A 57,671-nucleotide genomic window follows, 5' to 3' on the forward strand; every position below is an offset into this window, starting at 1 on the left:
CTTGCCCACTATTGCAAGTGTTTTTCAAAATTAATTTCATTTTCTTTTCTTGGCCTCGCCTCAATCAATGAATCCGCTACCCTGCCACACAAAGCCTTTATTAGAAGAAACACATTCGCGGACGCAAATAACGCAGTAGAATGACCTGGATAACTACGATTATTCCCATCCGCCAAACCAGCAAAAAACCTTATTCATATTTCGCCATGATCTCCGAAAGAATCCCTTTCATACGCTCCACGAGCTCTGCCGGTTCTTTTACCGTCGCCTCGTTCCCTAAACCAATAAAGAAATTCGCAAAAAACGATAGATCAACCTTTCGAATGCTGCCATCTAACCTGCCGCTGCCATCCTCATTTTTATAAAGCTTTGGAGAAGGCCATAATTCAGACTCGCAGCGCCGAACCCCTTCCTTGCTTAGTTCAACATAAACAGGGATATACGCTTGCTCATTCTGAAAGAACGCATCTTGGTTGCCCAGGTGAACATGGCGAAAATCCATTGGCTGCAATCCCGAAGTGTCAAACACAGCTGTATGAATTCTGTCGCATCGGAACAACCGGGATTCCTCGCGAAGAAAACAATAGGCAGAACAGTACCACAGACCGTTGCTTGCATACACGCCAATCGGCTGTATTTGCCGGCTCGAGCGCCCTTCCCGCGATTCATATTCGATGAGAACTATTTTTTGCTGAATAGCTCCTTCAAGCAAAATCGACAAACAGGGAGACTTCACTTGCCTTGCAGGCGTAAAAAAATCAAAGCGGTTTTTTAATTGATCGATACGATCCCGCACGTCGCCAGGCATATAAAAGTAAAATTTGTTCAATGCCGATAAAGCCTCTGACTCAAAGGGAAGGTAGGAATAGTGGCGCAGAGCATGGCTTGCAAAAAAGATAGCAACCGCCTCTTCCTCCGTAAACGCGATGGGAGGCAAAATTCTTTCGTTGAGCACCTGATAGCCGCCATGAGGCCCCACCTCTGAATAAAGGGGCACGCCCAGCTCGCTCAGCTCCTGCAAGTCTCTTAAAATAGTCCGGGTTGACACTTCAAATTCATCGGCTAGCTCTTTCACCGTAAACTTGCGCTTCCGGTTAACGGTCATCATCAATTCGATCAGTCGTTTCGATTTGGACATTATCGTACTCCGTTATTTTTATATTCATGACAATCCCTGTCACTATTATAAGCTACAATAAAAAACGAGCCTAGTCGAATTACTGCGTTATACCCATTTCAAATGAGGAGTGAAAGCACATGCAAGCCGTTAACGAAATCAAAGCACTATTGCTCGAGGAATTGGACCATATCGTAAAAACGTCCGCTCATTTAATCCGCAAAATCTCGCCTGAGCACTGGGATTACAGACCACAGCCAACTATGAGATCCCTGCTGGAATTGGTGGAGCATCTCGTATCTGTCCCTTCATCCGACCTACTGATTCTTCAGGAGAGCAGTGAACCGGCCATTCGCAAGCTGGAAGCGGATATTGCTGAAGATAATGACAAGGAAGCATTGATTGCTTGGATGGTTTCTGGCATGGATCAGGTCAGAAAATATATGGAAGAGCTTCCCGAAGAGGAATTCCTCCATAAAAAAACAAAGCCGTTTTATTTGGAGCATGGCTCGGTTCAAGCCAAATGGTTGATCGAGATTACAACCCACGCACAGCATCACCGCGCACAGATGTTCACCTATATGAAAACATTAAGCTACGAGATCAACATGTTTGATTTGTACTAAGCAAAAGCAAAGCAAAACCCCTCACACCATAAAGGCTCTGCTCGCAGTCTATGCGGCAGAGCTTTTGTCATCCTATCGTTCCCTGCTTATCCACCATCACATGTCCTCTTCCCAGCTCGGTTTCAATAAAACCTGCCATTGCTTGCTGCTGATAATCGATGGTTTTATTACTCCCGATCACAATGATATTTCGCATAGCTGACGTATCCTTGCCGGGCAGCGAAAATGCTTTGGCATACGGATAAGATTCTACTAAGGTAGAATAAATGGCATTCATTAATCTATCATTCTTGATTTTCCCCATTAGATTCAAAATAATAGATCCTCTGGCATCGAGCTTTTTTTGCGTCATACCGAAAAATTCCGCCGTTGTTAAATGAACGGGAGTGCCTTCCTTGGTGAAGGCGTCCACAATAATATAATCGAGCGAATCCGGCTCTTCCCCGCTAAGAATCTGGCGGCCATCCCCGATTACGACATTGTCGCGGCGATAATCAAAATACGCTCTGCTTAGCTCCACTACTTTTTCATCGATTTCCGCTACTTTAACTTGTTTGTCAGCGTAATGTCCGGCGATCGTCCCGATGCCATGCCCAATCATAAACAAGCTTTTGAACGACGGATGATTGCACTCCATCAAATGGATAATCGCTCGCGGATATTCAAGCACGATTCGCTTCGGGTCCTTCAGATCGATTGCCCCTTGCACCGCATCGTCCGAAAATTGCAAAAAACGAAATTTGCCTGTCTCCCCATACAGAGAGTTAGCGTCATAAACCGAAATCTCTTGCGTTAATGTCTTTTCCGTTGCTAAGCGATACAATCGATCGATCTCCTTCTGTTATTATTCACGCCTTATCTTTTTCTGGAAGCTAGTGAGCGACAGACGTTCTTCTACTTCTATTACACCGGTCTCGAAAAAGCCGTTTGACGTGTATAAATGGATGGCTGGCGCGTTTTTGGAACCTGTTGAAACGATGAGGGTATGATAATCCCCTTCGAGATTTTCGACGTAACGAAGCAGCTTCTGGGCAATTCCCTTCCTAAAATGATCGGGATGCACGAGCAATCGATGAATATCGATCTCGCTGCCCTCAGCCTTTATAGCAATTGCCCCGCACAATTCATCTTCTATGTAATAGCCATAAAAGGTTTCTCCGCATGCGAGCAAAGTATCCACTGTGTCCTTTAAGGGCGGTATTTCATCAAAATCAATTAACGCCGCCTCTACCTTATAGGCTGGGATTTGAATGTTTAACATTTTCTCTGCAAGAGCTCGGTTTGTAATATCGATTTCTTTAATCAAGGCTGATCCTCCCATTTTCGATTATTCCACATCGTTGGACACTTCCAGTAAATTCATATCCGGATCGCGAAAATAAACGGACTCGATCTTGCCGATCGCTCCCGTCCTAAAAACCGGGCCTTCCTCCACTGCTACGCCGCATTCGGCTAAATGCCGAATCACTTCAGGCAGCGGCAGCGCTGTAATAAAGCATAGGTCCGCTGATCCCGCAGCCGGCGTTGCTGCTTTCGGTTCAAATTCTTCTCCCAATTGATGCAGGTTGATTTTTTGATTTCCGAATTGCAGCGCCTTTCTTCCTTCCCCAAAAGTAATCACCTTCATGCCCATCACCTTGCTGTAAAAATCACAAGACGCCGCAACACTCTGAACCGTGAGAACAAGATGATCCAATCGATCCATAATCATAAAAAATCCTCCTCGCTAGCGCGCCGCTATTCCCATCACTTTGCATCCGTACGTACTTCTCCGTCAATCGGCATAATGACCACATTCGCATATTGTTTATCCGTATAACGATTAATGACTCCTAGCTCCGTATATTTACCCGTGCTATCCACTGAACCATAGGTCAGCATATCAGCCATAAAGTTATCCGTGAACGTGATCGACTCGCCAAACGGCTTCGGTTCCTCTCCGGCTTGGCCGTTTTTGCCTAACGTATCCTTCTGCCACTTTATTTCAGCAATACCCTTAGCGTTGATTACCACATACGTTTCTAAACCTTTATACGAAATAAAATAGCGGAGCGCTTCCCCTTTAGGGAATGTGTAGGTCGTTGAAAATCCTTCGCCATAAGGCTCGATCTCTTTGCCATTATTTATCCGAGTCAATTTAATGGCAAGCGCCCGCGCTTTCGCAAGGTCGCCGCTTTTCAAAGTATTAAACTGCTCATCGCCGGTTGGGGTCCGGACAATGATATATTTTGCGCTGCTGTCGTAATCAACTTTACCGCCGAGCGTCTCGGTTACGAAACGAACGGGAATGTAAGTACGCCCTGCCTTCACGGTGACAGGTGCATCCAGCTTCACATCTTTGCCGTTTACTTCCGCTGTTTTCAAACCATTTTTTAGAAGCACCGTCATTTTCTTGACCGGATTGTTGATGATAATGGTCTTTGTTGCTGTCTCATAGGAATAAATAAATGATTTAGGGTCGTTAAAAGCCCGAAGCTGAACCATCGTTCTGTCGTTTACAATCAACATGTCTTCTTGGTAAACGCCGTTAATGAACATTTTTGACGGCTTCGCTGGCGCTGCCATGCCGGTGGCGCCCGCTGACAAAACGCCTGCTACCGTTAATGCGGCAGCTGCCGTTTTCAGAAACTTTTTCACTATAATCGCCTCCTCATTTGCAGATATAACATAGACGCTTGTTACTAACGCAAAGTTACTCTTCCGCCATAATTAAGAATTAGCTTTCTGTTTCTCGCAGATAAGAAATTACTCATTATTTTTTTCTTGACCATTCAGTGTCCTTGATGAATAAAATGGACGAAGAGCAAGCTTTCTTTTTTTGTATTTTCCGGACTAATCAGTCCGATATTTTTTTTGACTTTTCCAGACCAGTTAGTCTAGAATAGACAACCCTTTTTATATGCAGCAGGCGCTTCATTATACGGCAGTTCAGTCCGGTCTTGGATTTTTGCCGCTCACTTTAAGCGCGCTCTTAGGAGCAAAGCTAGTCAATCGTGTGCTAAGCGCATTTGGAATAGCGGGAACGCTTGGCAGCGGCATGGCGCTCGGGGCAGCTGGTTTTATGCTCCTTACCCAGCTTTCGCCTCATGGAACGTTCTGGGGATTTCTCCCCGGCATATTAATTGCTGGACTTGGCCAGGCAATCGTATTCACAACAATGTTTATTGCAGCCGGAACAGGCATTGAGCCAAAGGATCAAGGGGTATCCTCTGCTATCGTTTCAACAGGCCAGCAAATAGGCAGCGCGATTGGGCTTGCCATCATCATGGCTATCGTTACGGCGGCAACAACAGCAGATTCCGCACTGGAAGCTCAAACGCCAGAGATGCTGACCCATTCTATTCAGCTCGCCTTTTACACGAGTGCGGCGTTTGCTTTAATTGGCGTGATCGTCGCATTCGTTATGCTTCGGAACAAAAAAACGTCAGCAAAGCAATAAATGTCTAGTGATACGAAAAGAGAATGGAGGTTGTGAGAGGATATTTATGGATACTACTAGAATAGATTCAGTAGACCATATCTAGGAGTGAACCTATGAGTATCTCTACTTATCCGGAGTTCGTAAAGCTTGTTGGCGAATATAAGATTTTCCCTTTTTCCGATCTGATTCCTGACCATCCCTCCCTATCCGCACTCGTTCCGAGCGACAGCTGGCATACCGAAACGGAGTTTGACCCATGGCCATGGCGCGTCAAAATCGTAAAGGATGAGCATGCGGCATACGGCAAGTTTTTTGGCAGCAAAGCATCCTTTATTCATATTGACCTGTTTCCATACATCCAGCCGCTGCTGACGCTTGGAAAAAGCGTGGATGAGCGATATAACAACGGTCTTATGTCGCAGCACGCCAAAAACATCTATCATATCGTCAAGGAAGCCGGCAATATCGATTCGCGTCTACTTCGCAAAGAGAGCCAGCTTACGGCCAAGGAGCAGAAAAAAGATTACGACCGGGCGCTGGTCGAGCTTCAGAACTTCGCGGATATTGTCATTACCGGTGCGCAGGAAAGTGATTTTGAAGGCGGCTGGAGCAGCATGTGCTTTGAAAGCTCCGGCCACTGGCTGCAAGCCACACTCGGCAAAGAGCTGCCCGCGACCGACGATTTATCAGAGGTCAGAGGGATCGTCAAAGCGGAGCTGAGCGAGGTTTGTTCAGAGAAAGCGTTAAAATATTTGGATAAAAAGCTGCGTCTAAGCGTATAGCGAAAAACAAAGGGAGGTGCTTGCCATTAGCAAAAACTAATGAGCCGAGCATCTCCCTTTATTTGATTCAGCCTAATCTTTTTCGATAGCTGGCCGTAACCTTTCTTGAGCCGTTTGTACAACTCGATTCAAACATTTACCTGTGCGATAGCTTGTCTCATATCCTCCGTGTTGGCGCTGAGCACGGCAGACGCTTCATGCACCTGCTTCATCATACCGAGCTGCTTGGCGGTCAGATCTTGAATGCGCTCAGTCATTTCGGATACTCCGCTAGCGATGTAAGCAATGTTGCTTACGGTAGCCGCGACCTCCTCGGACCCGGCGGTTAATTGCTCGGTTGTTGCGGAGACCTCCATAATTTGCTCGCTTACGAGGCGGAACGACTCCACGGTATGCTCGAACGATTCCGCGGCTTCGCCCGATAAGGAGACACCTTCGCCAATATCCTTCGAGACTTTCTCCATCTCATCGCTAATTTTACTTGAAAAAGCTTCAATATGGCTTAGCAGCTCGGTTATCTGCTCGACAGAGGAAGCGGATGCGTCCGCCAGCTTGCGCACCTCATTGGCTACAACCATAAAACCTGAACCATGCTCTCCCGCCCTTGCGGCTTCGATGGATGCATTTAAAGCAAGGAGCTTCGTCTGATCGGCAAACTCGCGAACCGAACCGATGACAAGTCCAATCTCCCCTGTATAGCCATTTAGCTTTCTTGCAATATCAAGCGTCTGATCGGTTGATTCCGAAATGCTTCTAATCTGATTATTGAGCTGCTTCATAGCAAATTCGCCTGACTGCGCGATTTCCAGTGACTGAACCGCAGCGCTGGAGACGGTTGAAGAAGATTCGGCAATTCTTACGATGCCCTGTGCGATTTCCTCCATCGCTTGCGCGCTGTCATCCGCACTCGTCTTCTGGATATGTGCGCCTTCATAGATTTGCTGAACCGATCCGTTCATCGTCTCGCCCATGGTCAACATCTGATCGGCACTGCTGGCAAAAGATTGCGAGGACGTCACAAGCTGCTCCGATGTTTTCTCGACGTTGACGACCACTCCGCGCACTCTTTCCGTTAAATGCTCGGACATCATGAGCATGGCCTTGTACACGGTTCCGATTTCATCCATGGACTTTACAGGCTTTGCCCGCAAAATCGCATTCGCCTCCGCCAAATCTCCGACAGCCATCTTCTCCGCGCTAGCCTTGACGGTTTGCAGGGGCAGCAGCGAGCGTCGAACAAACCATACGATCGCTCCGATCAAAACGATGGTGACAACGAGCATCATCATATAGAGAGGCATGCTCTCCCATATCACATTTGTCGCAAGCTGCTCAAATACAGCCGCATCCGTATCGATGCCTATTGCGCCTACAACGGCGCCGCTTGCATCTTTTAGCGGTACGTAAGCCGATAGATAAGAGCCGTATACCGGGTTTTTAATAAGCGGCGAGCTTGCGTTTTTGCCGGCAAAAACGAGCTCGGCAGCCGCAGCAGGCATATCCGTCACCTCATCAATGGGCGATGCGGATTCATCATCTTTAGGAAGGCCGTCGATCATAATTCTCGGCTCCCGATTTTCATCCAGACGGACAAAATATACATACCGGGCGCCTATCTTCGTACGGAACTGAGCAAGCTCTTGGCGCAGCGACCAATATAGCTCCGTCTCCTGCGGCTGCTTAAGGAATTCGGCAAACCGATCCGCTTGCAGCGTAACGGCATAGCTCTCCGCGATCCGTATATTATAGCTGTTAATCGCCTCTTCAACAGCAGACTTCGTTTGTGTAACTTGAGTGCCAATATAGCCTCCCGCAATCAAAACCATGACTACGATCATCGCACATAAAATACGTACAATCAGATGCTTTCTCAATATTGTTACCATACGCTGGCTTCTCCTCTGCGCCCTTCCCATGCGGGCTGATGATATTTTGCTATAATTTTCATCATACCACCATTTTTCGACATAAGGGAGAAATATACCAAACTTTATACGCTATCAAAATAGTTCTTTAGCATCGTGAAATAGTCCATTGGAATGAGTTTCTCTCATCATTAAACGAAGAGGCCGCCAGCCTCTTACGGCTAACGGCCTCTATTTTCTTCCATCCATTTTACGCCAAAATCGACTAGTTCCTTCATCGGCATGAGCAGAGCGTCGGCGTTGCCCACCTTTCCTCTCCGAACATAACCCGTTTCCCGCTCAAAAGCTTCGCCAATCTGATCGAAATCATCCGAATCAAAATCGATATCTTGAAAATCAACCCACTGCTTCTCTCCATCTGCCAAAACCGGCGCTTTACTGATGATCTCCGTTTTGCCCTTGTAATTCGCACGATACTCAGCCAAATGCAAGGAGGTATTCCGATTATGGGTTACGCCTAGCAGCAGCACCCAGCCATTCGCCTCATAAAGCCTTGCTAAAGGGGATTGTTCGCTCAGGCTGTATGCCAAGCTATGATTGGCTGTCATGCTGTCTTTCTTAGAGCCCCATGCGGCAAAGGAGACTTGGGGATGGTTGCTCCGCATGACGCCGTTTTGTTTGCGGAAGCATTCGTTTATCGCCCCCATGCCTCTGCAAGGGGTTAGATCCGCCTCAAAAGCGGGCATCGATTGCTTGATCGGCTCCCACCATGATTCTCTAACGGGAGGGTATCGCCAGTTCGTAGGGTCAGATAGGTCACCCGTATGCGTAGGCATGACAAGTGTGCCACTGCTGCCCAGTAATTCCTCGATCGCCAAAATAACGGCAACCGGCCCGCCATTTACATATCCGCCTAACGCCTTCATGGAGGAGTGCATCATAAGCGACATCTCCGATGTGACGCCCAGCTTGGCAAAATCCGATTTTAATGTCTCTACCGTTAATAAATCACCTTGAATTTCTTCCATATGGATCACGACCAATCTTCTTCAAATGAGTCACTCACTTCGCTGCGTTCATAAACGTTACGACTTCATCCAACCGGTCCGTCTGCAGAGCCAGCTTCTCTGTATCAAATACTAGAAAAACGGGAAACGCCTTGATCCCGAATGCCCTTTTCACATCCAGCACGTGGTTCGGGTCGTACTCCTTAGCGCTGTACCCGCCTTGAAGAACGATGCCCGCTTCCGTCTCGATCTGCTCCACTTCAAACGGTTCAGCTTGACCGCTCTCGTAGACCAGAGTCGTTCGGTAGCTTCCCTTTTTGCTGGCAAGAAAGCCTGCTCGCTTCAATAGCTCTTCATTTGCCATCGTCAAAATAATAAGCTCATCCGGCGTATCCGTCACCTTCTCTGTTGAAGGCGGATTAATTTGCACCTTCTGCCCCTGCTTCAAATCGCTCCATCCTAGATGCTCGCCCGCTTCATTGGTAATGCGGGTGCCTGGGACAACATGCGCTTCATAGCTTGCCCCCCAATCTTCTATTGCCGGCCCTGGCTCATCGCGCTTCATCCACTCCGAGATATCAAATTCGATGGTCTTGCCCTGCTCATCTACGCCGCTTACAAAACCTATCATTTCGCCGTCCTTGTATTCGCCATACGGCTTGGAGCTGCAGCCGGTTAATGCTATGCAGATGATCAAATAGACAATGACACCAGCTCTCTTTAATCGCCTCACGATTTGCCCACCCCCTTAACAACTGTTGACGTTCACCGCTAGCGATTTGTTTCAACATTTTCCATTTAGACGATTGCGCCAAACATGCCTATCGTTTCCTCATTTCCGTCCTTGATATATAATAGACTAGATTAAGATCAGACCTCGGACTTTCAAAAATATTTAAAACATATACGAAGACTAAGCTAATGCTTGCTCACCAAACTAAGCGTATGCTTTCGAAGTAAGTTTTGCTTCACAAAACTTTTAAGGAGACCACCCATGGATATCATTGAAATTGTTACCGATTTAATTGACGAGGATACCGATCAGCCCAGGTATCAGTTCGACGAGGAAGCGCTGCAGGAATTGATGAAAAGCATCGATGAGATCGGCCTGCTCTCGCCGATTAAAGTGCGAACGACCGGCAATGGGCGTTATAAAATCATCTACGGCAACCGCCGCTACAAAGCTAGCAAAATGCTCGGACGGCCTACGATTCCGTGTATCGTATCTACCGTTACAGATGAGATGGAAATTTATTTGGAGCAAATCGCGGAAAATTTGACGCGTGAAGGCTTCTCTCCGATCGAGGAGGCAGAGGCGTTCAACAAGCTGCTGAACGATCCGAAGTTCAGAAGCTCGACCAAGTTTTTGTCCGGCAAGCTCGGTAAACCCGAGTCCTACATCAAAAACAAATGCGAGCTGCTAAAGTTCGGCAATGCCGTGAAGAAGCTGATCGTCGGCGGAACTGAGATCAAGAAGGACAAGCTGACCGAGGATCAGCTGCTCCCGCTTAAGGATTTGCCTATCGAGCATCGCGATCCTCTTGCCCTTATAGTCGCTAGGGACGAGCTTCCGGTGAGCGATGTGAAAAAAATCGCGAAGCTGTTCAAAGATAAAACGATTTCGGACAGCACGAAGGATAAGCTGCTGTTCAAAACCGGCAGCGGCCTGATCGAAACTTGGTCGACCCATGAGCAGAACAAGGCAGAGCGCGCGAAACCAGCGCAGGCCCCAGCGCCTAAAGCGAGCGCACCTAAAGCAGAGAAGCAGGCTGCGCAAGAGCCGCTTGAGCAGGCAGAAGCAAACAAGGGAGCTCTGCAAGCTGCCCCCGCCGCTTCCATCGAGCTTGTCCTTCAACAGCTGGCAGCCGCTCTTTCCGCTCCGAGCGCTTTGTCCGCGGACATGGTCCAGTCCATTGAAGCGATCCAAGCAAGCGGACAAGCCCCGTTCATCCAAGGCGTTGACGCGCTGATCGGCCATTTGGAGCAGCATTTGGCGGAATGGAAAACGGTCCGCGAGCTCGCGAGCTCAAAATGGCAGGCTGCTGCCTCAGCAGAATAATACGTTCACAAAGGCTGCTTTCCACGTCATGCGATGGGGTGGGCAGCCTTTTTTTGACGCTATTTCAGCCAGCGCGGCGCCCACCAGTTCCATTTTCCGAGCAGGCTCATTAAGGAGGGAACCAGCAGCATTCGAATAATCGTTGCGTCTATGAAAATAGCTGCCGCGATGCCGATGCCAAGCTGCTTCACTCCCGCTACCTCGCCAAACGCGAACGGAGCCGTGACCGCAATCATGATGGCTGCTGCCGAGGTAATGATTTTGCTGACCGAGGTTAAGCCCGTTATAACTGACTGCTCATTATCGCCTGTCCTGCGATATTCCTCGTAGATGCGCGATACGAGAAACACGCCGTAATCCATGCTTATTCCGAACACAAGGCCGCAAATGAAGACGGGTATCATGACCGCGATGCTGCTCGGCTCCATCCCTAGTCGGCCTTCCTCGAAGATCCATGCCAAAATGCCAAAGGCGGCTCCAATGCTCAACAGGTTCAATAGAATCGTCTTAATCGCAATGAGAACGGAGCGGAAGGCGACAAAAAGGACGATGAAATTCGAGGCAAATAAAAAGAGCAAAACATAGCGCAAGCTGCCAAAAATAAGATCAAACACTTCCTGCTCATATTTGGCTTCTCCCCCGAGCGAGAAGGCAAGCGTCGATATTTCCCCGCGCTTCTCCCAATTTCTTAACCAGCTCATCGCTTCGTTCGAAGAAGGCTCGCCTGTTATCGTCACCTGCAGCAGCATACGGTTATCTTTGAGAAACGGCTTCAGCACCGACTCGTATTTCTTTTTTTGCAGCGTCTTACCGGCTATTGCCAGCAATTGCTCGGGTGACAGCCGCAGCTCTGAAAATACCGAGTCAACCCGTATGACACTTGGATCACGCTCCAGTGACTTCGCAAGCGCGTAAGCACTTGTCCAATCCTTTTGCTTCCGAAAGCCCGTTTGTCCCTCTGCGATCACCCAAACCTTGGATGTGGACGGCAGCTCAAAATGTGTGCGGTACGTCTCGGCGGCCGTGCGGGAATCGTAGCTTTGCGGCAGCGATGACGCATCTGGAATGGCGACCTTCATGCTGCTAAGCGGCAGCAAGCAAACGATCAACACTCCCCCTGCAAGCAAGCCTATGGCTGCCGGGCGCCGCATTACGAAGTGAACAACGCCGTTCCAAACGGCTGGGCGGCTGTCCGCTTTCGCTTTATTGCTCCACAATGCAGGCAAGCAAAGCGCAAGAAGAGCGGGCAGCAGCGTGAACGAAAGCAGCAAGGAGACCGCAACTACCGTCATCGCGCCAAGCGCAATGGAGGAGAACATGGGCAGCGGAATCCAGACGAAGCTTAGCAAGCCTAAGAAGACGCTGGCAGCAGATACAAAAACAGCCCTGCCCGCTGTCCTCATCGTCTGGGCAAGCGCCGCGGCAGGCGGCGTGCCTTCGCTAAGCTCCTCCCGAAACCGGCTGATCACCATAAGCGCAAAATCAATGCTAAGAGCAAGTCCCACCATCGGAACGACATTCAAAACAAAATTGGATAACTCGAGCTGCGTACCTAACCTGTACATGATGCCCATCGCAGTCGTCACCCCTGCGACTCCGATCACAATGGGGATGAGCGCGGCAGCGATGCTGCGAAATACGAGCCATAAAATAAGAAAGGCCAGCGGTATCCCGATAAGCTCCGCTCTTGCTAAATCATAATGGCTCGCCTGGTTTACATCCGCTTGCACGGCAGATTTGCCAGTGACCTTAACAGAAATGCCGTTATACGTTGGCAGCTTCTGATCAAGCTGCTCAAGCGTTGTCAGCATCCGATAAGGCGGATAGCTGAACGATAGCAGCGCATAGGCGTTGTTGCCCTTCATCATCCCTTGCTGCTCAAGCGGAGAGAAGATACCGGTTAGTCCCTCAAGCCCTTTTGCCTGAACGAGCGCCTGCTCGATAAACGAGCGAAAGCGAGCTTTGGAAATGCCGTCCGCTTTCTCGAAAACCAGCATTACCGGCGATTCCGGCACCGCAAAATCGGAAGCCAGCATTTGCTGCACCTTCGCATATTGCCCATCCTTGGGATACAAGCCATGATCTTGAAGGACCGAATCCAGCTTGAACGCCTGCGAGCCTATAACAAGCAGCACAATTGCCCATAAGAGGATCATTCCTCGCGGAAACCGGAAGGATTGCTGCGCGAGCCAAAGTCTACTCATGAGCGTTCTCCTCCAGACTCCAAATGGGCTTGTTAGCTGCCGAATGGCTTTAATCTTGTCGCATGTACGAGCTCTTGCGCTAGGCTTGGCGCCAGCCTGGCAGCATTCGGCAGCCAATTGGATAGCATGGGCGAACCGAACAGCCATTGCAGGAGGCTTCCCCATCGCAGCGGCCGCTTAAACTCCCTATTAATCGACCCCGTAAAGGATTGCTGCCAGTCAGCCAGCGATAATTCCTCTCGCAAAAAGCGGTCTGCGAGCGGCGCACATAGCGCTGCCGAGCGCAAAGCCATTGACATGCCGTCTCCGCAAAGCGGCGGAATCATCGTTGCCGCGTCGCCAAGAAGCGGCAGCCCATCCCAAGCCAGCGGCTTGCGGTTTAGAAATACAGGCGCAACTGCGGCCTGCGTGCCGAGGACGGGCTCGGCAAACCGCAGCCTCTCGTGCAGCCTCGCATTTCGCTTCGCAACCCCGCTTATGATAGCGAGTATCGTTTTCCCCGCATCTACCGCAGCCTCCCGCGCAAGCAGTGCCGACGCGTTTACAAGACCGCCCTCAATGGGGCACAAACCCAAATAGCCGCCGCGAAAAAAATAAAGCTCAATGACCGGCTCCATAGCGATGCCGCGGAAATGTGATTTGACCCCTATGTATGAGCTCTTAATGGACGCTGGCCTTCGATAGCCCGGCAACCCGGAGCGCTGGCTCGCGCCCCATGCCGCAATAACGGTTCTCGCTTCCATAACGCTAATATCGCTGCCTCGCTTCGTATGAATGAGATAGCCGCGATTCACCTTCTGAACATCTGTCACGGTTACTCCCGTTTGCAGCTTTGCCCCTGCATCCAAAGCGGCTAGATGAAGAGCGGAATCAAGCGTATATCGGCTGAGTCCCCAAGCATGGCCGGGAAGCGGCAGCTCCATCTCGGACCCTTTTTCAAAAATGATCCGTACCCGCTCCACTTCACAGTGACCAAGCCCTGCAATGGAATCGGCAATGCCCAGCGCATGCAGCGTACTCTGCGACTCCGGCGAGAGAAACTCCCCGCATACCTTATGCCTTGGAAAGGATTGGCGATCGAGCAGCAGCGTATCCCATCCCTTATCCGCAAGCGCTTTGGCAATACTGCTGCCGGCAATGCCCGCGCCTAACACTGCCGCATCGAGAATACGAGTCATACGAGCCCTCTTTCGTCGGATGAATTTATTTGCGCCTTATCAATGACAACCGCGTATCGGAATAAAGGCCTCCACTTATAATAAATGGCGGGAAGCCCCAGCATTTGCCCAAGCTTCCTCCAATCGCCGGCGCGGAATCCCTTAGCTACAGACAGCGGCCCATCGTTCAAAATATACCGATTGGTCGAAATCATTCTAGTCGTCAGCCATACAGCCGCCCAAGCGATCCAGTGGCGATGGATATCGTTAATGACGACCCCAAGCCTGGACACGCTCAGCATGCTGCCGACTGTATGGGGCAGCTCTTGTTCATCAAAATGATGCAGAAACTGAGTCCCCGTCACGATATCCGCGCTTCCTTCTGGAAGTGCAAATAAATCGCCTTGCTTCACCTGCACCCTAGACTCATTTTGGAAAAAGAGCCTCGCCTCCTCGCAAGCCTCCTCCGTTAAGTCCACCAGCCGAATCGTAAGCTCGATCCCCTGTATGTCCGCCCATCTCAGCAGCTGTCGGTTCACATCGCCCGAACCCGCTCCAACATCCAAAATAGACAAGCTTCTAGGCTTGTTCGCTTTCTCCCAAAGACGCTTCACCCCATACAGCGTTGGGGCTGATGCGACAAATATCCGGTTCAGGAGGCGAAGCTGCCTTAGCGCTTCCCGCAGCTCGGAGCCTCCGATGGAGAAATCGTCCATCAATTCCGCCGCCTCGGCGCGCATGCGAAGTCCCTTAGACATATGCCCCGTCCGCCTGCTGCTGCCCACGCTCTCTTGCGATGGTTGCAGGAACATATGCAATCTTGATCATTTCGGCTGTAAGGCCGGGTCCGAATGCAAGGGCAATGCCGCTGACCGCGTCTGACCCGCTCTCCTGCAAATGCATTCGCATGGCATCCAGCACAAAAAGAATCGTAGCGGAGGATACGTTGCCGTAATCGCGCAAGACGCCTAGGCTATGTGCGGTTTGCTCATCGGTTAGCTCGAACTTATTTTGCAAAATATCGATAATTCCCTTGCCGCCCGGATGAATCGCCCATAGCGCAAGCTCTTCCTCGCCGCACAGCCGCTCTACCTCTGCCGGGATAAATTCGCCGATCAGCTTCGGAATATGCGGGGATAAGTACAGGTCAAAGCCGTGGTTGCCTACCTCCCACACCATTTCCTCGGCGCAATCAGGCAGCAGGACGGAGCGCTCCTTGCCAAGCTCGAATAGAGGTTGGTAAGGAGGCTTCGCCGCCCCAATGACGCAGGCCGACGCCCCATCCCCGAAGAACGATGCGGCAAATAGAGATTCCCTGTCGCCAGATGGCTGAATATGCAGCGTGCAAAGCTCAACGCACACGACTAATACATGCGCGTTATTATCGCTCGCTACGATTTGACGCGACAATCCAATTGCCTTGAGGCCGGCCGCGCATCCTAAAAAATTAAGCGGGATGCGGGTTATCGTAGGAGCCAGCCCCAATTGCTGCACGATAGCCGCATCCATGCCCGGCAGAAATTGTCCGGTACAGCTGACGGTGATCAGATGCGTAATGGCAGCAGGCTCAACATCACCATCGGCTAGTGCTTTTCTTGCCGCATGAAGCCCGAGCGGAACCGATTCCCGCTTGTAAATGCCCATCCTCTCCGAAGTCGATGGCGCTAGCTCTGGTGTCGCACTTGGCAAGTAACGGCATTCAGCCGCTTCCGCAAGCAAATTCGGCTCGCAGGTATAACGGCTTTCCACTCCGCATTGCTTGAAGATTCTTCTCCCCCAGCGGGCGGAATCCGGCTTGTCGCTCAGCGCATTCACTAGTCTTCTTGCCGTATCGGCTTGATCAATCAAATAGGGCGGCACGGCTGTGCCAATGCCCAATATGGCAATATTCGAATTGGCCTTCGTCATATCAATAAATCCCATCCTCTCTGGATAAACCTAAACGGACAAGTTTTCTGCTTAAAACAAGTCTATTCCGCTCATCTCCCTAATATGTACATAGAAATTACAGTCTTTCCCATTCATTTGTAATAAACTTGAAATCTAATCTTCATCTCGTTTTAATGAAAACAACCTATACTATAAACAACCCCCTTTTGTAATATATATATATTTAAGACCCACAGCACCGAATGCTGTGGGTCTCTTTTTGCGTACATATGAGGGCATGCTTTCAGAAAAATCCCCCTCATGCGGAGCATTCAGCTTAAGCTGCATGCTTCCACGTAGGGGGATTTTCTTTTATTTCTTGGCGTTAGTTCACCAGCAAATACAACCGGTGAATAATAGTTGCTGCTTGCGCACGGGTAGAATTAGACAATGGAGCGTATTTGTTGTCGTCCATTCCTTTAATCAAGCCCTCGTGCTGCATGGCGGATACCGCATCCAAAGCATACGCAGCGATTTCTTTCCGGTCGCTGAAGCCTCCCGATGCCGGATCGGATGTTAACGGCTTGCCTATAAGGCTGGCTGCTCTATACACCATGACTGCCATTTCCTGGCGGGTGATTCGGTCGTTAATACCGAAGCTTCCATCCGCTTTGCCCTTCACGATGCCAAGCATCTGTGCGGAAGCTACTGCGTCATAATACCAAGCTCCTGCAACAACATCCTTCAGGCTGGTGGTCGGATTGTCAGACTGCAGATCGAATGTCCGAATCAGCATAGCGATAAATTCTGCACGAGTCACTTGACCATTCGGATTAAACTTGCCTTCGCCAATACCGTTAATCGCTTGTCTTGCAGCAAGCGCTTCGATCGCATCTTTTGCCCAAGCGACGCTGCCGATATCAGTGAATGCTAATTTGACCGTGGCAATTGCATATTTGCTAAAGTGCTTGGCAGTAAACTCAACATTGCCCGTTGCCGGATTAAATCTGCCGTTTTTAACGATTTCAAGCTCGCCATTGTCATTAATGTAGTAAACGACAATTTGATTGGCATTTTCTCCGTCTTTTAGTTTGTACGGCATGGCAACATCAATGCGATGGGTTCCAAAATGACTTTGTTTCTTGCCATCGATAGTCAGATTGAAATCAAATACTTCATTATTTCCAATAATGCTTTGCACAGAAGCTGGAAGCGTTGCTTTGTCAACCAGCGACACGGAAAGCTCTAGTGCCGCTGCCGCCTTTCCATCTTCATGCACCAGCAATTCAGGCGCAATGGAGACACTCGCAAAGCCCGTATCGATCGATAAAGTCGTTCCCGACTGAAGCTTCGCAACCGGAACAGAGATCGCGATATCCTTGGTGCCCGCTTCCGTTTTAACCTCAATACTAATTGTTCGGTTTACGGAATGGTTTCCTGCGGCTAAAATATCTTTTTCATTCAGCACGACATTCGCTTTGCCATTTGCATCTGTCTTAGGCTCCAGCTTAATGCTGCCTTTCGGGTCAGCAACAGATGGTTCTACAGGCTTCGAAGGTTCACTCGGTCCACTTGGACCTGGCCCCGATGTACTTGATGGGCTTACCGTTACTTTTGTTGTAGCTGTAAATTCGCCATCCTTCGTAGTCACGGTAATCGTCGCCGTACCCGGTACTACTGCAGTAACCTCGCCTGTGCTGCTTACAGTTGCAACAGCCGCGTTGCTCGTGCTCCACTCTACTTCCGGATTCGTTGCATTCACAGGCATGATCGTTGCCGCCAGCGTTGACTTCTCTCCAGTCGTTAAATCAAGTGATGCTTTGTTTACGGTCACGCCAGTTACACTTACAGCATCAACACGCGGGATGAGCAGCGTGTCCGCCCAGTTAGCATGATCGCTGTTCGTGGTATTAGGCAAAGGCGCGCCTGCATCGTTTACATAGAGCGTAAGCTCATATACTCCCGTTACATCCACTTCAATCGGAATCCCTTGTGCCGGTACTCCATTTACGATTTCCAACGTCGGGCTCTTATAAAGGGATTTGCCATCCCCTAGCACCTCAAACCATACGCTGCTGAGCGAGCCCGGATTGTTTTTCCCGTCGTCTATACCGACGATTGCTTTAAATTTACTGTATCCACCGCCAATGTTATAGATAATCGTTGAAGTTGCATGCGTACCGATACCTTTAGCGTAAACCTTCCCATTGATTTTAATAGGTGTGGCAGCGTTGCTGATAGCATGATCCTTCAGCGGCGGATGCCCTGCCCAACCGCTAGTTGCGCTTACCCAATCCAAGTCGGATAGATAGGCTGCTTTGCTTGCTGGTACAGGAAGCGTGCCTTTGATTTGATAAACAAACGATGTAAGATCGCTATCGTAATGTTCATCCTTTATAGCAATCGCTTGTAGCCATGTCGATCTGGTCATGTGGATTGCGCCTGTATAAAGCGTGCTTTCCTTCGTTGGCTTATCGCCGTTTGTTGTATAGTAGATGGATGCTCCTGCCGTACCGGTTTCAAGTGTAACCTGCAGCGGCTCATCATACTGCCCTGCCGGCTTGCTCGGTGCTGGATTAATGGTCTTAGGCAACACGATCTCATAAGCATAGGTCGCGAGGTCGCTATCCGTCCATTGCTCCTTAAACGCAATGGCTTTTACTGTCGTTGTTTTCGTAATTTTGATCGGATTGACGTACTTTGTGCTGTTCTTTGTTGGGGTTTTGCCGTCAATCGTGTAATAAATGTCTGCACCTGCCGAAGCCGTGCTTAACGCAATGGATAAAAACTTATCATGCAGTCCCGCCTCTACATTCGCAGTCGGTATCGCTACAATCGGTGCGTTAATCGTGTAGTCGTAAGAAGCGATATCGCTGTCCAAGGACGTCTCGCTGGCTGCAAATGCTTTTAACGTAGCCGATTTTTGAATGATGAATGGACCCGTGTAAAGCTTGGAGTCTCTTGTCGGCGTCGTGCCATCCAACGTATAGTATACTTTCGTATTGGCCGTTGGCGACGTTAATGCGACAGAAATCGTTGTAGCAAATGTGCCGGAAGCCTTGTCGCTGGATGGGACTGCTGCTTTATCCGCTGTCCCCGTTGCGACTGCCTCTGCCTCAGCGCTGGAGCCTACCGCAACCGATGTCGTAATGTAGCTTACTTTCACGCCATTTACGGTTTTATAAAGTGCCGGCTTATCTGTTCCGTTAAGCTTGATCGTTGGGAAATTTCCGTAAAAACGCGCTTCCCACGTAATCGGCTGTGTGCCGGTTTTATTTTCGAATACGGTCTTGGTATTGCCGGTATGGGCAACGCTTGTTTCATTATCGCCGAGGCTCAAATAATCAACCTTCACATCAGGCACTTCGCTTGAAAGCCTTGGCGCCGTAATAATCTTATGCTTAGGCGCGTTAGGCTCGATGCCCATCAGTCCTTCAACCACATTGCCGATAATGGTGTACGAAATTTCCGGATATTCGCCGTTTGTCAACGTACCGGCATTAAACTGCTCATGTTTGTTCGGTCTTGTTTCCATGAGGAATTTAAGCCATTTCCAGCCTTCGTTCACACGGTTATACGGATAGAACGTATCAGGCAAGTAAGAATATGCCTCGATGTTCGATGGAGAGTTAGGTTTGTCTAGTCTCGCTTTCGTCGTCGGGCTGTCATAGAGCAAACCATTGCCGATTTGGCCCGAAATATAGTCCAGATAGTTGCTGTTTCTTTGGCCTGGCTCGGTGATGAGCTTCATTGGCATGAACCAGCTGTTCTCTTTGCCGAAATTGGTATATTTCGTAACTCCGTTAATATTCAAAGCTCTGGCATAATTGCCCTCTGTGTCGCCCTCGTAAACGCTCCACTCGTTGTTGAAATATGCTTTTAGCTGCTTTGCTTTCTCAAAGTACTGCTCAGCTTCAACGCTCTGGCCTTTCGCCTCGAGCATATTGGCATAAGCAAGGAATGCTTGATACTGCGAGCCGATCGCGTCGCCAGCCTCGATAATGGTCTCGCCGCTTCTTTCATTGTAGCTTACTGCGCCTGAGAAAATACCGCTGCCCGTGCCCTCTGCGACACCATTGCCATTCGTATCATGCAGGGTGATGAAATCAGTTACGACTTTGGTGTAGAAATTCCACATATCCGGATCATTGATATAAGCTTCATCTCCTGACCAAAGATACTGCTTATACGCCTTCTCGACTAGTTCAAACTGTGCCGGCACCTCGCGGACAAAGTTGGTGTCATTCTTCCAATCGATTGTATAGTTGGAAGCGTCAAAGTTATAAGCCCACAGGGTGTACCACTTTCTAGCTTCCGTCATCCCTTTGGCGAAGGTTTGGAACATGCTGAAGTTTTCATCGTGAAGTCTGAGTATGCTTGCCCCTGGCGCCTGATGGACGAAGTCTCTGCTATAAAACGCAGTACGATGCTTATATCCCGCCCAATAGGATGGGATATAGTTGACAAATGGACCTGTTTGTCCAGGTTTGCTTACGTTAACCGGTCCAGATTTGCCCGTTTGGACAAAAGAAAGCGCCTGGCCGATTGCCCATTGGAAATTTTCTTGCAGCAAGGCGTTTGAGGATTTAAGCCTTACTTGCGGTCCCGTAACCGTAACAGTCGTCGCCGCTTTAAATCCGCCATCCTTCGTTGTCGCCGTAATCGTCGCTGTGCCAAGCGCTACTGCAGTTACCTCGCCTGTGCTGCTTACTGTCGCAATGGCCGAATTGCTCGTACTCCACTCTACGGACTTATTTGTCGCATCCGCCGGTGCAACTGTAGCTGTAAGCGTTGCTTTCTCTCCATTGACCAGGCTTAATGACGACTCGCTTAATGTCACTCCCGTTACCGCTTGCAGAACCGTAACGGTCGAAGATGCCGTAACACCGCCATCTACTGAAGTCACCGTTATCGTCGCCGTGCCCGGCGATACAGCGGTAACTTTTCCTGTTCCATCTACTGTCGCAATTAATGGATCGCTTGAATTCCATGTTACCTTCTGATTAACCGCATCTGAAGGAGATACGGTTGATGTAAGCTGCTCTGTACCGTAGACAGACAATGCCACTGTCGATTTGTTAAGGGCAACGCCTGCAACGGCACCCCTCGGTACAATTTTGGCGTCAGCCCAATCACCGTGATCGCTGTTCGCAGGATTTCTTGTTGGCGTTCCTGCATCATTCAGAACAAGTGTAAGTTCATTTACGCCTACGATATCCACTTCGATTGGAATGCCTGCTGCTGGTCCGTTCACCGTGTTGAATAACGGGCTCTTATAAATCGTGAAGCCGTCCCCCAACACTTCAAACCAAAGGGTAGTAGCCGTGCCCTTCTTGTTCTGGACGTCGTCTATGCCGATTACAGCTTTAAATGTACCGTATCCCCCCCCAATATTATATTTAATAATAGAAGTAGCGTTAGCTCCGATCCCTTTCGCATAAGTCTTGCCGTTAATCATAATCGGCGTATTCGCATCTCTAATGGCACGATCCTTTAGCGGCGGATGCCCCGACCAACCAGTAGTTGCGCTAATCCAGTCCAAATCGGATACGTAAACCGTTGCGCTTGCCGGATCAGCAAGCGGACCGTTGACGATCCTGTAGGAATAGGATGCCACACCGCTGTTCGTGTGCCAGTCTTTCATCGCAATAGCCTTTATCGTAGTCGATTGAGTAATATTAATCGGGTCGCCTGTATAAAGGGTACTGTTAATCGTTGGCGTGTCTCCGTTTGTTGTATAGTAGACGGAAGCGCCTACGGTTTCTGTTGCAAGCGTTACTTGGAACGCCTTATCGTAGCGCCCCATCGCTTTGCTCGCTGTCGGCGTGCTGGCAACGGGCAAGACTATTGCATAGTCTAAGACAACCAAGTCACTGTCTGCCCAATCATTTTTATAGGCAATTGCTTTTACTGTCGTTGTTTTCTCAATTGCGATTGGATTGACATATTTCGTGCTGCTTTTTGTTGGCATTTTGCCGTCAGTGGTGTAATAAATATCTGCACCTGCCGTAGCGGTGCTTAGCGTAACCGAAAAAGGCGCGCTGTACGTTGCTGCCTCTTTCGACGATACTGGTTTCTCCACAGCCGAAGCGGTAATCGTATAATCATAAGAAACAACATCGCTATCCAAAAATGTTTCACTTGCAGTAAACAGCTTTAACTTAGCCGTTTTTTGAATGATGAATGGGCCTGTATAAAGGTTTGATTCTCTTGTTGGCGTTGTTCCGTCCAATGTGTAATAGATTTTTGCATTGGCAGTCGGCGCCGCTAATGTTGTAGCAATTGTTGTAGCATAGGTGCCTGATGCTCGATCGCTGGAAGGGACTTCTGCCTTTTCTGCTGTTCCTGCTGTGCTTGCTTCTGCTTGTACAGTAGCGCCTGCGTCAACTGAAGTTGTAATGTAGCTTACTTTCACGCCATTAACGGTTTTATGAAGAGCGGGTATGTCGGTTCCGTTAAGGGTAATCGTTGGGTAATTACCGTAAAAACGTGCTTCCCACGTAAGCGGCTCCGTGCCTTTTTTGTTTGCAAGCTCTGTTTTGGTGTTGCCCGTATGAGCAACGCTGAGTTCATTCGCTCCGATTTTCAGGAAATCAACCTTTACATCGGGAACCTCGCTTGCAAGCCTTGGCGCAGTTACAACTGCATGCTTAGGCGCGTTAGGCTCAATGCCCATAAGCCCTTCAATGATGTTGCTGATGATGGTATATGAAATTTCCGGATATTCACCGTTCGTCAGTGTACCGGCGTTAAATTGCTCATGTTTGTTTGGTCTTGTTTCCATGAGGAATTTAAGCCATTTCCAGCCTTCATCCACACGGTTATACGGATAGAATGTATCTGGTAAGTATGAATACGCCTCGATGTTCGAAGGAGAATTCGGTCTGTCTAACCTCGCTTTCGCGGTTGGGCTGTCATAGAGCAAGCCATTGCCAATTTGGCCCGAAATGTAATCCAGGTAGTTGCTGTTTCTTTGACCTGGCTCGGTGATGAGCTTCATTGGCATAAACCAGCTGTTCTCTTTGCCGAAGCCGGAATATTTCGTATGACCGTCAATTCCGAGCGCTCTGGCATAAATGCCTGCTTTGTCGTCGTCCTTGATGCTCCACTCGTTGTTGAAATAATCTTTCAACTGCTGTGCTTTGGCAAAGTAATTTGCTGCTTCAGCGCTGTTGCCTTTCGCCTCCAGCATATTGGCATACGCAAGAAATGCTTGATACTGCGATCCAATCGCATCGCCGGCTTCAATGATCTTCTCGTCGCTTCTTTCATTGTAGCTTACTGCGCCTGAGTAAATGCCGCCGCCCGTTCCCTCTGCTACACCATTGCCGTTCGTATCATGCAGCGTTATGAAATCAGTTACGCTTTTTGTGTAGAATTCCCATAAGTACGGATCATTGATATAGTCTTCGTTTCCTGTCCAAAGGTATTGCTTATACGCCTTCTCGACTAGTTCAAACTGTGCCGGCACCTCACGGACAAAGTTGGTGTCGCTCCTCCAGTCGATCGTGTAATTTGAAGCGTCAAAGTTATACGCCCAGAGGGTGTACCATTTTCTAGCCTCCGTCATTCCTTTGGCAAAGGTTTGAAACATACTGAAGTTCTCATTGTGAAGCCCAAGTATGCTCGCCCCTGGCGCTTGATGGACAAAGTCTCTACTGTAAAAAGCAGTACGATGCTTATATCCCGCCCAATAAGATGGGATATATGAAACAAATGGGCCTGTTTCTCCAGGCTTGCTTACGTTAACCGGTCCTGACTTGCCCGTCTGGACAAACTCAAGCGCCTGGCCGGTTGCCCATTTAAAGTTATCCTCTAACAGCGTATTAGATGATTCCAATGTGACTAGCCCATCATAAACGGACTCATAAACGGAAGTGGTAACGGTTTCAGAACCTGGCTCGTCAGATTGGGCATGAACGGTTGCTGCTGGCCAAACGGCTGCTGGAAAAAGCGTTGTCGTCAACATGAAAAACAACAAACCCATACTTACAATCCTTTTTCTCGATCTTGACAAATTGAACCCTCCTTTTGTTTTTTTCAGAGTACAGACGTATCTCTATAAAAATCATACTTGCTTTGAAAGCGTTTCGAAACGCTACTAAACTACGATGTAAGCGCTCTTTTCTACGCTGGAAAAATACTTCCACCATGATTCTCCTAATAACTAGGAGAGTCATAGCGGAGGATTCATAGGCTTCGTGTATGATCCGTCTCTATGCCAAAAAAACCCAGACCTCCTTCGGTCTGGGTTTTGACACAAGCGTATATTCAACTGTTCTATTCATTTGCTCTCTTCAATTCAACCAACACAACCTCCGGCCGATTAAACAGCCGCTGCGGAATAATGCTGTTGCCCAGCCCGCGGCTAACGATCATCGTGGAGCCGCCCTCCGTATATTTGCCTCCGTCGTATTTTGGCAAGAAGCCTTGCCCTGGAGCAACCAGCCCTCCGAGGAATGGCAGCCGAACCTGTCCGCCATGCGCATGGCCGGAGAACGTTACATCGATTTGGTTTTGCGCATAGACAGAGAACAGCTCCGGCCGATGCGAAAGTAGAATCGTATAAACGTCCTTTGATCGGTCGCCGCCTTTAAAGGCGGCGCCAAGATGCGCGTTCATCTTGTCGACGTCGCCATCCGCCTCGTGATTAAAGGTCGGATCATCTACGCCGGCAATCCGAATCTCGCCTTCGCCGAGCTTAACGAGCTCGCTTTCATTGCGCATGACATGAACGCCCAGCTCCCTAAGCCCCTTCGCTAAGGAAGGAAATCTCGATCCCCATTCATGATTGCCCGTTACGTAATAGACGGGAGCAATCTCGGTCATTTTGCGCATCAGCATCAGGCTGATTGCCTCATTGTACCGTCTGCTGTCAACTAGGTCGCCTGTCATTACAATAAGATCGGGCTTAAGCTTTTTTACCTTGCGGGTAATCGTGCTCTGATCCTTGCCAAACGATTTGCTATGCAGATCCGTCAGGTGGACGATGCGATAGGACTCAAAGCCTTCAGGCAGCTTAGCCGAGCTGAGCTGGTACTTCGTGATACCGATGGCATTGTTCTCAAAGTAAAGAAATACGATGATAGCTATAATGGCCAAAGGAATGATCGTGAACAACCGTTTTTTCGTCATTCGCATAACAGCAAATCTCCTTACCCTTCATTAAGATAATAAGGCTTTTCTAATTCTTCCAATAAACGAATAGCGGCGTTAATGACTGCCTCCGGCTTATGGATTGGAATGGAATGCCAGCTATCCTCGACTATAACCTGCTTCGTATATCGGGTCAAATGAACAAGCTTTCCCTGATCCCGCAGCCATTCCTCATTCTGTTTGCCCGCGCTTAATACGATAACCGGCAAGTCCTGCCGCAGCGGCTTGGCAGCCTTTAACTCAAGGCTGCTTTCCGCCGTGCTGAGCAGCTCGGCATACGCCGCCCTATAGGCGCCTGCCCGATAGCCTAATGCACGAACCGGCGCCAGCCACTGCTCCGGCAGCCTTTTGCTCCCGATATGCTGCTTCATTAGCCTTGGAATGCCAAGCGGGGCAAGCAGATAACCTAACTTATACCGTTTGCGGCTGCTTTGCAGCTCTTTTTGCCGCTGAACTGATGTCTGATTAGGCACGAACCTGCTCTCATGAGTGGCATCAACCAGCACGAGTCCGCATACCTCATCCGGAAAACGTGAGGCAAACAGCCTCATGATCATGCCTCCATAGGAATGGCCAATAAGCAAATACGGCGGCGCGGCGCCAAGCGTCCTAAGCAAGGATCTCAGATCATCGACATAAGCGTTGCAGGTTGGAGCATCCACCCGACCCATGCTCCAGCCAAAGCCTGCCCGGTCGTATGCGATGACGCTCGATCTTTTGGCAAGCTCAGGCATAACAAGCGCCCAGTCCAATGAGCACCCGCCCATTCCCGCTTCCAAAATAATCGTTGGAGAACCATGTCCCTCAACGGTTACGTGCAGCTTCCGCGTGCCGATGTCAGCCAGCCAGCCTGCCGGACTATGCTTCTTCATCTGATACGCAGCAACCAGACAATGGACAAGCGAAAGCGGGAAGCCGATTAGCGAAAGAATCAAACGAATGCTGCGCTCCAATCGTGATATTTGCGGCATAAGGCTATCCTCTCCCTGCTCTTATTCCTTCGCCCTCTGCTGCGATAAGTTCCAGGACTGCCATTTGCTGCGGTGATGGGCCTGAAGCTCCAGCCTATCAACGACTTCATTGATCCCAATCAGCGTTGGATGTGTCTTTTGCAGCTTTCGCAGCTCTGGCGCGGCATCCGTTGATAACGTACCTAGATAAGCGACATCGATATTTCCGGTACGCTCGAAGCGATCAATATTATTTGAAGCGATACGCGCATCCAAATTGGCATAGTTCATAACGACAAAAGCGATGATCGATACGCAAATATAAGCTTTGCCCATCGAGAAACGCTCCCCCCAAATGCGAAGCAAGGCTATCACAAGCAGCACCCCCAAATACAGCATAAAGCCATGCACCAGCAATCTCGTTTGCGTGAAGCCGTATGCTTCCTCATATAACGACAAGCGGCTATAAGCAGATACAAGCATGACGATCGTACAGCCGATTAGCACCGTAAGCGCCAGCTTGCGAATCCACTCCGCCGCCGCACTCGTCCGCCGAATCAAATGAAGCCCGCACATGAGCAGCAATACGTTGATCAACGCGACCATAATTAATTCCGTGAAGCCTCTGCGCGCATACTCGGCATAAGCCGAGCCCTCGGGCAGCAAACCGTTCGCAGCACCGAATAAATAAGAAAACTGAATGACGACAAACAGCACATAAACGATGTTGATGCTGATAAGAAGCGTGCCTGCCGTAATCGGATCAAACTCAATCCGCCCGTTCTGCTTAAGGGCAGCTGCCTGCGGATCTGCAGCCATTCCGCTCGTTGTATCCTTTAATTTATTGAATAGCAAACCCCACAAGTAACAAAAAACATAAAAAGCAAAAAATGCGGCAACAATGATCCGCCAAATGCCGTCTCCTATAGAGAAGCGGCCGAATACGTCTGGAATTTCAATCAGCCACGACAAAAATATTTCATCAGCCGATGCCAGCAAAGAGACAACCACGATAAGAATTGGTGCAGCGAGGAGCAGGCCAAACGATATTTTGCCGAACTTGCTCTTCGTAAACGATATGCTCTCTTTCCCTCTTAAGCGCTCGTTGATCAAGCTGAACGGTACGCCGATGAATGCAAATGGCTTCACAAGCGCCAAAAACAAAAGTTCCGTATAAAAGATTCCTCGATACCAAGGTTTCGTGCTGCTGCTCGTCATGAGCACGGTCTGTGACACGATTAGCGCAAATAACGCAAACAGATTCAGCTGCCGAAATAAATGATTGGCATAAAGGGCATAGGTTATCGTAAGCAAAAAAATCGGAATGAACAGCAGCCAGCCTGATCTGGCCTGCCCCTGCCATTTCTCGAATCCGCCCATTCTTCCCTTAATGGAATAGAAGAACAGCCCATAGAATCCAATAACGAACACTACGGCTGATAGGCCGGCAGGCGCTCCTACGAACAAATATTGACTGCCGAGACCAAACAAAAGGGAAAGAACAAACATTCTTTCATACCTTTTTTGCCATGGTGCCGGATCTCTCATGTCACTCACTCCATCTCCATACTCCATTTGTTAATTTCCTCCTTTTATTGTAACCTAGAAAACAAGAACAAAAAGTGTAAGTTATAACTGGAAAATTTCATATTTTAAACAAGGAGTATTTTGCATGAAAATACGTCGGCATTACTTAGCGCTAAGGCGCTCATATCCTAGTATTCAAGAGAATGTCTCCTTTGAAGTGACTACACAGGAGCTTGCAAATTTGCTGGATTGCACACATCGAAATATGGTTCTTTTATTGAAGCGAATGCAGCAGGAGGAATGGCTCACTTGGGAGCCTAAGCGAGGGCGCGGCAACCGTTCGGCGCTTTCCTTCCTTGTAAGCAAGGAACAAGTCGCCCTGCAGGAAGCGCAGGAAATGATGCAAAAGCAAGACCTGCATGCAGCGCTTCAGCTTCTGCAGCAAGTCGAGGAGTCACCTGCGCTGCGCGATCAATTCCAAGAGTGGCTGTCCGGGCAATTCGGCTTTCATTCCGAGGTACAAGGCAAGCGGCGTACCGATATATTGCGCTTTCCTCTGCCGCAAACGATCTATTCGCTCGATCCGGCGGCCATCCATTATACGGGCGAGTCCCATCTCGTCAACCAAATTTTCGACGGCCTCGTTCGCATCGATCCTAAGGGCGAGCATATTTTGCCGCAGCTTGCGCATGCTTGGGATGTGGATGATACACGTACAAGGTGGACGTTTTATTTGCGCAAAGGGGTTCTGTTCCACCATGGTCGCGAGCTGGATTCCTCCGATGTCAAGTATTCGCTGGAGCGGCTCAAACGGCTTGCCCCGCTCGGGCTCTACAGCTGGGTCTACTCCGGCATCGTCTCGATGGACACGCCGGATGACACTACGATTCGCATTCAATTATCCGAGCGCAACGAAGCTTTTCTTGCTTTTCTCACGACCAATCGCGCATCGATCGTCCCTCAGGACGCTTGTATAGCCGCAGGTGAGCAATTCGGCGAGAAACCAATCGGTACCGGTCCCTTTAGATTTGTTGGCAATGAGCAGGGCGTTTGGATTTTGGAGGCTTTTGCCCCTTATTTTCAAGGAAGGGCATTTCTTGATCGGGTTGAGGTGTGGACCATTGCCGAGGAGGAAGCACGCGAGAAACATGCCGAGCTGCAATCATTCCAGGTGATGCACAATGCGAGACTATCCGGCCATGCAGCCGAACGGTGGCAGCAGGTCAGGCAATCCGGGATGACTTGCAAGTTCATTACCGTAAATGAACAGAAGGACGGCTTATTGGCTAGCCCTGCCATTCGTGCGGCAATTGACCTCGCTACCCAGCGTACCGAGCTATTGAAGCTGCTTTCGGGAGATGTTATAGAAGGCGTTAACAGCTTTTGGCCCGATAAAACAAAACATTTGCCGGAAGATGCCGACTGTGACTGGGATATGATTATGCAGGAGCTTGCACGCTCAGGCTATAACGGAGAAACGCTTGAGCTGGCGACCATTCCGCAATATGCGGCAGATGCGGAAATCATTCGGCAGGTATGTGCGAAGTCAGGCATTCCCCTTCATATAAATCTCATTCCTGCGGAACAATTTAAAGGTACGGCGCGTATGTCCGCGGATCTGCTGCTCTTCGCCATCATGCTGGACGAGCACCGCGAGCTCAGGCTTATTGATTTGTACAAAAGCATGCAGCAGCATGCGCTGCCGGAGATTCACGATATGCTGGAGCGCAGCATCCGCTTGCTGCTGAGCGAGCAAGACCGGACGCGGCGGGAGGCGATTTTTTTAAACATCGAAGCCCAGCTTAAAGAGAGGCACAGCCTGCTGTTTCTTTACTGCAAGCATTTAAAAACCGCGTTCCACCCGTCCGTTCGCGGCATTTCACTCGAATCGCTGGGTTGGGTGCGGTTCCGGGATATATGGTTTACATAAAAACAAACATGAAGGAGTTTTCAAAATGAGACAAGGGAACGTGAACGGCCAAACGCAGCGCTTATTTATTGCCATACCGGTGCCGGAGCCAATCGCTAAATTGCTCGCTGACTGGACGCTTGTCCATAAAGAGAAGCTTCCTTTTCGAAAATGGACCCATCCGCGCGATTATCATATTACGCTTCAATTTCTTGGCGATACGACGGCTGCCCAGCATGAAATGCTGCTCTCTTCCCTTCGCGAAGTAAAGGGAAATCCGCTTACGCTAGCTTTGAACGGAGCAGGCACCTTCGGCAAACCGGAATCACCGCGCGTGCTTTGGGCAGCAGTTGGCGGAGACGTGGAGCCGTTAACCGCACTTCAAGCGGAGGTGGTCAAGGCTACCCGTACCGCTAACTTCGAACCGGAGGAACGTACCTTTCGGCCTCATCTAACGCTTGCCAAAGGATTTGCGGGAGGTTTGCTTCTATCCAATGAGACTCTATCCTCCATACCTTCTTTTGAATGGGAAGCAGACCGTTTTGTGCTAATGCGAACCCATATGAACGCTTCGCCGATGTATGAGGTTATCGCTGATTTTCCGCTCTAAATCACGAAAAAACAGCTATTTCCCCGAAATGGCTGAACATTGTAACATACCGATTACTGCACAACAAGAAAAAAATTATTCATACGTTTCGCACAGCTCCGCAAAATAGGAATAAAAACCGCTTTGCAGCTAGCTTTTACCAGCCTTTTAGATTTCTAATAATCTTTTTGTTCCAATTTTTTCAGGTTTTTTCCCCTCTCTAGTAATCTTATAATACGGATGAGACTAACACAGAGGAGAGATCACATGAAAAAAGGAATCAAAAGAAAAATCGCAATCTTGATGTTAGCCATCAGCTTGCCTGCAACATCATTATTACAAGTACATGATGTCGATGCTGCATCCGCATCCGTAGTTGCTAAGAGAAACAAGGTCGTACAAACTGCAATTGGTTTAACCAATAAGGTAGATTATGTACACTGGACAAAGAGACAAGAAACAAAAGCACCTTATAAAACGGACTGCTCGGGATTCACATACCTTGCTTATAGACTTGCAAACGTCGGAGTCAAGCTTGTCAACAAAGATGATGACGCGCAAGCAAAAGTTGGACAAAAAGTAGCCTGGGGAAAATTTGAAAAAGGCGATCTGATATTCACTTGGAACAGCGGTTCGAAGAACAAAAGCGATGTCGGCCACGTAGGGATCTATATTGGCAATGGCAAAATGATTCATAATGCAGGCGCCAAAAACGACGTTATCGTATCCAACATCTATAAGAGCAGCTATTACAAGGATAGATTTATTGTAGCTAGACGTGTAATCAAGTAGCTGGACGTTAGCGTTCGTAAGCGCTATCAAAAAAACACACACTTCGATTTAACCAAAGTCTATCGTTAAATGATCACCCTACTAACCCCGCATGGCGGGACGAAGGGTGATCTTTTTCTTTTTGCCTTTCATTTTGGATCACAACACTTTTAGTTCGGGCGCATCGGAGCTGCGTTTAATATGCTGCTTCACATGCTCATACATCTTCTTCATCCTTACAAGCTCGCTGTTATTTCCGTTTGCCTGTTTTTTCAATTCGTCTTTCAAATTCAGCACTCGAAATACGCTCCTGCCTCCTGCTTTGGTGATCCTCACCCAAGTAGGAATGAACTCCGCATTCATGATTTCCGTAGTGCCATCATCATGTTTCCTTATTTTGAGCCTTGTAATGAGGCCCGTTAGTGTGTGATCATTCCTATATAAACGTGTAGAAATAAAATTGCCTAAGGAATAGATTGCAAATCTTTGCTTGTTCTCGCCGGTATGATCTTTTGTCTTATAAAATAAAGCGGGCTGAATAACATGTGAATGCGCCCCAAGAATAATATCTGCCCCATTTTTGAATAATAACGGAACGAGGGTTTTTTGCTGGTCATTCGGGAACATGCCGTATTCCCTTCCGAAATGCATACATACAATAACAAGATCGACCGCTCGCGCCTTCAGCTTCTTGATATCCGCAATAATCTTACTTGGTGAAATCAGATTAACTGCCCAAGAATGGTCTGAGGGTACCGGAATTTGGTTCGTTGTTTTCGTATAGGCCAAGACGCCGATCTTAATTCCTTTCACATCTTTAATTAAATATTGCTGCGAATCGCTCTGTGATCGGAACGTTCCTGTATGAGCAAGGTCATGAGAATCCAGCACCTTTAATGTTCGTTTGAGACCGTTAATGCCGCAATCCATACAATGGTTGTTTGCAGTGGAAAGCACGTCAAAGCCAAGATTTTTTAGCGTGCCTGCGAATTGATCGGGACAATTGAACATTGGCCAATTCGTTTTCGGATGCCTTTTCACTACGGAATATACGTTATCGCTCGTTTTTCCGCCAAAATTCGTTTCAAGATTGCCAATCGTAAAATCTGCGCTGCGCAGATGAGGGGCAACTGCTTCAAATAGCTTATCAAAATCGTAGCCCTTCTCACCGGAAACTTTAACGGAGTTAATAATCCTAGTCTTAATTAGGAAGTCTCCGACCGCGGCGATCGTAATGTCGGTACTCATGATTCATCTCCGTTCTCTAAATCATTAATGAACTCTCGATTAGCGCGGAGCCACACCATATCATATGATCCGGGCACTAGTCCCGCATTGGATATTCGCCTATATTCCAGATTCAATTGTAAAAATAGAAAAAAGGCATGAACGCCCGTTACAAGCCAGACTGCTGTAACTGCACAGCCTGCCTCTAACATGACGCCCATACCTATAGGATTAAATCGGTCGACTATTTAGTAACTACTTTGGTGTAAGTACTGTTTGTCGTTATGTATGCGGTCTTGCCATTTACTTTCACTTGATACCAATAACTATTAACTTCCTTAACGAGTTCCGCTTGCTCTCCAAGCTCCAGCCTTCCAACCGTGCTCGAGCTCTGTTTGGCCGACGCTTTGAGAGAGACCCAGCCTTTTTTCGTAACCACATACTTTTTCTGTGATTGCTGATCATCCGGCTTTGGCGTAACCGGCGGTTTTGGCGTCGGCTGCGGCGTTGGTTGCGGTGTCGGTTGTGGTGTCGGCTGCCCTGAGCTGCCATTTCTCCAATCAGCTAGCTTCTTCTGCGGCGGAAGCACATAGGATTGCGGGATGACTGGCGCCTTTTCCGTTTTCCCTGCCATTCCGCTTAAAGCTGAATCCGGCAATACCCGTCTCGCGGAATGGAATTTCTCGCCCCACCAATAGGACCAGCTATCTACCGTTCCGAGTGCAGTAGGATTGCCGTCTCCTCTTGTTCCGATGACGACAGGCTGGCCTTCTCGGTTCGTCCCCATATAAATGGCAACATGTGAGATGTGATCAGTCTCCTGCCAAGTCAGGATATCTCCGATCCGCAGGTTTTGAATGCCTGTAAGCTGCCATTTCCCATTTACCTGCTTTTTGCCCACGCCTGCAACCTTAGTTCCTACGGTATCATAGCTTTTTGAAGTTTCAGTAATGTTGTAGCCAAAGTCACCATAAACAAGGCTGGTAAAGCCTGAACAATCCTCGTAACCATACTTCCCGTAGGCTTTGGAGCCATGTCCGTAAATAAAGTATCCGTTCTCCATATACCATATCGCACGCTCTACGACCTGATAGGCCAGCGTTCCTTTGAGACTAGCGTAATTGCTGCGGAAATCCGCTACATTATACAATTCGTCTTTGACATAGCTGTCCGCATTTATATATTTATTATACTTCGCCACCGCTTCGGATGTAGAAAAATCAGCAGCAGCGAAAGCCATTCCCGTCGTGCTTAAAGACAAAGCCAAGGTCAAGCCAATAATCTTTTTCTTCATAGATCTACCAACTCCTTATATGTGATTATTCCTATAATAGCAAGTTTTACTAGTCTATTTCGCTGGTATTTATATCCAAGCATGGTTCCGCTTCAATCTTTTTCCATATGTAAAACACCCTTCAACTTGCATAAATGCAAGTGAAGGGTGATCGGTTTTACTTCTTCGCAAGCAAATTCCGCGCATAATGAAATGGAATATGAAGGCATTGCTCCCAGGCCTTTTTCCCGTATAATCGCTTAATAATCATCTTCCCCGGCTTAATGTTGATCTCGATGAGCCAGAGATTTCCGCTCCTGTCTACAGCGAGATCAATGCCAAGCTCGGACAAACGGGATTTGTATGATTTTTCCACAAACTCCGGTATATATTCAGCTACCTCAACGATCGATTTCGTGAGCGCTGCTCCATTTTCACTGCCTTGCTCTTTCTCCAGATAATCCTCTACTTTAAAGGCGTCGCCGCCGCTCTTAATGTTTGAGGTAATTTTATTCTTCATGCCTTCGCGGACGGCCATTCCCGTCATGACCCAATCGCCGTCATCTTTCTTTTGCATGAGCGCGCGAATGTCGAACACTTTCCCGTTTTTGTTTCGTATGTCAATCCACTTTTGCATCAAATGTCTGCCGCTCTTCAACACGCCCCGAATGTAGGAGTCTAATCTAGAACTTGGCAGGCTCAGCTTAGCCTTCCCGTCCCTTTGGACCACAAAATGTTCATTCTCGAGCGTAACCCGTATAATCCCACGCCCGCCCCACCCATTGATCGGCTTCAGCATGATGCTTTTATGCTTTCTCAGAAATTGAATGAACTGCTGAGCACTGTTTACCTTCTCTGTTGGCAATAAGTACGGCTGGAGAACCGAGGAGCCTATCAAATGACTTTGAATTTTGCATTTGTTGCCTAAGCCGTAACCGGTAAAACGAAGCTGCTTGCTCTTCTTCACACGGCTGGCTCTTCCCTCCAGCGCCGGAGGATAAAAACCGATATCCATATTGATTTTGGGATAAGGGACCTTTTTCCAAACCCAGCTTCCGCTTTTATACACGCAGCCGCGGATCTCCCGCTTCTCCAGGTTCACATCCTTTGGCGTGTAAATAATGACGCCTTCGAATTTCTCGGCCAGCGCGGACCGAGCATGCCTAGTAAAGCTTTCCGGGCGCGTAATTCGGTGTGTCATAATGCCTAAAATATTATCCATAATCGCTTCTCCGATCTTTTTCGTCTGCAAGGCTCTCGCAAGCGTGGAACCGTTTGATATCTTATGCAGAAAGGCATTTGTCCCGCCTTGGATATTCGCCCAAATCATGAATAATGACATGGTTAGGTACTCTTTGTAAGAGGCTGGAATAACATGAATAACGTCGATCGCAGCTTATTTCATGACGTGAATTGCTGTTAACAAGCGGAGGAGATTCCAAAGTGAAAGCTAGATTGATTAAATATCCCGGAAGGAAATGGTTGAAGCATGAATCGCTCTGGAGCGAGCCGGAACTCCGTAAGTATTTGCCCGAAACAGAGCTGTTCACCACACAGGCCTTTATTCAATTGGTTGAACGTCATGCTGTCCTCTTCGTTAAACCCGATGTAGGCATGCAGGGACAAGGCATTATGAAGATTACGCGCGACGGAGACAAATATGTTATTCGGACGGCTTCTCAACGGTTTGTTTATCGTGATGTCAATAAAGCCGCTCTAAAGCTGAAGCAAATCATCGGATCTGAGCGGTATCTCGTGCAGCAGGGGATCGATTTAATTAAAATCGACGGCAATCCGATTGATTTTCGTGCCCTTCTGCATCTTAAACCAAACGGAAAGTGGAAGTTTTTTGGCATTATGGGGAAGATTGCGGCTCCTAACCGCTTTGTAACCAATCACAGCAGCGGGGGTCGGGCGATACGGCTGTACCAAGCCCTTCGAGTGACGAAAGAGGACGGAGCAGAATGGGATGAGCGGATCAAAAAATTGTCCGGCCTGATCGCTCACGCAATGAAGCGGCATTTTCCAAAAATTACAGAGCTCGGCTTAGATATCGCTATCGATACCAATCACCAAATTTGGCTGCTTGAGGCGAACACGAGACCTCAATTTCAATTGTTCAGATATCACTCAGACCCGCGTTTGTTTGCCAGAATCGCCTCTTCTGTTCGCATGATTAGAAAACATTCTGTTTAGGATAAGGGGCGGCATGCAGAGGCGGCTTTTATCAGACTGGGCAGCGGTTTGCAGGATATTGCATTTATAGGTCCAAACCGTTTTACGACAAGTCAGTGCTGGGAAGGAGTTCGCATGAATCTAACAAAGGTAACGCTGCAGATACAGAGCTCCAGCAACGTTTCAAATGAATCGATCCTCTTGCTTAGCGAAGCAATCGGTAAAAAATGGGCGATTCCCTATGATCGGCATTTGAATCTAAGCTTCGGATCTGGCAGCCATCAAGTAGTAGTCGAGCCCTCGTCACAGGAAAGCATATTGCTCGTCAGCTCAGCGCTTGCTTCCAAATGGGGACTCGCTCATGGCGACGAGCTGCGCATTCAGTACCATGCGAGTTCGGAAACGATTCAGATCGGTCCGCTCATCGGCGTATTGGTTAGTCGTATCAATCGGCATACCCCTAATAAGCCATTCGGCGTCAATACGTCATTTTGCCGGGAGCTGAGCGATGCATGCAAGCTTGAAAATTCTGTAATCTTTTTTTTCACACAAGAGGATGTTCAGAAAAAGTCCGATAGCATCAAAGGCTGGATTTATACGACCAAGTGGGTACCCCGGCGCTTTCCCATTCCCAAGGTCATCTATAACCGTATCACTTCCCGCAAGCTAGAGGGCAAGGCAAGCTTCCAGCAGTTTATAAAATACGCTAAGAGCCGCCATCATGTAGTATTTTTCAACGAAAAATACTTAAACAAAATAGAAGTTTTCCGAGCTCTAAGAAAAGAGCCTGAGCTGCATGTCTATCTTCCGGAATCCCATTTGCTCCGCAATGTTCGGGTTTTGAAATCGATGTGCAAAAAGTACGATGTCGTATTTCTGAAACCGACCAACGGCAGCTTGGGCAATGGCATTATCCGTATACACCGAAATGCGAATCAAACGTACACCTGCCATTTTAATCATATGAACGGCATCCGGACGCAGACGTACATGAGCATAGAGAAGCTGTTTAGCGCGCTCTCAAGCAAGGTGCGAAAAAGCCGCTATCAAATTCAGAGGGGACTTAGGCTTCTGACTGTAGGAGGCAGGCCAGTGGACTTCCGGGCAGTCGTCCAGCGCGGTGAAACCGGGCAGTGGAGCATTACCTCCATCGTCGCTAGAATCGCCGGAAATGAGCAATTCGTATCCAATGTCGCCCGCGGAGGAATGATAACGACCGTTAAAGCCGCTCTCGCAAGGACCGGAGCCAGCGCAGCGGCAGGCGGATTGTCGAAGCTGAGGCGCGCCGCGCTGCAAATAGCCAAAGGCATCGAAAGCCGAATGACGGGACATTTTGCAGAGCTGGGCATTGATTTGGCTATCGATTCCAGAGGCCAGGTGTGGCTGATCGAGGTAAACTCCAAACCGTCGAAGGACGATAATGCGCCGCTGTCGACAGAAAACAAAATCCGGCCATCCGTGAAAAAGTTTGTGCAATATGCTTATTTTGCCTCCAGCCTCAAAGACTAGCTTCCACGCACAAAAAAGCCCTATTGCTCCACCAAGATGGACGCCCATACCATTATGGCGCCTATCTTGGCAGAGCAGAGCTATTCGGCGGACTTTGAGCAGCCGCTGCCGGTTAAGGCAAACGGTATAACGCAAAAGGATCGCCGTAGCGGAACGGCTTGCTAAGCGTGTCCAGCCTCGCCAGCGTTGCCGCATCCAGCTGAAGAGCGACGCTCCTGCTATTTTCCACAAGCTGCCCGGCTCGCGCAGCCCCAACGATTACCGTCGAAATGACAGGCTGATGCATCAGCCAAGCAAGTGACAATACGCTAGGCGTACAGCCCAGCTCCTCGCTAAGCTTGTTTACCTCTTCGCCGAGCGTTAACGTCTTGTCGTTCAGAAACCGGCCGAAGCTCGGGTCGGTCTGTGCCCTCGAGCCTTCCGGCGCTTGGTTGGATGAGCTGTACTTGCCGGACAAAATACCGCCTGCGAGCGGAAAATAAGGAATGATGCCGACTCCTTGGTCCAGGCACATCGGGACAAGCTCCGCCTCGGGCGTCCGATCAGCGAGCGAGTAGCTCACTTGTGTCGATACGAATCGGTTCAGCCCAAGCCGTTCGCTAATGCCGATAGCCTTCATCAGCTCCCAAGCGAAATAGTTGGACGCGCCGATATAGCGCACCTTCCCTGAACGAACCATATCCTCGAGCGTTCGCAGCGTTTCCTCAAGAGGCGTTGCCGGATCAAAGGTGTGGATCTGATAAAGATCAACATAATCAGTTTTTAGGCGCTTTAGGCTGCCTTCCAGCTCCGCCATCAAATGATGCCTGGACGAGCCCCGTTCATTCACGCCCGCTCCGCGGACTAACCCCGCTTTGGTTGCCAGCACGACATTGTGGCGGCTTCCCTCTAGCACCTGCCCAATAATTTTCTCGGACTCGGTACCTGCGTATATATTAGCGGTGTCTATGAAATTGATTCCTTGATCCAATGCATGATGGATGATCTGCTTCGAAGTCTCATAATCAGCCCGTTTGCCAAAGGCGTTTGTTCCAAGGCCCAGAATGGACACGTGAAGGCCGCTTTGGCCCAGACGTCTGTATTGCATGGCGGTCAGCTCCTTTTTTTTTCATATATAAACGCTCTAATCTCTCCATTATAACCTAGTTGGATAGCATTTCAGTATGGGGTTATGACCTGGCCCCTAAATTCTGATATGATAAGAGCTAGCTTATAAATCGGAACAAACGTTTCCGTTTACGGAAAGGAACGAGGCGATGAGCGTTCTACTCACCCAGCGTATCATTAAATTGCTTTGCGGCGACACGTTCTATGAGCGCGGCGAAGCTTACTATAAAGATGGAAAAGTAACCATTACGAGCTCTGATCCGGAGGCGTCCAGCTACGAAGCTACCGTAAGTGGCGAAGGGCGCTACGAGATTACGGTCGATATCGACGGCGATGGGGACGTCGATGCGACCTGCACCTGTCTCGCATTCAGCACCTACGACAAATATTGCAAGCATGTGGCTGCTGCGCTCCTTCAGATTCTGGACCTCCAAAAGCAAGACAACAAACCCGCACGTACCTACCCCTCCCTTCTGCATCCCGAGAACCGTCCTTATGACGATGAAGAGGAAGAGGAAGAAGCGTATCTTCAGCCCCGGTATGCTAGGCATGCGGGATTGGAATTGGCGGACACCAAGCTTGCCAGCGGCATGCTGGGCTTGTTCGGCGGACGGCCCCTGCGGGCAAGCCGCAGCCAGGCGCTCTTGGATACGAGGACGCAGCTCGATGTCGAGATCACCTGCAAGCTCTACCCAAATGGCTACCGAAAAAATAGGTTCGGCATCGAGCTGAAGGTTGGCCCGAAGCGGCTTTATATCGTTCAGCGCATACGAGAATTTCTTGAAAAGATAGAGCATCGGGAGGCATTCGTATTCTCGAAGCATTTTACGTATGACCCAGCCATCCACAGCATCCAGCCGGAGAACGATGCGGTACTCAGGCAGCTCTATCAAATCTTTCGAAATGAAACCTTCATCCGTGAAACGTCATCTCGTTCGTTCATTAAAGAGGCTCCAGCCGGCGGTGATCGGATGCTGCTCGTGCCTCCCTTCTCTTGGGGCGCGCTGCTTCCGCTGCTCATAGCCGCTCCAAACGTGCAGCTAGCCTACGGAAGTCGAACGGTCGCTGGCATTTCGCTAAGCGACGAGGCGCTTCCGCTTCACTTTGCATTCGATCAAGCGTCGAGCGACGGTTATCAGCTAGATATTCAAGGCTTGGACCAAATTGTTTTAATGGAAGAGTATGGGCTGGTTATTGCCGATGGCAAGCTGCTCAAGCTGCAGCCGGATTCCTGCAAGCGTCTGGCGGAGCTTAAGCATCTGCTCGACAGCTCCCGCAAGCCAAAAATCCATATTGCTCCCGAGCAGATGGAGCCTTTTATGGAGAGGGTCGTTCCCGGCTTGATGAAGCTTGGCAGCGTCAAAATCGCGGAGACCATCTCCGACCGTATCCTGCAAACGCAGCTTAAAGCGAAGCTGTATTTAGACAGGGTTAGAGATCGGTTAGTCGCTGGGCTTGAGTTCCAATACGGCGACATCGTTATTAATCCGCTGGAGGGCAGCGATAAAAGTCGCGGCACCGACCGTATTCTCATGCGGGACGGCGAGCAGGAGCGCAGCATTCTGGAGCTCATGGATGTTGTCCCCTTCGCCAAAACCGAAGGCGGTTATTTCATGGAGGACGAGGATGCGGAATTCGAATTTCTGCACAACGTCATCCCGCAGCTGGAGAAGCTGCTTGCTGTGTATGCGACCTCCGCCGTGAAGGTGCGCATCGTAACCAAGCATGCGCCGCCAAAAGTGACCGTTAACGTGGACGAGCGCACCGACTGGCTTGAATTTAAGTTTAATATGGACGGCATTCCTGATTCAGAAATACGCAGCCTGCTGAAATCGCTTGAAGTGAAACGCAAATATCACCGCCTGCCGGACGGCTCGTTATTGCCGCTTGATGGCGCCGAGTTCCAAGAAATTATTCGCTTCTTGAACGAAGTCGGTCTCCGCAAAGGGGATATACAAGGGTCTGAATTCCGCATTCCTGCGGCGCGCGGCCTGCATCTCATCGACTCGCTTGAGAAAGGGAAAGCCGTGAAGCTCGGCAAATCGTTCCGTCGGCTGCTCGAGAATATGCGAAATCCTGACAATCTGGATTTCCCTGTTCCTGATAGCCTAGCGCCCGTGCTTCGTGATTATCAGAAGTATGGCTACCAATGGATGAAGACGCTGGCTCACTATCATTTTGGCGGCATTCTTGCCGATGATATGGGCCTAGGCAAAACGGTACAAGCAATCGCCTTTATCGTCTCCATCCTGCCAGACATCCGCGAGCGGGAGCAGCCTGTCTTAATCGTCTCCCCAGCTTCGCTCGTGTACAACTGGCTTAATGAGCTGGGAAAATTCGCCCCCGAGATTCGGGCGGTCATTGCCGACGGCAGCAAAGCGGAACGCAGCGGCGTACTGAAGGACCATGCAGAGGCGGATGTGATCATCACCTCGTATCCCCTGCTTCGCAGAGACATCGTTCAGTATGCGAAGCAAAGCTTCCATACGCTCATTTTGGATGAGGCACAATATTTCAAAAACCATACGACCCAAACCGCGCAAGCGGTTAAAGCCATTGAAGCCAGCTTCCGCTTCGCATTGACCGGGACGCCGGTGGAAAACACGCTGGAGGAGCTATGGTCGATCTTCGGTGCTGTGTTCCCTGAGCTTTTCCCAAGCAGGCAAGCCTTTAATGAGCTATCCCGCGAGGCGGTTGCGAAGCGGGTTCGCCCTTTCCTGCTGCGCAGGCTGAAGACCGATGTGCTGCAGGAGCTGCCTGAGAAAATCGAATCGATTCAGGCATCCGAGCTGCTGCCGGAGCAGAAGCAGCTGTACGTAGCCTTCCTCGCCAAGCTTCAGCAGGAAACGGTGAAGCATTTGAACGAGGAAGGTTTCCAAAAAAATCGGATTCGGATTTTGGCGGGCATAACGAGGCTGCGCCAGCTCTGCTGCCACCCTGCGCTGTTCGTCGAGGATTACAAGGGCAGCTCCGCCAAATTCGAGCAGCTTCTCGAAATTATCCAGGAATGCCAAAGCGCCGGCAAACGGCTTCTCATCTTCTCGCAGTTCACCGAGATGCTTGGCCTAATCGGGAGGGAGCTTGGTTACCAAGGCGTGCCTTATTTCTACTTGGACGGGCAAACGCCTGCCTCTGAGCGCGTTGCACTTTGCAACCGATTCAATGACGGCGAGCGCGATGTCTTCCTGCTGTCGCTTAAAGCCGGCGGTACCGGACTGAACCTCACAGGAGCAGATACCGTTATTTTGTACGATCTATGGTGGAATCCTGCTGTCGAGCAGCAGGCAGCCGACCGCGCGCACCGCATCGGACAGAAAAACGTCGTCCAAGTGATCCGCCTCGTCACGCAAGGAACGGTTGAGGATAAGATGTACGATCTCCAGCAGAAGAAAAAAAATCTGATCGACGAGGTCATCCAGCCAGGGCAGGAGTCATTGTCCTCCTTATCGGAGCAGGAGATTCGTGAGATTCTGATGATTGAATAACGCAAGAATAACATGTAAATAAAAACGGAGGAATCGATTCGATTCCTCCGTCTTTTATTTGCGCGCTTATCGCTCATCCTCGCCGTTAATCCGGTCGTATTGCTCTCTTGCCTGCTGGACAAGCGGATAATATTCAGCCGTCCACAGCTTTAAATGCGTCATCGTATTTATTAAAGTGTCGCCAAGCGGGGTCAATGAATAGTCGACAATCGGCGGCACAGACGGCGTTACATCACGTCCAATTAGGCCGTCTCTCTCCAGCTGCCGCAGCGTTTGGGTCAGCATCTTTTGCGAGATGCCCTCGATTCGCCTTCTTACTTCTCCGTAACGCAAGGTACCGTCCGCCAAAGCATAAAGAACCAGCGCCGACCACTTATTCGAAATGATTTCGAGCACCCTGCTGTAGCTGCATGCCGTAATCGATAGATCAGGCTGTTTGACTTGAGCCGTATTTGCCATAACTCTCCTCCTTGCGCACCTGAAGGTTCGCAGCGAACGTTAAAGTGCCTACTTACTAAATATTAGTATATGTATTAATGTATGTCTACACCTACAAAAAAGGAGAGACCATTCATGAACGTATTTGAAATACAAGATGGCTTCGGGCTTGATCATGTGAGGAAAGCAGAGCGCAGCATTCCTGTTCCCGGCACTGGCGAGGTGCTTATCAAAATGCGCGCGGCTTCGCTCAATTACCGTGATCTTGGCGTCATCAGCGGCTTCTATAATCCGAACCTGCAGCTGCCCCTTATCCCCGTCTCGGACGGAGTTGGCGAGGTGGTCGGCCTTGGGGAACAAGCAAGCCGCTTCAAGCTGGGCGATCGGGTTAGCGGCATTTTCACGCAGAGCTGGCTGTCCGGCGAACCGACGCAGGAGGGCCTGGCCAGCACGCTGGGCAATCCGCTGGACGGGTTGCTTGCCGAATATGCTGTGTTGAACGAGCAGGGCCTTGTTCGCGTGCCGGCTCATTTAACCGACGAGGAAGCCGCTTCGCTTGCTTGCGCGGGAGTGACCGCATGGCATGCCATAGTAGAGGAAGGCAAGGTTAAATCCGGCGACACGGTGCTCATTCAGGGTACGGGCGGCGTTTCCTTGTTCGCGCTCCAATTCGCGAAGCTTCACGGCGCAACCGTCATCGTGACTTCGAGCAGCGACGATAAGCTCGGGCGTGCCAAATCGCTAGGAGCGGACCATGGCATCAACTACAGAAGCACGCCGGAATGGGCTCAAGCGGTGCTTGAGCTGACGCATGGCAGAGGCGCTGATCTAATTGTTGATGTTGGCGGCGCCGCTACGCTGAATCAATCGCTCAGCGCCCTGCGCCTGGGCGGGCAAATTAGTTTGGTCGGCATTTTATCGGGGGCAAGCGTGGAGGGATTTAATATTATCGACGCGATACAAAAGAAGGCTCGCCTGCAAGCCATTAATGTCGGCAGCCGGGCTATGTTCGAGTCGATGAACCGTGCCATCGAGCAAAATAAGCTCCGTCCCGTCATTGACCGTATATTTCCGTTTGAACAATCCGTTGATGCGTTCCTCCATCTTGCTAAGGGCACGCACTTTGGGAAAGTATGCATCACTTTCTAATCCTTCCCCCTTTAAATAAGACAGACAAGCGGGCTGCCCAAACAGCTCGCTTGTCTCTTGTTCCGGTATTCCGGTACGCTATGCCAATCAAGTAACGCTGCCTTCGGTCCCGCTCAATAACCTTCTGGGAAGCAGCAGAAGAAATAGCTCATTAAGCCCGGAACAGCCCATAACCGCTAAGCGGAACGACAGGCTCCGAATCTACTCTTAAACCCTCCGAACGCGCATGAAACGCGACATCAACAAGCCACTGCGTAAAGCCGGCAACGTCCATCGACTCCAGCTCCTGCAGGGTGAAGAAGCCCGCAGCGTCAACCTCCACAAAGTCGGGGGTAGGCTCGCCGCTCACATATTCCATATCGAACGCTACGTAGAGATTATGTATGCTCCTCGGCTGGTCGCGCAGCGCCAGGACGTTTTTAACGCTGGCTTTCACGCCGCACTCCTCTAGCACTTCTCGCTCGATCGTATCTTGAATCGCTTCCAGCTGCTCAATGTATCCGCCCGGATTCGTCCACTTCCCTTTACCCGGCTCCTGCGCCCTGCGAACGAGCAATATTTTATTTTCCTTAACGACAAGCGCACCTACGCCAATGCTATAGTTGCCCCAATGCACAAAGCTGCAGCTCGTACATGCCCTTCTCATCGTCCCGTCAACATCGCGTGTTTCAAGCTCACGCCCGCATGCCATACAAAATTTAGCTTCCACTAGTCTCACCTCTGTTTTAAGCTTTGATCTCATCAGATTATACGAATTATTGGCGCCTCTGCATAGCCCGCCTTCCCAGCCACCAGCCTGCTGTTTTTTTCCTATTGGCTCTTTCTGCGAGTTTTTCGACATCTTTCTACATTATCGCAGGACGAACTATTAATATTTTCCAAATTTTCGCTCAAAAATAGAGGACTTTAGTAGGAGGGTGTCGAATGACTCATGTTGGTAAGCTATGGGAAATATAGGAGGAACGTCATGAATTGGCTGTCAAAAAGATTTACGTTTGTCATCATTCCGGATGCGAATCAAACGGTTCAGCGGTTCCGGTTATCCGGTCTCGTTATCATTTTATTACCGATTGTTGTCTTATTGCTTACGCTTTGCGCCATTTTATTCTTTCTATTATTATCGCGGCACGCCTCGGTAACCGACACGCTAAAAAACCAGCTAGCGGCATCGGCTCTCCAATATGAGCAGCAGCTGTCCGACAATGAAAATCATATATCCGAGCTTCAGACCAATCTCGTCCAGCTTTCGGAGCAAGCCCAAGCAATGGAAAACAAAATGGTGGAAATCAACGCACTCGAGTCCCAGCTGAAGCAGCTAGCCGGCATCGATACCAAATCGCCTGTCTCCATCTCCAGCCTCCATACTGTGGAAGGCGGACAAGGCGGCGAGGAGCTGCCGCTGCCGGAAGAGGCCGGGGACGATCTCTATATGCAAACAAGCAAGCATTACGCGGAAGTATTACAGCAAATGGATGCGATGATTCCGCAGCTGCAGGACACCAAAAAAGCGGTTGTTGCCTATCAGAAAATTTTGCAAATCACGCCTACGATCTGGCCGACCGATTCACGCAAGGTGACGTCCTTGTTCGGCATACGCAAAGATCCCTTTACGGGACGAGCGACCTATCATTCCGGCTTCGATATCGGCGGAAATACCGGCGATCCTATTTATGCGGCAGCAGATGGCATTGTGACGATATCAGAAAGAGACCGGGTCCATGGCATAAATGTCATGATTGATCACGGCAGAGGCGTCAGTACTCGTTATCTCCACTTGCATAAAAACATCGCGGAGGTTGGCGACAAGGTGCAGAAAGGCGAGGTCATCGGCGAACTAGGCAGCACGGGCCGAAGCACCGGACCGCATCTGCATTACGAGGTATCCATCAACGGCAAAAACGTAGATCCCGTTCCTTACATTAAAGCAGACAGGAAGGAGCCCTAATATGTTTAAAACTAAAAACGTGAAGCTAAATCCGGACACGACCGATACGCTTGTCGGAGAAGGCTCAACCTTCGAAGGTAAAATCAAATCCGAAGCCAGCATCCGCGTCGACGGCCATGTCATTGGCGATATTGAATCGGCAGGCCATGTCACGATCGGTGAGAACGGCAGCGCCCGCTCAACGATTGTCGCCCGCGACCTCATCCTCGCAGGCAAAGTATACGGCAACGTGGAGGTAAAAGGAACGCTAACAATACGCGCGACCGGCTCCCTCATCGGCAATCTATCCGCGGAAAATCTCCTCATTGAAGCCGGCGGCGTTTTCCAAGGAACAAGCAAGATGGCTGTTAAAGAAACTAGCGCTGACGCAGCCTCAGTAAAAGCAGCAAAAACGAATTCAGCATAATCTACAAAGCGATGAAGCATTCCATGGGACTCCCTCCTGTGGAATGCTTTTTTGGACTGGTTTGATAACTGGCTCTTTATGCAGGTATAATTGCCCTTAGGAGCTACTACATAGGAGGAGAATAACGATGCGCTTTGTAAGCAACAACGGCATTACCGACCCCACGCTAAATTTGGCGTTAGAGGAATATATATTGCGTTCATTGCCAGACAATGACGATTATCTGCTTTTCTACATGAATGAGCCTTCGATCATCATCGGCAAAAACCAGAATACGGTCGAAGAAATCAACGCGGAGTATGTAGAGACAAACGGCATTCATGTGGTCCGCAGACTGTCTGGAGGCGGCGCTGTCTACCATGATCTCGGCAATTTAAATTTCAGCTTCATCATGAAGGATGACGGCCAATCCTTCCATAACTTCAAGAAGTTCACAGAGCCCGTCGTTCGCGCGCTCCAACGCCTCGGCGTAGATGCGGAAATGACCGGACGAAATGATCTTCAAGTCGGCGAGCGTAAAATATCCGGCAATGCTCAGTTCTCTACAAAGGGAAAAATGTTCAGCCACGGAACGCTTTTATTTGATTCCGAAATCGAAAATGTCGTATCGGCGCTCAAGATCAATGCGGAGAAGTACGTGTCAAAATCAACCAAATCGATTCGCAGCCGCGTTGCTAATATTTCAGAATTTTTGAAGGAGCCGCTGACGGTCGAGCAGTTCCGGCAAAGCTTGCTGCAATCGATTTTCGAAGGCTTCGAGGAAATTCCGTTCTACGAGCTAACGGAGCAGGACTGGGAGAGCGTTCACAAGCTTGCTGACGAGCGCTATCGCAGCTGGGAATGGAACTACGGCCGCTCTCCTGCCTTCAACGTGCAGCAGAAGAAACGGATAGAGGGTGCCGGGACGTTCGACGTACGCCTTCAGGTAGAAGAAGGCGTAATCGTAGGCGCTGCCATATACGGCGATTTCTTCGGTCGCGGCGACAGAAATGAAGTGGCTGAGAAGCTGATCGGCACTCGGTATGAAGCTTCTGCGCTCAAGCAGCTCATCGATGGCATCGATTTGCCGTTCTATTTTGGACCGGTAACGAATGAACAATGGCTGGAGCTTCTCTTATAAAAATCACGATCAAATAGCCTCCAAGCTTGAAGCTCGGGGGCTGTTTGCTGCTTCTAACGGGAAAATCTTCTAACCATCCTATTGATTGCCGCCGTCATCCGCTCGTTATCCTTGCTCTTCTCTTCCTCTTCTTTCGCTCTTTCCAGCGCTAATAACCCTAAGCTATAACCAACAATTGAAAGGGACACTGAAATTTTAGCTAAATCATCAGCTGTAATTTCTTTTTTGGAAGTCATCTTATGCTCCTTTATTTGAAAATAGATTTAGCATGCTTATGATAATTAGAAAGAAATTATTATTTATTTGAGGACTCCGTTCTTTCTTTTATAATTGCGAACAATCCAAATAAATCGCCAATTATTAAAATAACTGCACCCCACAGGGCAAGATCGTCAGCTGATAGTTCGTTGACATCCGCTTCCGCTATAATAGCTCTTTTTGACATTTGGATTAAGCTCCTTGGTTTCATATGATGATAACAGCCTATGCCAAAGCGCAGCATGGGGTTTGGGCGTATGCCGCAGTGTCTAGAAATAATGTTGGACGAATGGCTATGCCAAAAGAAAAAGAGCCTTTAGAATCGCTTCTAAGGCTCGTTTGTCGTGTCGGGGGTACTACTTCAATCGCCAGCACCCCAGCTGCGTGGAACTAACAGGAATAACTCCATCTAATCTTTGGATTCAGAGGACGTATGGAACGTTTAGCTGGAAAATCTCCCGTTAATCGGAGCACGTCCAGCCCATTTGGGCTAAAAAGAACAAATTAGCGGGAGGAAATCCAACTAATCATAAATTTCGCTCGAAATCCGTTGATATAACGGGATTTTTTCCCGTTAATCCTGATTCCAGCGGCTGAAGCCTCTTGCCTCAGCTTCAACTTCAGCGGCGCGCGGGGCAAAATGAGGGCTAGGACAGCTTTTTCACGCAGGGAAATAAAAACGGAAAAGCAGCAGCGCCAATCCGATCCTCCTCGGCATACGAAAGGGCACTGGAAAATACAGCTTTTCCAGTGCCCTCTACTCGCGTATTGCTCGCTGACTGGCTTACTTCTTAAGAAGCTCCAGCATTTTCAGCAGAACGGTTACCGACTCCGCTCTCGTCGCTGAATCGTTAGGCGCAAAGCGGTTGCCCCCGCGTCCTTGGATAATGCCCTGCTGCGCGGCGGTCATGACATAACCTTTCGCCCACGCGGCAATTGCTGCGTCGTCAACAAAAGTGGTGCTGTCGATCTCGCTTACCGGCAAAGAGGCAGCCTTGACAATCATCGCCACCATTTGGGCGCGAGTAATGATTGTATCGGCGCGGAAAGTGCCATCCTCATAACCGCTGATAATGCCAGCCTCTGCAGCTAAAGAAATAGCTTCCTTCGCCCAATCACGCACCATCTCGCTATCCTTGAAGGCGAGCGGCTTCGCTACCCCTTTCAGCTGGAGAGCGTTAACCAGCATAACTGTAAACTCCGCGCGTGTAACCTGCGCATTCGGTTTAAAGCTGCCGTCTAAATAACCGCCAACTATACCTTTCGAAGCAGCATCCTTAATGTTAGTCTCTGCCCAGTGTCCAGCAATATCGTTGAACGATACGGGAGGTTTCGTCTCCGCTAATTCCTTCACATCAATGCTAAAGACAGCGAATTTGGTAAAATGATCAACCTCTGCCGTAATGATGTCCCCTGCTGCTTTTCCCCCGACTTTAATCCATTTCTTGCTAGCTTCATCGTAGTAGAAAATGACCGGCACACGGTTTGTTCCCACTTTCGATGAATCGAATTTAATCGACAGGCTCACTGGTTTCCCAAAGCTTCCGGTCATATTCTTTAATAGTTCAAAAACGGGACTAAGCAAAATGTCCGTATTGCTTATCAGTGGGGCCGCATTCGCTAGTTTCTCAATGCTGACGCGCAGCTCCTGTACCGATGCCCCGGCAGGAACGACCAACGTCAATTCATCGTTTAGCTTAACCGTTCCTGTGCCATTTGCCGCTATGGTCAGGTCTGATTTAGTTGCGGGCGCAGGTGGCGTAACCGGTGGCGTGTAGCCACCGTCAACAGGCGGGTTCCCACCGTTCCCCTCGCCATCGCCCGGCGACTCGCCGCCCTCATAGGTTAAAGCTTTCCGCAGTAACATAACGGCTTCTGCCAGCGTAACCTCGTTTTGCGGCGAGAGTGTCTGGCCTTCTGCAAACAGCGGCGCAAGTCCGTTTGCAAACAAAGCGTTAATATAAGCCTTAAATGGCTGATTCACGGATTCCACGTCCGCAAACTTGCTTAGCGCATCGGTGTCAACAGCCGTATTGAGCGCTAACGTTTTGGATATAATCGCCAATAGCTCCTCGCGGCTTACAAGCAGCTCCGCATCCATGCTGTAATCTGCCGCAATTTGCGCCATAACGCCCTCGAACGTAAGCTCCTTATTCAGCGCTTTATTCATCAGGCTTACCAGCTCGGACCGTTTGATGGAGTGATTTGGATCAATATTTGCGGTATCATCCGCTTTAAGGATGCCTTTCTTGATCCAGTCCTTGAGCTCGCTTTCCGCCCAGTGCCCTCTTATGCCGCCAAACACCCGTGCTTCAAATGCTGCTCGTATGCTTTCTTGGTCCGCATAACCTTCAGCCGGACGGCTCGCTAACAGCTCCGAAGCGATATAAGACTTTTGTTTATCATCAAGCAGGCTGTACAGCTCCATTGACAAGCCAAGCCCGGACGCTTCCAGCGCTGTCTTCATAGCAGCCGCATCCTGCGCGCCGTTAACCGCCGCAACGGCTGTTCTAATCATTTCTTCGACATACGCTTGAACAACCGCGTCGACGGCCGCTTGCAGCGATGTTTTGTCCATGAACCCGCCAACTGGTTTGTTCTCCCACACTTCATAGGAAACGACTCGTTTCGTATAGTCATCCAGCTTATTGTACAAGCTCAAATTCAGATTAAGCCCCGGCGACTCCAATGCAGCCTGCATATCGGCGGCGCTTTGAACGCTGTTCATCATTTCGACAAACCGGCTTTTGAAGCCGTACACTTCAAATTCATAGATCCGCGCAGTGTTATCCGTAGCCGTCGCTTTATCCAGCTGCAGCCTTACATACCTCACTTCCGTCAACGGTATGTTATGCTCGGTTACGCTATACGTATTTCCTACTACAGTCGTTACATCGCTCCAGGCCGCGTTATCGCTGCTGATCTGGATTTTATAGCTATCCGTATTCATGGCATCAGCTTCTCCGCCATACGCGGCATGGCCGATTTTAAACTCGCTGATCAATGCTTTCTGACCCAAATCAACCTTTACCCAGTGAGGATTAGTGCCTGAGTTGGCGCACCATTTGGTTTTGGCGTTGCCGTCAAAAGCGAACTTGGCAGCCTCGCCAGCCGCGCATTGCGAGTCGGCCGTATAAGCGCTGTCTGGCTTGCCCAACGCCATATTCAGCTTCCCGCCGATAATGTCGCTCGTTACGGTAACCTGCGCCGTTGCCGTATCCTCTCCAGCGCTATTGATAGCGGTTAGCTTCACCGTGTAGATGCCTTCCTGCGCATAGGTCACCTTCGGATTTCCCGAGCTGTAATCAACCGTACCGCCCGGAAATTCCCATACGACCTTCTCCTTCGTTTCAAACGACTGATCATAGAAGGTGATGGTATCGCCAGGCGCAGCGTACCAAGCATCAGCTGTAAACTTCGCTTCCGGCTTCGGATACTCCGGCCATTCCATAATCGCTTGCGTCCCCGCGCCTTGTCTGTAGTACGGATCAACAGGAACAACCTCGATGACGCTTGTCAGTTCCTTGCCGATGCGCTTAATGGCAGGTACGTAATAAGCCGTATTTGGCGTAGCGCCTTGGAACTCCCTGCTGCCGTCCGGCTTAATCAGATAAATCTCGTAATAAGCGGCATTTGAGCCCGACCCGTCCCATTTAATCCGGGCATCGGCGGTGATGTCCGTGATGAAGTCGTTTTCGACTGATAGATCACGAACGGCTCCCGCTTCATTCCCTTGTGCCGAAGAAGCAGTCACAGACAACCGCCCAATATTGATCGAATAGTCAAGAACGGCTTTCTGGCTGGTGAAGTTTAAGGAAATGGCTGCGATCGTCTTGCCTTGGTACGCCGCTAGCGGAAGATTTTTCGTGCGCCAAGCGCCAGGTGTCGCTTCCCCTGCATCAAGAAATACAAATTGATCGGGTGCATCGGCAAACGCTAGCCCTACCTGCATATTGGAGTCCGTCATGCCCGGCGTATTCGTTTTGAACGTTAACGCAAGGCTCGTGTCAGCAGCTACCGGCAGCTCTGTTTTGTAGAGCTTAACCTGGGTAGCGTTTTTCGCATTCAAAAGATTTCCCGCCACCTTCAGCGAGCTGCCGCCATAGTAAGCGGAAGAGAAATCGATGCTAGGCTTCAACGCGGTTCCTTGGCTGAGCGTTATCCAGCGCCATGTCGGCATGACATCCTGCAAGCTGCGGTTGTTCCAAGGCTTCGTGCGCAGCACCTCGCCATCCACCGCGAAGAAATCGCCGTTGCCGGTATTAAAGTTAGTAATGAAAGGAAGCTTCGTTACCGGCGTTTTTTCCACGAAATAATTCGCTATGCCCTTCCAGCTTGCCGTCGTTGTCGTACGGCTAGGATCGCCGTTTTGGCCGACCCAGAACAGGTTTTCCTTGGCATATAAATCTTCTCTGCTCTTATGCACCTTGAACGCCCAATCCGGGCGGTAAATGCCGAGCGAGAGCGTTGCCGGCTGATTATTCGGGAAGATAGCTCCCCAATTCGGATTCGATCCCGTCCCGTTCGCCTCAACATCAATGCCGGCGTAGATGTCGTACGGGCTTCTGCCCAGACTCTCCGCTTTGGCTCTGGAATTGTTCAGTCCCGTCTGATTCCATGAGAAGTCAATAAACATGCTATCGGACACTCTGCCATTGTCCTCGACGAACATGGCATTGTTATTGTTCAGCTGGCGCTGCCAGCCGACCGCGCCCGTGCTGTTCATCGCATCGTACCACTGCATTTGCATGCCGGGCTTTTTGTGCGCCTGCAAATACTTTAGAAACTCCTGCATCAAGCTTGCCGTAGCCGCATTTCCTCCGGCTGTTTCCTGATTGATAAACCAACCGTCGAAGCCGTAGTAATCGGCTGCTTCGATCAATTTATCGGCAAACGGAAAGGAGCCGTCGGCATTTTTTTGCAGCGAGGCCGTGACCCAGGAGAACTTTCCTCCATATGCCGTCGGCGGATAAAAGATATTGCCTAAAATCGGCACGCCGTTTTTGTGAGCCGCGTCGATCGCATCAGCGCTCGGCGGCACGATAATGCCCTCGCTGGAGGAGCCTGCCCAGTGCACCAGCAAATCAACGTACTGCCAGTATTGAAAAGCATATACGTCAAATTGCTCCGAGCCTTGGGAAGGCACCTTGCTGGTTGATTGATACATTGCGGAAAGAGCAGCCAGTTTAGGAGCTGTTGATGCATTCGGATTGACTTGATAACCTCCATTAGTCCGGCTAGCAAGCGGGATTGAAGCTCGATTGAATGCGGCATCCGGGTCTGTCTCCGGCGACCATTGCAGCAGATCATCAACGAACCAAGCGGATGCGGTCGGCTGCTTTGCGCTGGCCGTGCCGCTCCATGCCATACAGATCGAACAAGCTAAAAACAAACCCGCTATAAGCTTATACCCGTTTAACTTCGTGATCATTTCAATTCCCCATTTCTGTTTCCCTGCTCCCCTATCTGTATCCGATTCTGTATTTTTCTATTTACTTGCGCGCCATTCGTCAAGCTGCTTCTGTACTTCAGCCATAATCTTGTCAATTCCTTGCGCTTTCAGCTTCTCAACCGCTTTCGGCTGAATTTCATCCGGGTTAACCGAGCCTGTTTTGAGCGCATTGCCATACTCGTCAACAGCGTTTTTCACGTTGGCAATTTCCGACATTACGCTTGTAGGATCGAATTGGAATCCGAGCAGCGGCGCGTTCGTAGCGGAGCTGTTAAACGCTTTGTACTGCTCCCATTTATCAGCCGGATCATTGGCAAGCTTATCAAGAAGGAACATATTTCCGAGCGTAAATGCCGGCATCGAGTAGCCCGAATCAGGAATCGGCTCAAACGTATCCTCCGTAAGCTTCTTGTAATGGACGCCTTCAATACCGTTGTTCAACAGGTTGCGAAGGTGTGCATCGGTATTAAGCAGATTTAGAAATTCCATCGCTTTTTCCGGATATTTAGTCTGTGCCGAGATCGCTTGAAGCGAGCCGGTAACCGACCAGTTAAATACCATTGGCTCATGGATTGGCGTGGACGCAATCGGATATTGCATGCTGTCCGTCCAGAGAATATCTGCAAAAGGTACCGTATGCTGCTTGTCTACAAGCCATTTGCCTGTTTTCTCATGTTCATTTCCTTGCTTAACTGCAACGTCTGGAGGCAAATAGCCTGCTTTGTAATACTTGTGCATCGTGCCGAACATTTGCTTCGCTTCTGGCGTATCCCATACATTTACAACTTTAAAATCGGTCGTATTCAGCGGCACGCCAATTGGCAGCCCTTCAAGCGCATAGTCGAACGGCAGGAATGGATCGATGTTGCTTGGGATCGGATAAACATCCGGCTCGCCTGCTTTAACCGCTTTCAGCATCGGCTCTAGGCTCTCCAGCGTTGTCGCCTTCGTAATATCCAGGTTGTATTTATCGGCTAAATTTTTGTTGAAGCGCCATACCGCTTGTGCAGGCAGCTCCTTGTTCGTCGGGATCGCATAATTATGGCCGCTTACTTTGGAGCCCTCTAGGAAAGCTGGATCAAGCACTTCCTTGATGCCCTTGCCATACTCGTCTAGCAGCGCATCCAGCTCGTAGAAATAACCTTTTCTTGCGCTTTCTACGTAGTTGAACGCCCAAGAAGAAGTAAATGCGATGTCGAACGGCTCGCCTGACGCTGCAATAACTTGCATTTTTTGCGTGTAATCGCCCCAGTCGAGCACTTTCATTTCAATCGTTGCGTTTATTTTCTCTGTCAGGTACTTATTCACTTCAGCGATTACTTTATCTTGATCAGCCTGCACGCCGCCAATCGTGTACCAGATCAAGTTAACTGGCTTTTCTTTTTTCTCTGCTGCCGGCTTCTCTCCCGCATTGTTCGTTGGCTCCGGCTTTTCGCCGCTGCCGCTATTCTCTTTTCCGCTGGAACAGCCCGCGAGCGCTGCGACAGCAATCATCATGAAAACAAGTACAGTAAGCATACTTTTTCTGCTTTTGGCTACCATTCTTTGTTCCTCCCTTTATTGGTGAAAATATATATTAACACGTCGATGCCGGTTGCCGGCTCGTGCGCCTTAATAACGCCTTTTAATTATGCTTGTCGTGCTATTCTTTTACAGCCCCGATCGTCAAGCCTTGTACAAAATACTTTTGGAAAAAAGGATAAGCGAACACGATCGGCACCGTTGCCAGCACGACCATTGCCATTCTCGTCGTCTCCATCGGCAGCGTTCTGATAAGCTCCGAGCGCTCTGTGCCGGCAACGCTGGTTGAGTTTTGTACAATAAACTGGATGTTGTTCTCGATCTTCATCAGCAGCGACTGCAAAGGCACGAGACTCGCATTGTCTATGTAGAGCAGCGCATTAAACCAATCATTCCAGTAGCCTAAAGCGCTGAACAAGCCGATCGTTGCGAGGCCCGGAAGAGAAATAGGCAGCACTAAATAAAAGAACACGCGAAACTCGCTGGCGCCGTCGATTTTACCCGACTCAATAATGGCGTCAGGAACCATCGTTTTAAAAAAGGTGCGCATAATGAGAATCGAGAACGCGCTAACGCACATCGGAAGAACCAAAGCCCACACCGTGTCTTTCAAATGCAGAACCTGCGTCATTACGATGTAAGAGGGAACTAGTCCCCCGCCGAACAGCATCGTAAAAAAGGCGATAAAGGAAAAAATGCCGCGATACCTGAAATAGTTGCGCGAGATTGCGTAGGAATAAAGCGAGACGATCGCGATCGTCAGAAGCGTCCCCACAATGGTGACAAACAGCGTTACCCCATAGGAGCGCAGCAGTTGGTCGCCCGTCTTGAACATGTATACGTAAGCGGACGCGGACCATTTTTCCGGAAAAATACTGTAGCCATTGACCGCGAGCGATTGCTCATCCGTAAAGGAAATAACGATAATGAACAGGAACGGATATACGCACATGAATGAGAATAAGCCCATAGCCAGATGCGCCAACCCGTTCCAAAACGGAGGCAGCTTATGAATATCCCTCGTCTTCTTTGTTCTAACCGGTTTGCTCTGCTGTTTGACGATTATGTTTTCAGCCAAGTTGAACGTCCCCCTTTCCTTTAAAACAAAGCTTGCTCTTTGTTTATTTTTCTAACGATCATATTCGTTACGATAACAAGCACGAAGCCTACTACAGCTTGATACAAGCCTGCTGCGGTACTCATTCCGATGTTCCCCGTTACCTTCAGCCCCCGGTAGACAAACGTATCAATCACGTTCGTTACAGGATATAACGCGCCGGTATCCCGAGGCACCTGGTAAAACAAGCCGAAATCCGCTCTGAATATGCCGCCGATTGCGAGAATAAATAGAATAACGATAATTGGCGTAATCATAGGTATCGTTATTTTCCTAATCTGCTGCCACTTGCTCGCCCCGTCGATCATCGCCGCTTCGAAATAGGATTTGTCGATGCCAACAATCGCCGCCAGGTAGATGACGCTTCCAAAACCAACGCCCTTCCACAAATTCACGAACACCAGAATATAAGGCCAGTACGCCTTCTCCGAATACCAATAAATCGGCTTCATTCCTAGGAAATCAAGCATTTGGTTCAGTGCGCCTCTGTCAACGCTTAGAAAGCTGTAGACAAAATAGCTCACGATTACCCAAGATAGAAAATGCGGCAAAAACATGCCGGTCTGATAAATTTTCGCCATCTTCTTATTCGTAATCTCGTGAATGACGATTGCCACAAATACGGACAAGGCCGTTCCGAGCACGATAAATACGGCGTTATAGAGAATGGTGTTGCGAAAAATGATAAAGGCATCCTGCGTCGTGAACAGAAACTCGAAGTTTTTAAAGCCTGACCATTCGCTGTTGAGAAGGCTTGCAAGAAAGCCGTCCCTGCTAAATTTATAATTTTTGAAAGCGATGATAGCCCCCGGCATCGGAAGATAGCAAAAAAGAAAAAACCAGATGGCACCAGGAAGCACCATCAGCAATAAAGCTTTATTTCGGCCTACCATTCGAAGCTCGCGCATTAGACTCGTCATGTTGTCCCTCCCAAATCCTTGTCTTTGTTGACCTAAATTTAGCATAATGAAAGCGTTTGCCAAAGTGAACAAATCAATAAAAAAGTGGATAAAACAAAGAAACAAATTCGGAGGCTCCCCTATTTTTAGGAAATTGTGATACTCTAGTTTTTAGAGAAAAGCCGTGCAATTTCAAATTGAAAGCGTATACTTAATAACGTTAATGACACCGGCAGGGGGTGCTCTATTTCATGAAGAGAGTCATTGATTTCTATAGAAAGCATTACAAGCAAAAGCTGTTCAACAAAATATTAACGATGTATGCCATCATAACGATCGTATCGCTAGCGACGCTCTCTGCCTTTGTCTATACCTATTTAAATAATTCGCAGGTGCAAAAGGAATTGGATTTGAACAAGCAAATATTGGCGGGCGTAGGCAGCCATTTGGATATCAAGCATGCGACCTCGCAGCAAATTATTCAACAAATCTACCGGGATGGGCCTTCGGCTTCCTCGGCCTTGCTGAGCGATGTCCTCTCTTTCTTGCAAAACAATTTCTCTGATTATTTGAACAAGCGGCTGCTGCAATACAGCGCAACCGGCGTCCGGACGCCCGACATCAACTCTTTCCTGCGCCTGCTGCTCGCCAATAACCCGGACATACGTACGGTCGCGCTGTACAGCAAGGACAAAAAATTTCTTTTCACGCTGACGAAGGATACGCAAAACTATTATTACGTGGATGGCGATCTGCAAGCCGTGATAGGCAAATACATCGCTACCGGCAAAAGCTATACGACCGTTAGCAACATTAATAATATGACGACGCAAGAGAGCATCGGCAACTTGATCATCGATTACGACTCCACGGCGATTTACAGAACCTTTCAAAACAAAACCGATGAAATGAAAGGGTATATCGTCGTGCTGACGCCGGCCGGGGACGTTATTTATGATTCGTCTAACCGCTATTACGGAAAGCCGTATCCTTATACCTCCTTACTGAATAACCCCTCTTCGATTCAGCGGTTTGAGGAGGAATCGTATATTAACATGCAAACGACGAATAAGTTTGGTTATTGGATCGTAGGCGTAATCCCCAAATCAGCGATTAACGGCAACATGAAGGGACTCAAAAACACGCTTATTTTAGTGACGGTAATTTGTATTGTAGCGGCCATTACCCTCACCTATTTCACGATCGTCAATTTCTCCCGCAGGACAAAGGTCATCGTGCAAGCGATGAAGAAAGTACAGGACGGCGACTTGAGCGTCCGAATTCCGCGGGAGAAAGAGGACGAATTATTTCAAATATCAAGCCGCTTCAATCAAATGTGCGAGGATTTGACGCAATATATCGATCGGGTATACAAATCGGAGATTCGCGAGAAGCACGCTGAGCTCGTCGCCTTTCAAGCGCAAATCAAGCCCCATTTTCTATACAACACGCTTGAGGCGATCCGGATGCGGGCATTGTCCAAAAAAGCGGATGACGTCGGCGAGATGATCTATATTTTGGCAACCTTGTTCAGGTACTCCGTCAAGAGCGAGACGATCGTCAAACTATCGGATGAAATCG

The 57,671-nt window shown here is 49.3% G+C and carries 43 protein-coding genes (1 of these 43 running past the window's edge); 15 read left to right on the forward strand and 28 right to left on the reverse strand.

Translation table 11 applies throughout. The features are described from left to right. Positions 1-190: 190 nt before the first annotated feature. Positions 191-1,138, reverse strand: coding sequence for a helix-turn-helix transcriptional regulator (locus A7975_RS31845; protein ID WP_065387819.1), 948 nt, complete (start codon positions 1,136-1,138; stop codon positions 191-193). A gap of 119 nt (positions 1,139-1,257) precedes the next feature. Between A7975_RS31845 and A7975_RS31850 the strand changes: the two genes are divergently transcribed. Continuing rightward, the gene (locus tag A7975_RS31850) at positions 1,258-1,743 is read left to right on the forward strand and encodes a DinB family protein (RefSeq protein WP_065387820.1); all 486 of its coding nucleotides are present in this window, start codon (positions 1,258-1,260) and stop codon (positions 1,741-1,743) included. Positions 1,744-1,810: 67 nt separating this feature from the next. Here A7975_RS31850 and A7975_RS31855 read toward each other — a convergent pair whose 3' ends face one another. From A7975_RS31855 to A7975_RS31870, 4 genes are read right to left on the reverse strand one after another with little or no spacing between them, the layout of a single operon-like run. Then, positions 1,811-2,575, reverse strand: a complete 765-nt coding sequence (locus tag A7975_RS31855; RefSeq protein ID WP_082198593.1) for a spermidine synthase — start codon at positions 2,573-2,575, stop codon at positions 1,811-1,813. 12 nt (positions 2,576-2,587) lie between these two features. After that, positions 2,588-3,049, reverse strand: coding sequence for a GNAT family N-acetyltransferase (locus A7975_RS31860; protein WP_053374073.1), 462 nt, complete (start codon positions 3,047-3,049; stop codon positions 2,588-2,590). A 21-nt stretch (positions 3,050-3,070) separates the two neighbouring features. Next, positions 3,071-3,454, reverse strand: coding sequence for a VOC family protein (locus A7975_RS31865; RefSeq protein WP_053374072.1), 384 nt, complete (start codon positions 3,452-3,454; stop codon positions 3,071-3,073). Between the two features lie 35 nt (positions 3,455-3,489). After that, positions 3,490-4,380: a copper amine oxidase N-terminal domain-containing protein gene (locus A7975_RS31870; protein WP_065387822.1), complete on the reverse strand. Its 891-nt coding sequence runs from the start codon at positions 4,378-4,380 to the stop codon at positions 3,490-3,492. Between the two features lie 262 nt (positions 4,381-4,642). Between A7975_RS31870 and A7975_RS31875 the strand changes: the two genes are divergently transcribed. Both A7975_RS31875 and A7975_RS31880 read left to right on the forward strand, forming a co-directional pair. Then, positions 4,643-5,182, forward strand: coding sequence for an MFS transporter (locus A7975_RS31875; RefSeq protein ID WP_065387823.1), 540 nt, complete (start codon positions 4,643-4,645; stop codon positions 5,180-5,182). Positions 5,183-5,277: 95 nt separating this feature from the next. Then, positions 5,278-5,946, forward strand: a complete 669-nt coding sequence (locus A7975_RS31880) for an AlkZ-related protein (RefSeq protein ID WP_053374069.1) — start codon at positions 5,278-5,280, stop codon at positions 5,944-5,946. Positions 5,947-6,074: 128 nt separating this feature from the next. Here A7975_RS31880 and A7975_RS31885 read toward each other — a convergent pair whose 3' ends face one another. The 3 genes from A7975_RS31885 to A7975_RS31895 all read right to left on the reverse strand — a co-directional run bounded on the left by A7975_RS31885 (position 6,075) and on the right by A7975_RS31895 (position 9,551). After that, positions 6,075-7,832, reverse strand: coding sequence for a methyl-accepting chemotaxis protein (locus A7975_RS31885; RefSeq protein ID WP_065387824.1), 1,758 nt, complete (start codon positions 7,830-7,832; stop codon positions 6,075-6,077). A gap of 200 nt (positions 7,833-8,032) precedes the next feature. After that, positions 8,033-8,839 (reverse strand): AAC(3) family N-acetyltransferase, encoded by an 807-nt coding sequence (locus A7975_RS31890; protein ID WP_053377607.1) that lies wholly within the window; start codon positions 8,837-8,839, stop codon positions 8,033-8,035. Between the two features lie 34 nt (positions 8,840-8,873). Next, positions 8,874-9,551 carry a hypothetical protein gene (locus tag A7975_RS31895; protein ID WP_065387825.1) on the reverse strand — a complete coding sequence of 226 codons (678 nt, stop codon included), beginning with the start codon at positions 9,549-9,551 and terminating at the stop codon, positions 8,874-8,876. 261 nt (positions 9,552-9,812) lie between these two features. Here A7975_RS31895 and A7975_RS31900 point away from each other — a divergent pair, with 261 nt between their 5' ends. Next, positions 9,813-10,877 carry a ParB/RepB/Spo0J family partition protein gene (locus A7975_RS31900; RefSeq protein WP_065387826.1) on the forward strand — a complete coding sequence of 355 codons (1,065 nt, stop codon included), beginning with the start codon at positions 9,813-9,815 and terminating at the stop codon, positions 10,875-10,877. Between the two features lie 59 nt (positions 10,878-10,936). Here A7975_RS31900 and A7975_RS31905 read toward each other — a convergent pair whose 3' ends face one another. The 8 genes from A7975_RS31905 to A7975_RS31940 all read right to left on the reverse strand — a co-directional run bounded on the left by A7975_RS31905 (position 10,937) and on the right by A7975_RS31940 (position 27,788). Continuing rightward, positions 10,937-13,081, reverse strand: coding sequence for an MMPL family transporter (locus A7975_RS31905; protein WP_065387827.1), 2,145 nt, complete (start codon positions 13,079-13,081; stop codon positions 10,937-10,939). Positions 13,082-13,113: 32 nt separating this feature from the next. Beyond that, positions 13,114-14,259 carry an NAD(P)/FAD-dependent oxidoreductase gene (locus A7975_RS31910; protein ID WP_065387828.1) on the reverse strand — a complete coding sequence of 382 codons (1,146 nt, stop codon included), beginning with the start codon at positions 14,257-14,259 and terminating at the stop codon, positions 13,114-13,116. After that, positions 14,256-14,996, reverse strand: coding sequence for a methyltransferase domain-containing protein (locus tag A7975_RS31915; protein ID WP_065387829.1), 741 nt, complete (start codon positions 14,994-14,996; stop codon positions 14,256-14,258). Before A7975_RS31915 ends, A7975_RS31910 begins: the two co-directional genes overlap by 4 nt. Then, entirely contained in the window at positions 14,989-16,146 is a 1,158-nt protein-coding gene (locus tag A7975_RS31920; protein WP_065387909.1) for a type III polyketide synthase, read from the reverse strand. The genes A7975_RS31915 and A7975_RS31920 overlap by 8 nt, the downstream gene beginning before the upstream one ends. 346 nt (positions 16,147-16,492) lie before the next feature. Next, positions 16,493-24,124 (reverse strand): chitobiase/beta-hexosaminidase C-terminal domain-containing protein, encoded by a 7,632-nt coding sequence (locus A7975_RS31925; RefSeq protein WP_141680474.1) that lies wholly within the window; start codon positions 24,122-24,124, stop codon positions 16,493-16,495. Between the two features lie 263 nt (positions 24,125-24,387). Then, a complete protein-coding gene (locus A7975_RS31930; protein WP_065387831.1) occupies positions 24,388-25,248 on the reverse strand; it encodes a metallophosphoesterase in 861 nt (286 codons plus the stop codon). Between the two features lie 14 nt (positions 25,249-25,262). Continuing rightward, on the reverse strand, positions 25,263-26,234 hold the full coding sequence (locus A7975_RS31935) for an alpha/beta hydrolase (protein WP_065387832.1): 972 nt from the start codon (positions 26,232-26,234) through the stop codon (positions 25,263-25,265). Positions 26,235-26,255: 21 nt separating this feature from the next. Then, positions 26,256-27,788: a DUF4153 domain-containing protein gene (locus A7975_RS31940; protein ID WP_065387833.1), complete on the reverse strand. Its 1,533-nt coding sequence runs from the start codon at positions 27,786-27,788 to the stop codon at positions 26,256-26,258. A gap of 97 nt (positions 27,789-27,885) precedes the next feature. Between A7975_RS31940 and A7975_RS31945 the strand changes: the two genes are divergently transcribed. From A7975_RS31945 to A7975_RS31955, 3 genes are all read left to right on the forward strand, one after another. Further along, a complete protein-coding gene (locus tag A7975_RS31945; RefSeq protein WP_065387834.1) occupies positions 27,886-29,670 on the forward strand; it encodes an ABC transporter substrate-binding protein in 1,785 nt (594 codons plus the stop codon). A gap of 25 nt (positions 29,671-29,695) precedes the next feature. Beyond that, on the forward strand, positions 29,696-30,259 hold the full coding sequence (gene thpR / locus A7975_RS31950) for an RNA 2',3'-cyclic phosphodiesterase (RefSeq protein WP_065387835.1): 564 nt from the start codon (positions 29,696-29,698) through the stop codon (positions 30,257-30,259). Between the two features lie 246 nt (positions 30,260-30,505). Further along, positions 30,506-31,030 (forward strand): C40 family peptidase, encoded by a 525-nt coding sequence (locus A7975_RS31955; protein WP_065387836.1) that lies wholly within the window; start codon positions 30,506-30,508, stop codon positions 31,028-31,030. Between the two features lie 138 nt (positions 31,031-31,168). Here A7975_RS31955 and A7975_RS31960 read toward each other — a convergent pair whose 3' ends face one another. The 3 genes from A7975_RS31960 to A7975_RS31970 form a co-directional block, all read right to left on the reverse strand. Further along, positions 31,169-32,257 carry a CapA family protein gene (locus A7975_RS31960; protein ID WP_053374054.1) on the reverse strand — a complete coding sequence of 363 codons (1,089 nt, stop codon included), beginning with the start codon at positions 32,255-32,257 and terminating at the stop codon, positions 31,169-31,171. Between the two features lie 223 nt (positions 32,258-32,480). After that, entirely contained in the window at positions 32,481-33,530 is a 1,050-nt protein-coding gene (locus A7975_RS31965) for an NlpC/P60 family protein (protein ID WP_063845992.1), read from the reverse strand. 157 nt (positions 33,531-33,687) lie between these two features. Next, positions 33,688-34,851, reverse strand: a complete 1,164-nt coding sequence (locus A7975_RS31970; RefSeq protein WP_065387837.1) for a YheC/YheD family endospore coat-associated protein — start codon at positions 34,849-34,851, stop codon at positions 33,688-33,690. Positions 34,852-34,952: 101 nt separating this feature from the next. Between A7975_RS31970 and A7975_RS31975 the strand changes: the two genes are divergently transcribed. Further along, complete coding sequence (locus A7975_RS31975; protein WP_065387838.1) at positions 34,953-35,705, forward strand: YheC/YheD family protein; 753 nt, start codon at positions 34,953-34,955, stop codon at positions 35,703-35,705. Between the two features lie 114 nt (positions 35,706-35,819). Next, positions 35,820-37,193, forward strand: coding sequence for a YheC/YheD family endospore coat-associated protein (locus A7975_RS31980; protein ID WP_065387839.1), 1,374 nt, complete (start codon positions 35,820-35,822; stop codon positions 37,191-37,193). Between the two features lie 112 nt (positions 37,194-37,305). Here the strand turns inward: A7975_RS31980 and A7975_RS31985 are convergent, their stop codons facing one another. After that, on the reverse strand, positions 37,306-38,280 hold the full coding sequence (locus A7975_RS31985; RefSeq protein WP_065387840.1) for an aldo/keto reductase: 975 nt from the start codon (positions 38,278-38,280) through the stop codon (positions 37,306-37,308). Positions 38,281-38,449: 169 nt separating this feature from the next. Here A7975_RS31985 and A7975_RS31990 point away from each other — a divergent pair, with 169 nt between their 5' ends. After that, on the forward strand, positions 38,450-41,785 hold the full coding sequence (locus A7975_RS31990) for a DEAD/DEAH box helicase (protein ID WP_065387841.1): 3,336 nt from the start codon (positions 38,450-38,452) through the stop codon (positions 41,783-41,785). Positions 41,786-41,851: 66 nt separating this feature from the next. On the opposite strand, the gene A7975_RS31995 is transcribed toward A7975_RS31990, so the two are convergent. Further along, positions 41,852-42,244, reverse strand: coding sequence for a winged helix-turn-helix transcriptional regulator (locus A7975_RS31995; RefSeq protein ID WP_065387842.1), 393 nt, complete (start codon positions 42,242-42,244; stop codon positions 41,852-41,854). Positions 42,245-42,358: 114 nt separating this feature from the next. Here A7975_RS31995 and A7975_RS32000 point away from each other — a divergent pair, with 114 nt between their 5' ends. Further along, positions 42,359-43,372, forward strand: a complete 1,014-nt coding sequence (locus A7975_RS32000; protein ID WP_065387843.1) for a zinc-dependent alcohol dehydrogenase family protein — start codon at positions 42,359-42,361, stop codon at positions 43,370-43,372. 151 nt (positions 43,373-43,523) lie between these two features. Here A7975_RS32000 and A7975_RS32005 read toward each other — a convergent pair whose 3' ends face one another. After that, a complete protein-coding gene (locus A7975_RS32005; RefSeq protein ID WP_065387910.1) occupies positions 43,524-44,081 on the reverse strand; it encodes an NUDIX hydrolase in 558 nt (185 codons plus the stop codon). A 258-nt stretch (positions 44,082-44,339) separates the two neighbouring features. Between A7975_RS32005 and A7975_RS32010 the strand changes: the two genes are divergently transcribed. The 3 genes from A7975_RS32010 to lplA all read left to right on the forward strand — a co-directional run bounded on the left by A7975_RS32010 (position 44,340) and on the right by lplA (position 46,843). Continuing rightward, positions 44,340-45,317 (forward strand): M23 family metallopeptidase, encoded by a 978-nt coding sequence (locus A7975_RS32010; protein ID WP_065387844.1) that lies wholly within the window; start codon positions 44,340-44,342, stop codon positions 45,315-45,317. Between the two features lies 1 nt (position 45,318). Beyond that, a complete protein-coding gene (locus tag A7975_RS32015; protein ID WP_065387845.1) occupies positions 45,319-45,723 on the forward strand; it encodes a bactofilin family protein in 405 nt (134 codons plus the stop codon). 127 nt (positions 45,724-45,850) lie between these two features. After that, a complete protein-coding gene (gene lplA / locus A7975_RS32020) occupies positions 45,851-46,843 on the forward strand; it encodes a lipoate--protein ligase (RefSeq protein WP_053374044.1) in 993 nt (330 codons plus the stop codon). A 53-nt stretch (positions 46,844-46,896) separates the two neighbouring features. Here the strand turns inward: lplA and A7975_RS32025 are convergent, their stop codons facing one another. The 6 genes from A7975_RS32025 to A7975_RS32045 all read right to left on the reverse strand — a co-directional run bounded on the left by A7975_RS32025 (position 46,897) and on the right by A7975_RS32045 (position 56,111). Then, entirely contained in the window at positions 46,897-47,079 is a 183-nt protein-coding gene (locus A7975_RS32025) for a hypothetical protein (protein ID WP_053374043.1), read from the reverse strand. Positions 47,080-47,138: 59 nt separating this feature from the next. Then, a complete protein-coding gene (locus tag A7975_RS34425; RefSeq protein WP_157265752.1) occupies positions 47,139-47,288 on the reverse strand; it encodes a hypothetical protein in 150 nt (49 codons plus the stop codon). A 597-nt stretch (positions 47,289-47,885) separates the two neighbouring features. Then, a complete protein-coding gene (locus A7975_RS32030) occupies positions 47,886-52,532 on the reverse strand; it encodes an endo-beta-N-acetylglucosaminidase (RefSeq protein ID WP_065387846.1) in 4,647 nt (1,548 codons plus the stop codon). A gap of 57 nt (positions 52,533-52,589) precedes the next feature. Further along, positions 52,590-54,095: an ABC transporter substrate-binding protein gene (locus A7975_RS32035; RefSeq protein ID WP_065387847.1), complete on the reverse strand. Its 1,506-nt coding sequence runs from the start codon at positions 54,093-54,095 to the stop codon at positions 52,590-52,592. 100 nt (positions 54,096-54,195) lie between these two features. Further along, entirely contained in the window at positions 54,196-55,152 is a 957-nt protein-coding gene (locus tag A7975_RS32040; RefSeq protein ID WP_442950606.1) for a carbohydrate ABC transporter permease, read from the reverse strand. Positions 55,153-55,172: 20 nt separating this feature from the next. Continuing rightward, positions 55,173-56,111 carry an ABC transporter permease gene (locus tag A7975_RS32045; protein WP_065387848.1) on the reverse strand — a complete coding sequence of 313 codons (939 nt, stop codon included), beginning with the start codon at positions 56,109-56,111 and terminating at the stop codon, positions 55,173-55,175. Between the two features lie 230 nt (positions 56,112-56,341). Here A7975_RS32045 and A7975_RS32050 point away from each other — a divergent pair, with 230 nt between their 5' ends. Further along, a protein-coding gene (locus A7975_RS32050; protein ID WP_065387849.1) for a sensor histidine kinase crosses the window boundary here: on the forward strand, positions 56,342-57,671 show its 5' portion. It continues 449 nt past the right edge of the window; 1,330 of the gene's 1,779 nt are visible here — the first part of the coding sequence; it begins with the start codon at positions 56,342-56,344; its stop codon lies beyond the right edge, outside the window.

The organism is Bacillus sp. FJAT-26390 (assembly GCF_001682865.1).
Taxonomy (GTDB): domain Bacteria; phylum Bacillota; class Bacilli; order Paenibacillales; family Paenibacillaceae; genus Pristimantibacillus.

Bases quoted from the DNA above. Each gene is read 5' to 3' on its own strand.
- A7975_RS31845 (WP_065387819.1), bottom strand. From the start codon at position 1,138: ATGTCCAAATCGAAACGACTGATCGAATTGATGATGACCGTTAACCGG.
- A7975_RS31850 (WP_065387820.1), top strand. From the start codon at position 1,258: ATGCAAGCCGTTAACGAAATCAAAGCACTATTGCTCGAGGAATTGGAC.
- A7975_RS31865 (WP_053374072.1), bottom strand. From the start codon at position 3,454: ATGATTATGGATCGATTGGATCATCTTGTTCTCACGGTTCAGAGTGTT.
- A7975_RS31875 (WP_065387823.1), top strand. From the start codon at position 4,643: ATGCAGCAGGCGCTTCATTATACGGCAGTTCAGTCCGGTCTTGGATTT.
- A7975_RS31880 (WP_053374069.1), top strand. From the start codon at position 5,278: ATGAGTATCTCTACTTATCCGGAGTTCGTAAAGCTTGTTGGCGAATAT.
- A7975_RS31885 (WP_065387824.1), bottom strand. From the start codon at position 7,832: ATGGTAACAATATTGAGAAAGCATCTGATTGTACGTATTTTATGTGCG.
- A7975_RS31890 (WP_053377607.1), bottom strand. From the start codon at position 8,839: ATGGAAGAAATTCAAGGTGATTTATTAACGGTAGAGACATTAAAATCG.
- A7975_RS31900 (WP_065387826.1), top strand. From the start codon at position 9,813: ATGGATATCATTGAAATTGTTACCGATTTAATTGACGAGGATACCGAT.
- A7975_RS31905 (WP_065387827.1), bottom strand. From the start codon at position 13,081: ATGAGTAGACTTTGGCTCGCGCAGCAATCCTTCCGGTTTCCGCGAGGA.
- A7975_RS31910 (WP_065387828.1), bottom strand. From the start codon at position 14,259: ATGACTCGTATTCTCGATGCGGCAGTGTTAGGCGCGGGCATTGCCGGC.
- A7975_RS31915 (WP_065387829.1), bottom strand. From the start codon at position 14,996: ATGTCTAAGGGACTTCGCATGCGCGCCGAGGCGGCGGAATTGATGGAC.
- A7975_RS31920 (WP_065387909.1), bottom strand. From the start codon at position 16,146: ATGACGAAGGCCAATTCGAATATTGCCATATTGGGCATTGGCACAGCC.
- A7975_RS31930 (WP_065387831.1), bottom strand. From the start codon at position 25,248: ATGCGAATGACGAAAAAACGGTTGTTCACGATCATTCCTTTGGCCATT.
- A7975_RS31935 (WP_065387832.1), bottom strand. From the start codon at position 26,234: ATGCCGCAAATATCACGATTGGAGCGCAGCATTCGTTTGATTCTTTCG.
- A7975_RS31940 (WP_065387833.1), bottom strand. From the start codon at position 27,788: ATGGAGTATGGAGATGGAGTGAGTGACATGAGAGATCCGGCACCATGG.
- A7975_RS31945 (WP_065387834.1), top strand. From the start codon at position 27,886: ATGAAAATACGTCGGCATTACTTAGCGCTAAGGCGCTCATATCCTAGT.
- thpR (WP_065387835.1), top strand. From the start codon at position 29,696: ATGAGACAAGGGAACGTGAACGGCCAAACGCAGCGCTTATTTATTGCC.
- A7975_RS31955 (WP_065387836.1), top strand. From the start codon at position 30,506: ATGAAAAAAGGAATCAAAAGAAAAATCGCAATCTTGATGTTAGCCATC.
- A7975_RS31960 (WP_053374054.1), bottom strand. From the start codon at position 32,257: ATGAGTACCGACATTACGATCGCCGCGGTCGGAGACTTCCTAATTAAG.
- A7975_RS31965 (WP_063845992.1), bottom strand. From the start codon at position 33,530: ATGAAGAAAAAGATTATTGGCTTGACCTTGGCTTTGTCTTTAAGCACG.
- A7975_RS31970 (WP_065387837.1), bottom strand. From the start codon at position 34,851: ATGTCATTATTCATGATTTGGGCGAATATCCAAGGCGGGACAAATGCC.
- A7975_RS31980 (WP_065387839.1), top strand. From the start codon at position 35,820: ATGAATCTAACAAAGGTAACGCTGCAGATACAGAGCTCCAGCAACGTT.
- A7975_RS31985 (WP_065387840.1), bottom strand. From the start codon at position 38,280: ATGCAATACAGACGTCTGGGCCAAAGCGGCCTTCACGTGTCCATTCTG.
- A7975_RS31990 (WP_065387841.1), top strand. From the start codon at position 38,450: ATGAGCGTTCTACTCACCCAGCGTATCATTAAATTGCTTTGCGGCGAC.
- A7975_RS31995 (WP_065387842.1), bottom strand. From the start codon at position 42,244: ATGGCAAATACGGCTCAAGTCAAACAGCCTGATCTATCGATTACGGCA.
- A7975_RS32000 (WP_065387843.1), top strand. From the start codon at position 42,359: ATGAACGTATTTGAAATACAAGATGGCTTCGGGCTTGATCATGTGAGG.
- A7975_RS32010 (WP_065387844.1), top strand. From the start codon at position 44,340: ATGAATTGGCTGTCAAAAAGATTTACGTTTGTCATCATTCCGGATGCG.
- A7975_RS32015 (WP_065387845.1), top strand. From the start codon at position 45,319: ATGTTTAAAACTAAAAACGTGAAGCTAAATCCGGACACGACCGATACG.
- lplA (WP_053374044.1), top strand. From the start codon at position 45,851: ATGCGCTTTGTAAGCAACAACGGCATTACCGACCCCACGCTAAATTTG.
- A7975_RS32025 (WP_053374043.1), bottom strand. From the start codon at position 47,079: ATGACTTCCAAAAAAGAAATTACAGCTGATGATTTAGCTAAAATTTCA.
- A7975_RS34425 (WP_157265752.1), bottom strand. From the start codon at position 47,288: ATGTCAAAAAGAGCTATTATAGCGGAAGCGGATGTCAACGAACTATCA.
- A7975_RS32030 (WP_065387846.1), bottom strand. From the start codon at position 52,532: ATGATCACGAAGTTAAACGGGTATAAGCTTATAGCGGGTTTGTTTTTA.
- A7975_RS32035 (WP_065387847.1), bottom strand. From the start codon at position 54,095: ATGGTAGCCAAAAGCAGAAAAAGTATGCTTACTGTACTTGTTTTCATG.
- A7975_RS32045 (WP_065387848.1), bottom strand. From the start codon at position 56,111: ATGACGAGTCTAATGCGCGAGCTTCGAATGGTAGGCCGAAATAAAGCT.